This window comes from Pseudoblastomonas marina (assembly GCF_034374265.1).
Taxonomy (GTDB): domain Bacteria; phylum Pseudomonadota; class Alphaproteobacteria; order Sphingomonadales; family Sphingomonadaceae; genus Alteriqipengyuania_A; species Alteriqipengyuania_A marina.
In genome coordinates this window covers 2,728,058-2,781,914 of record NZ_CP139718.1, presented here as the reverse complement: position 1 = coordinate 2,781,914, position 53,857 = coordinate 2,728,058, and the positions used below count along the sequence as shown (strand labels likewise).

Sequence of the window (53,857 nt, the reverse complement as noted above, 5' to 3'; positions counted from 1 at the left end):
GTAATCGGTTTCATCTTGGGTCCTTCTGTCTTGGGAGGGTCGCCCCGCTTCGGGCCGGTTCGACCGGGCCTCTGCGGTTCGGGCTAACAACGAACGCGCGACACCAGCGTTCCGCGCTGATCGGCTCAGCCAATCACGCTGTCAGGCCAAGGCAATCAGCACGCTCGACAGTCCCAGGCCGAGCGAAAGCGGGACGCGCAGCCGCATCCACCAGTGCGGCGCACTCGGCGCGATCCGGCGGTCGACCCAGAGGCTCCCCACGATCGCGACCCCGAGCACCAGCAGCGAGGGATCGGGCCACGGCGCGCCGATCACCCATGGCACGAAGCTGGCGAAGGCGATCAGGCTCGGGACCACGCTCGCACCCCACAGCCAGCCCGGCACCCGCTCGCCCTCGTGCATGCGCGAGGCGGCGATGCCCCACCACAATCCGCCGAGGAAGCTGAAGATCAGCGCGGCATAGGCCCAGGCGAGCGCCTGTGCGGTCCAGCGCCAGCCGTCGGGGCCGAACCACAACGCGGCGAGGCAGGCGAGTTGCGGCAGGAGGCCCGCCAGCCCGAGCCAGCGCGGCCAGGCGGGGACCGGCCCGATCACGGGTTTGCCGGCCCCTCGAACGGACGCGCCTCGCTCCACGCGCAGCCGCGCCGCGTCTCGCCGCGCACCGACAGCGTGGCGACGAAGGGATAGGTCCGGTCGCTCATCCCGTCCGAGCATTCGCCTTCGGTCAGCGAGAGGTCGAACGGCTGCCCGTCGAGCTCGCCGCTCCACGACACTCCGCCGAGCCCGGCGAAGCGCGACACCGCGATCTGCGTGCCTTCGATGTCCTCGGGGGTCGAATAGGTCAGCGTGTCGCCGCGCACCTCGCCGCCCCAGAACGGCTCGGTGCCGGTGAAGTTCACGGTCTCGTCGGCCGCGATCCCGTCGAAGGTCGGCGCGGCGCGATCGCCGTCGGTGGCGCTGTCGGGCGCGCAGGCGGCGAGCGCGAGCCCTGCCATCCCCACGCAAAGGCGGGCCATGGACCGGGTGTTACACTGTTCAGGGAAGAAAAAACGGCGGCGTGCCGCACCCGTCGGAAGCGTGCGGTTCGGGCGGTCTGTCGCGGTTGGTTGGGTCATGCGGGCATAGTGCCCCAGATCGCCGCGGTAGGAAAGCCGCGAGGGCGCGGCTTCGGGAGCGGTCAGCCCTGTTCGGCCGCGCGGGCCTCGGCCTTCTCGCGCTCGGTCTTCTCGCGCTGGAGCGTGACGCGGCGCGCCTGGTCGGCGAGCGCGGTCCAGGTCTTGGCGGAACGCATCTCGCGCTCGCGGACATTGTCGAGCGTGGCATTGTCGGCGGCGGCCTCGGCGGCGGCCGCGCGTTCGGCATAGAATTCGTAGGTCTGCGCCATGAGCTCTCCGTGGTTCGGCAAGGAAAAATCCCCTCCCGCCGGAGCGAGAGGGGACTAGAAATTCGTCAGTCGGCGGCCGAGAGGTTCACGGCGCTTTCCTTGCCGTTGCGGCCCTGCTCGACGTCGTAGTTGAGGCGCTGCTCCTTATCGAGCGACGTCATGCCCGCCGCCTGCACGGCGGTGATGTGCACGAAGCTGTCGGCCGAGCCGTCGTCGGGCTGGATGAAGCCGTAGCCCTTGTCCTGGTTGAAGAATTTTACGGTGCCGGTCTTCGACATAATGGGTTCCTTTCGAGAACGCTTGTGTGCCCGGAGGGCGGGATGCCCAACGGGTCGTGCTTCAAATCGTCCGAAGAAAGGAAATCGTCGCCTGGTTTACGCCGGGGCCCGAAGAAACGGGCAAGCGGCGGTAATCAAATCTCGACATCCGTCGCAAATTTCGACGTCAGCAAGGGCCATTTAGCACGGTTCGCCCCAAACACCTAATCATTGCTTCGACCACCCTCCGCCAACTTGCGGTGTTCGTCGACCGAGCGCTTCATTTCGGCAGCCTGCAGGTGGAGCGCCTGCGACGACAGGCGGATCTCGCGGCTCTGCTGGAAGAAGCCGAGCACCAGCCACAGGAAGGCCAGCGGGCTCGACACCCCGCCTAGGAAATCGCCCAGCTCGTTGAGCCTCAGCTCGGCGGGATTCTGTCCCTGCACGGCAAGATAGATCACCAGCCCGACGAGGTAGAGCGCGGTCAGCACCAGCCCGACCAGCGGCAGGCGCCGTCGCTCGCGCCGGTCGTCGAGCACGCGTGAGGGCTGGTCGTCGGACATGATGCTATCTCCGCTGTCGGCAGGGTCGGTTGGCCGGCATCACTCGGTGCGCCGCGCGTCGGGCTCCTTGGCGACGCCCTTGAACGGTTCGTCGTCGGCCTTGGCGTCCATGAACTGCCCGGCCTCGGTCGAGCCTTCCTCGCGGTTGCGCTTGGTCCATTTGCCGGTCGCGGGATTCTTCACCTGGGTCCGGTCCTCGACCGAGCCGATGCGGTGATCGTCGCCTGTGTTGCGTGCCATGAATTCCTCCTTTGGGGAGGCAACGGGCGGGGATTCGCGCGCGTTCCGAAATAGTTGCGCCGCCCTACAGCACCTTGTCAGGGCGGGGCGCGTGGTTGTTGCGGTCGCTCTTCCCGAAATGCCGGTCGAGCCGCTGGGCCAGCGTCGCCGCCGCCTTGCGCGCGGCATCGTCGACCTTGGCGGCGTGCTCGGTGACCCCGATCGCGCGACCGCCCGCGGGCCGCGCCTCGATCGTGCAGGCCTTGTCGTCGGCGCCGCCCTTGGCCCCGTTCTCGTCGCGGACATGGATCTCGATCCGCGTCAGCCGCTCGGCAAAGCGCGCGAGTTTCTCGCGAACCGCCGCCTCGATCCGCTCGGCGACGTTTTCCGTGCCCATGACCGAACTGTCGGAATTGAACTGCACCTGCATATGGGGACCTCCTCTTGTGCTTTACCCCATCAACGGTCGAGACGGGGTTCGGCTCCCCTTTGCAGCGGATTCGCGCACGCCTAGACGAGGGACCATGAGCGCCCCCGAGACCACCACCCCAACCATCCTGGTCGATGCCGATGCCTGCCCGGTGAAGGAAGAGATCTACCGCGTCGCCGAGCGCTACGGCGCGCAGGTCCGCGTTGTCAGCAACAGCCCCTTCCGCGTGCCGGTGAGCGAGCGGGTGAGGCGCGTGGTGGTGAGCGACGGCTTCGATGCGGCGGACGACTGGATCGCGGAGCACGCGGACGCCCGCAGCGTGGTGATCACCGCCGACATCCTGCTGGCCGAACGCTGCCTCAAGGCGGGCGCGCGCGTGCTCAAACACGACGGAAACGAATTCGACGCCGCCAGCATCGGCAGCGCCATCGCCACCCGCGCGATCATGGAAGACCTCCGCGCGGGGATGGACGGCATGGGCGGCGGCCCGGCGCCGTTCAGCAAGGCGGATCGGTCGAATTTCCTGCAGGCGCTGGACCGGGTGCTGGTGGGGATGGGGCCATAGAATTGGTATTGTGTCTTCAAAACCCTCATGTGATTTAGGTATCGGGTTTGTAAAGCTGCCTGTTTTGGTCCGGAGAATAATATGGACGACTCAGCATTACGCCGCGACATCGCGATAGCTATTAACGAGTACGAGCGGCTGATCGGGGGATACGCCACTTATACGCACCGAATGATTGAGTCACATGGACCAGTCGAAGCATTGAGCAGACTGATGGCTGACAGTAAGATTCAAAAGGGTCTGAAAACCCTCGCTCAAGCACAAAAACTGGATGTCAGTTTCGAGGCAATCGTTTCCAAGCACCGAAGCTTGTTCAAACAATCCATAGTTGATGCTGCCGAATGGCGTTTGGATCGCGCCCAGAAAGGGGACTTCGGCTAGCTCAACACTCCTAGGTTTCACGCGCTATGTGTTGAAGAAAGAAACACTGCGCGAGGCAAGCATCGGCTTTCACGAGATCATCGCCGGCCCCCTCCCTTTTGCGTTTCCTCGGTAGGCCTGCCCCCTCCCCTCACTCGATCTCGCGGCGGTCGGTCAGTTCCATCCCCTCCGCCGGGTTGTCCCAGACGGTCACGTCCCCGCGCGTGCCGTCGGTGAGTTCGATCTCGAGGCAGAAAGCGTGGCCGCCGACGACCTCTGCACCGGCGCCTAGATCACGCGGGCGAGGCGCTCGCCGCCCGGTCCTCGCGCTGGGCTCTCGGCAACAGCACGGCGAAGGCCAGCGTGACCAGCAGCAGCGCGGGAACATCGCCCAGCAGGTGGCCGCGTTGCATCGGATCGCCCATTGCCTGGAACGCCATGATCACCGCGTGGACCGCGCTGGAGATCGCCGTGAACCAGATCAGCGAGGCATGGGCGAGCGGAGCGCGCGCGGCGGCGATCAGGAACACGCCCAGCGTCGCATAGACGCCGAGGATCATCACGTAATAATGCGAGGCCGTGGCGGGCCCCTCGTGCCAGGTCCAGCCCGCAGGCCACACGATCGACAAGGGCCAGATAAGGCAGAACACGGTTCCGAAGGCGACGAGCAGGATTTGCAGCAGGCGGGTAGCGGACATGGCATGCGTCCTCTCTCTTGGAGGCGCGGCCCGTGCAGGGGTGTCTGCCCTTTCACCGGCGCGGTCAATCCAAATCGCACGCCCTCATTCCCCAGCACCCACCTGCCTGCACTCGGTCAGCTCCATCCCGCCCGCCGTTTCGTCCCACACGGTGATCTCCCGGCTTGTGCCGTCGGTGGGTTCGACTGCGCGGTGGAAACTGTGACCGGTCGGGCAATGGCGGTCCTATTTGATCCAGCGCAATGACAGGGCGGCTCCGGGCGCGGATAACGGGGCACCGCAGCGGAAGGAGCCAGTCCATGATTGATATCGACCAGACGCATGAAGGGTTCGTGATCCTGCGTCCCGAGGGCGCGCTGTCGAAGGAGGATTTCGCCGGGCTCGCCGCGGCGATCGACACGCGGATCAACGAGACCGATGCAGTGCCCAACCTCGTCATCGTGCTCGACAAGCTGCCGCACTGGGACAGCCTCGGCGCCCTTTCGAGCCATTTCAATTTCGTCAGGGTTCACCAGAAGGTGGTGAGGAAGGTCGCGGTGGTGGGCGATTCCCCGCTGCTCTCGATCGCACCCGAGATCGCCAATTTCTTCGTCTCGGCCAAGGTCCGCCGCTTCCCCTCCGCCAAGCTCGAGGACGCCAAGGCCTGGGCCCGCGCCGAAGCCGACGATCCGGGCCGGTTCGAGCCGATCGAGGGCCTGCCGCGCGATGTCGTGGCGGTGCGCGCGGTGGGGATCATCACCGGCGAGGACTATCGCGAGACGCTCAAGCCGATGGTGGAGGAGAAGCTCAAGGAGCACGACAAGCTGAAATGCCTGGTGGTGCTCGACGACGACTATGCGACCTATACCGGCGACGCCGCGTGGGAGGATACCAAGTTCGACTTCGGCCACCTAACCGATTTCCGCCGCGTGGCGCTGGTGACCGACGTCGAATGGATGGCACGCGCGGCGCGCCTGTTCGCCCCGCTGATGCCGTACGAGTTCCGGCTGTTCCCGGTGGCCGAGCTCGACGAGGCGAAGAGCTGGATCAAGCGCTAGGGCGCGCCGCCTTCCTTCGCTTTACCCTCCGCATCTTCCGGGCCGAGCCCCAGCCGCTTGCGCCAGTCGATCCGCGCGAGCAGCACCAGCGCGACGAGCATCGCCACCTGCAGCGCGATGCCGAGCGGGCTGGTCAGCTCCTCGCGCAGCACCTCGCCCATGTCGGTCGAGCCGAGCTCGCGCGCAGTCAGGCCGTAGATCGAATAGGACACGATCCGCCCGGCGAAAAAGGCCACGGTGAACGGCAGGAGCGGCAGCCGCGCGAGCCCCGCGGCCTCGAACAATTGCGCCGACGGCACCGGCGAGAGCGCGAACAGCCCGAGCGCGAGGATCCCGCTGCGGCGGCGCCGCTCGAGCGCCTGACGCGCCGCGTCGAGGTTCGCGCGCAACCGCGCCGACAGGAAGCGCTTGCCCAGCGCGCGGGTCGCATGGCCGAGCAGGAAGCGCCCGGTCGCCGCCGCCAGCGCCCCCAGCCCGACCAGCGGCAGGAGTTCGATCTCGCCGCTGAAGGCAAACAGCGCAATGATCGACCAGGTCGGCGGCCCGAAGGCCGGCAGCAGGTTCACGCCGAGGACCACGACGAAGAAGAGCAGGTACGCGTCCAACGCCAGCAGCCCCGACGCGCCGTTACTTGCTCGGCATGTAGAGGTCGCCGCCCTCGCGGTATTTCTCGGCCATTTCCTCCATGCCCTCTTCCGCCTTCTCGCTCGGCGCGGTGGCGGCGAGATAGCTGTCGGAGTTCTGCTTGGCGGCGAATTCACGCACTTCCTGCGTGATCTTCATCGAGCAGAACTTGGGCCCGCACATCGAGCAGAAGTGGGCGGTCTTGGCGCCTTCTGCGGGGAGGGTCTGGTCGTGATACTGCTCGGCGGTGTCGGGATCGAGCGACAGGTTGAACTGGTCGCGCCAGCGGAATTCGAAGCGCGCCTTGCTCAGCGCGTCGTCGCGGACCTTGGCCGCCGGATGCCCCTTGGCGAGGTCGGCGGCGTGGGCGGCGAGCTTGTAGGTCACCACGCCCACCTTCACGTCGTCGCGGTCGGGCAGGCCGAGGTGTTCCTTGGGCGTGACGTAGCAGAGCATCGCGGTGCCGTACCAGCCGATCTGCGCCGCGCCGATGCCGCTGGTGATGTGGTCGTATCCCGGCGCGATATCGGTGACGAGGGGGCCAAGCGTGTAGAACGGCGCTTCGCCACACGCCTCCAGCTGCTTGTCCATGTTCTCCTTGATCTTGTGCATCGGCACGTGGCCGGGGCCTTCGATCATCACCTGGACGTCCTGCTGCCAGGCGCGCTTGGTGAGCTCGCCCAGCGTGTAGAGCTCGGCGAACTGGGCTTCGTCATTGGCGTCGGCGATGGAGCCGGGGCGCAACCCGTCGCCGAGCGAATAGGCGATGTCGTAGGCCTTCATGATCTCGGTGATCTCGTCGAAGCGCTCGTAGAGGAAGCTCTCCTTGTGATGCGCGAGGCACCATTTCGCCATGATCGAGCCGCCGCGGCTGACGATGCCGGTGACGCGCTTGGCGGTCATCGGGACGTAGGGCAGTCGCACGCCGGCATGGATGGTGAAATAGTCGACGCCCTGTTCGGCCTGCTCGATCAGCGTGTCGCGGAAGATCTCCCACGTGAGGTCCTCGGCGATCCCGCCGACCTTTTCCAGCGCCTGATAGATCGGCACGGTGCCAATCGGGACGGGCGAGTTGCGGATGATCCATTCGCGGGTGTCGTGGATGTTGCGACCGGTGGAGAGGTCCATGACGGTGTCCGCGCCCCAGCGGATCGACCAGACCATCTTGTCGACTTCGTTCGCGACGTCGGAGGCCACGGCGGAGTTGCCGATATTGGCGTTGATCTTGACGAGGAAGTTGCGCCCGATCGCCATCGGCTCGGTCTCGGGATGGTTGATGTTGTTGGGAATGATCGCGCGGCCCCGTGCCACCTCGTCGCGGACGAATTCGGGCGTCACGTAATCGGGCAGCGTTGCGCCCCAGGGCTGGCCGTCATTGCGCGCCTCGAACCGCGCGGCTTCATCACGCAGCATTTCGCGGCCGAGGTTTTCGCGCTCGGCGACATATTCCATCTCGGGCGTGATGATGCCCTGCCGCGCATAGTGCATCTGGCTGACGTTCTTGCCCGCTTTCGCGCGCAGTGGGCGCTTCACGACGTTGGGATAGCCGGGCACGCCGCCGCTGCGATCGGGGCCCAGCTGGCCGTTATCCTCGGGACGGACTTCGCGCGCGTCGTATTCCTCGACATCGCCGCGCGCCATGATCCAGTCTCGGCGCAGCTGGGGGAGGCCCTTGTTGATGTCGATCGCGGCGTCGGGATCGGTGTAGGGGCCGGAAGTGTCGTAGACGCGCACCGGCGGCTCGCCGCCTTCGAGGTCGATCTCGCGCATGGCGACGCGTACGCCGCTGCCGCTTTTCGCCGCCACATGCACCTTGCGGCTGCCGCGGATCGGCCCGGTGGTGACGCCGATTTCGATATGCGAGTTGATGTCGGCCATGCGCTGCTACTCCTTGAGGCGGAGCGGAAGCGGTTTCCTGGCAACCAGACCAGCCACTCCCTCCGCCGATGCTAATCGGTTCAGGTTCGACGGGTCGGGTGGAGACTATCCCACCCCTCTCAGCCGGCCTGGCTCCCCGGGGATGGCCCGGGTGTAGGGGTTAAGCGAGCCCGCGTCCAGCGTCACAGGATGCCGTAACGGTATCCCTTTGCCACCGCCTCGGCGAGAGTCTGGGCGCGCATTTTGCGGCGCAAATTGGAAAGATGCATGTCGACCGTGTGAACCGTGATATCGAAGTGCCAGGCGATTTGCTGGCGCTGCGCACCGCCGGCTAGCGCCCCCAGGACATCGCGTTCGCGCTCCGTCAGGTCGTAACCGAAGCCCTCCACCGTCGCATGCAGGCGTGGCGCAATCCCGTCGAGCAGGGCGAAGGCCGCGATCTGCAATTCCGAAATCCGTGCGCGCACATGCTCGCCGCCCGCGCGGTCGCGATTGGCGAAGGCGAAGCCGAAGAACCGCAGGTCGTCCGATCCCGGCGAGGTCGGCGCATTGCCGAGGATCGCCGTGCCGTAGCCGATCCCATGGCGCGCGCATTCGACCTGGACCTGGCGCGAGGCGGGGTTGAAAGCTTCGACTTCGTCGAGCGTATCGAGCCCGATATCGAAGGCGGCAAAAGGGCGACGATCATCGAGCGCGTTCGCCTTCAGCAGCACGTAATCCTCCGCGGCCATCTCCTCGGTGAATTCCTCGATGAAGGTCGCAGAGAGGCGCGTGCCACTGAACTCGACCGTCTGATCCGGCGCGAGCCGGGTGCCGCCGCCCAGTTCGAAGCCGCCGTAATTGCAGTGCTCGACCCCGACCGCGTGGAGATAGTCGTAGAACAGCGACCCCGCCCGATCAGCGGCATCGGGCATCGGACTCGCGCAGGCGGGCTCGGCATGCAGCCTGGTCAGGAAATCGAACAGTTCCGGGCTCATCCTCGTCCCCTCGCCCCGTCAAGCTAGAACTTGTTGGAGGTGGCGCGAATTGTCAAATTTGCCAGACAATTGCGTCCGAAGCGCGGCCCGGAGCACGGCCAGGGACGGCGAGAAGCTCCGCCGAAGTCGCCTCGAGGGAGACCGCAGCATGACCACCACCAAACTGCTCACCACTACCGCGGCCGGCGTACTGGCCACCGCCGCACTGGTGACGCCCGCTCCGGCAAAAGCGGAAGAATGCTTACTCGACAGCTACAACGACAACCGCGCCGGTGGGGTCGGAGGAGACTACGGAGAGCGTGCGGATACGGACGGTTCTGCTCGCAGCGGCGGTCTTGCGACACCGCGAGCAGGCCAGGAGAGCGGTGAAGTCACCGTTGGGGACCCAGGCTATGACGAGAGTAATGACGGTAATACGGCTTGCGGGACCGTCGCGGTTGCTCTGGTGGATGACGTAGGCGACATCACTCCGCTGACCCATAGGACGGAACACGTGGGGCCCGGCACGCCCATCACCGATGGCGCGACGGCGATTGGCGCGCGATCGATTGCTTATGGACGCAAAACCGTAGCAATCGGTTTTATGGCAATCGCGGCCGGCGATGGCCGTACGGCGGGAACCTATGCCGACGTAAGCAACGCGACAGCGATCGGCGCACGATCGCGAGCAAAGGATACCAACGCGACCGCAGTCGGCGCATTCGCGCTTGCCGAAGGACAGAGCTCCACGGCTCTCGGGGTTTCGACCGAAGCCGCTTTCGACGCGACATCGATCGGATTTTTTGCCAAAGCTCGAGGAAGATATTCAGTCAGTGTTGGAGCCCGCGCGTTTGTGCTTGGAGAGGGTGCAGTGGCCATTGGTCACGATGCGGATGCGAACACCATCGATAGTCTTGCGATTGGATCGTATTCTTACTCGGACGCGGCTGGGACAATTGCCATCGGTCGATCCGCCCGAGCTGACTTACTTTCTAACTATGCCATCGCGATCGGGCAAAATGCCTTGGCAAACGTGGAATCGACGAAGGCGATAGCCATAGGGGCGCGCGCCATCGCCAGTGGCGACGGGGCCATCGCCTTGGGAGGTAATACGGCTGACGATGGTTCGACGAGCTCTTTGGGCGCACGCGCAAATGGAGCCTCCTCAGTCGCCATCGGTGCCTCCTCGGACGTAACGGCCGCCAACTCGGTGGCGTTGGGGGATACAGCAACTGTCAGCGCCGCCAATGCCGTCGCGATCGGATCTTCGTCTGAGGCGGACACCTCGCTTACCGTCTCATTCGGCCGCGCGGAAAGTTCCGTAGGGGCAGGCGACGGCATTGCGCGGCGCCTCGTCAATGTGGCCGCCGGAACCGGCGAGACCGACGCTGTGAACTTGGGGCAGATGAACGCTGCGATTGCAGCGGCTTCGGGTGGTTCGGACTACGTAGCGGTGAACTCGACGGGCACCGCGGCGAATGCCGGCGGCAACGATGCAATTGCGATCGGGAATAACGCTCAAGCTACCGCAGAAGCAGCGATCGCGATCGGAAAGGGCAGTTCGAGCACGGTAAGCGGGAGCATAGCGATCGGACTCGGCGCAGAAGCAGTCGCCGACAATGCCGTAGCGCTCGGCCGTGGCAGCAACGTGCAGGGCTTCAATGGAACGGCAGTGGGTATGGGTGCCAGGGTGAACTCGCCTTCCGCCACTTCTCTTGGCTATTCCGCCAGCGCAAACACGGAGGATTCGATTGCCGTAGGCGCCGAAGCGCTCACCTTCGCGGCAGGCGCCACAGCACTGGGCAAAGCCGCCCAGGCATCAGGTGTCGATTCGGTAGCGATCGGGCGAAACTCGGTCGCGAGCAACGACCTCGAAGTGTCCTTCGGCAAGGCCGAAAGCAGCTCTGGCGCCGGCGACGGTTTTACGCGGCGGCTCACCAATATTACCGACGGCGTGGGCGACAGCGATGCCGCTACGGTCGGACAGATGAACACCGCGATCGCGAGTGCGACTTCGGGGCTTGCGACCAGCACGGCAGTGGATACCGCGCAATCGCGCGCGGACGATGCTCATGCGCTGGCCGCTACCGCGGACGGAAAAGCGGATACCAACGCTGCGGCCATCGCGACCAATGCCAGCCGCATCGACACGATCGACGCGCGCAGCAATTCGGTCGCTATCGGTGGGGGATCGAGCGCTGCGAGCGCCGGTGGGACGCAGGGCACGGCGCTCGGCTCGGCCGCGGCGGCATCGGGCGAGGAATCGACCTCGCTCGGCGCGGCGACCGAGGCGGCAGGCCTGCGCTCCACCGCAGTGGGTCGCGGGGCCTTCGCCGACGGGGTGCAGACTTCCGCCATCGGCACCGGATCGAGGGCCACCGGGGTCGGCTCTTCGGCGATCGGCGGGTTCTCCGCCGCCTCGGGCAATTTCTCGACCGCGCTCGGCTATGCGAGTTCGACCGTCGCAGCGCAGGCCGTCGCGGTCGGATACCAGGCGCAAGCCCGGGACGAGAATGCGACCGCGATCGGCACACAGGCGCGCGCCGAATACGCCAAGTCGACCGCCATCGGCTACGCTGCGGTCACCACCGCCGCCAACCAGGTCGTGCTCGGCGGGGCGGGATCGTCGGTGGTGATCGGCGATCTCGACGCCTCGACCGCGGCGCAGGAAGGCCCGGTCGACGTCGTGACGGTCGACGCCAACGGCGTGCTCGGCAAGCAGCAGGTGGCGACCGCAGCTTCGGTCGCCGCCGTGCGCGCCGACATGGGCTATATCGCCGCGGTCACCGATGCGCAGTTCCAGGCGCTGTCTTCCGACGTCGCCGCGCTCGGCGGGCGGGTCGATGCGCTCGGCTTCCGGCTCGACCAACTCGACCGCTCGGCGATGGGCGGGATCGCCGCCGCCGCCGCGCTCGGGAGCGCGATCGCCCTGCCCGACAAGGCCTTCACCATCGCGGGCAACGTCGCCACCCATGGCGGCGAGCAGGGATATGCCGCAAGCTTCACCGGCCGCGTCAGCGACAGCTTCGCGATCGGCGCGGGGATCGCCAGCAACACCGGCGACGACGAGGTCACCGCGCAGGTCGGCTTCGCCTTCGGGTTCTGAACGGGCGCGGAGCGGGCACCGAAGACGCCCGCTCCGCTTCGCCGTTTGACTTGCGCACCGCTCCCCGCCACGCCTTGCGCATGGCGACGCGGCAACAGACCCCGGTCAAGGTCCACCAGTTCGGGCGCGAGCGCGAACCGGTGGTGGTGATCGACGACTTCAGCGGGATCGCTGACCAACTCCTCGCGGCCGGGCGCGCGGCCGAATATCGCGAAGGCGGGGCGAGCTACCCCGGCATCCGCGCCTGGTGCGAACCGGCCTATCTCGACCGTCGCCGCGACCTCATGTTCCAGCTGATGCAGCGTATCTTCGGCTTTCGCCAGCGGCTCGCGCTCGACGTGTCGACCTTCTCGCTGGTCACACTCGCCGAAGACGAGCTCGCCCCGCTCCAGCGGATCCCGCATTACGACCATGCGAGCGACGAGGTGATCGCGGTGATGCATTACCTGCTCGGCCCCGAAAGCGGCGGCACCGCTTTCTACCGCCACCGGCGGACCGGCTTCGAAACGATTACCGAGGAGCGCGAGCCCGCCTACAATGCCGCGCTCGAGGAAGACGGGCGCGAATACGGCGAGCCGCCCGCACGCTACCATTACGGCGACAGCGATCGCTTCGAGATCATCGGCGAGGTCGAGGCCCGACCCGACCGGCTCGTACTCTATCGCGGCAGGCTGCTCCATTCGGGCGTTATCCCCGCCCCGCAAGCGCTGAGCGACGATCCGAAGAAGGGCCGCCTGACGATCAACATGTTCCTGCGCGGGGCCTAGCCACCCGCCGATTCAGGGGATCTGCTTGGCGTTTAGCCGCGGATTGAGCCTGGAAACGTGGTTCAGCCATTCCTTGGGCTTGCGCCGCAGCTCCCACGGATAGCTGACCTTGATGCCCACCATCTGCGCGATGCGGCCGACGAAGTGGATGCAGTTGCGATTGTCGAGATCGTAGCCCTTGCCCGGCGCGTCGCGCCACACCTTCATCTCCTGCACCACCGCGCGATACATCGCGTCGCTGATCTGCACCGTGAAATGGCGGTTGGTCGAGGTGATGTATTTCTGTTCTTCCTCGAAGATCCCGTGCTCGACCGGACCCATCAGCACCGAAGGCCCGATGCTCTTGGCCGAAAAGCCGTAATTCTCGTTGATCTTCTGGCCGGTTGTTTCAAGCGAGCCTTCGAGCACGATGAAGGTGTGCGGGTAGCGGCCGCCGAAATACGAGCCGTTGAAGCTGTGGAACGACAGCATGACCTGCGCCTGCGCGGCCTGCGGCAGGGCGAAGAAAAACGCGGCGAAAAGCGCGAGGATCGCGCGGCGGAAGGAAGGCGATCTGATCTGCATGGGCGGCGCGATACCAATTTTCCGCCCTTTGGTCAGCCCTCTATTCGCCCAACAAATGTAGCGCGATCTCGCGCCGGTGCGGTGCCGCGCGATGTTCGGCGAGAAACACGCCCTGCCAGGTGCCGAGCGCCGGCGCCCCGCGCGCGACCGGGATCGACAGCGTCGTGCCGGTAAGGACCTGTTTCAAATGCGCGGGCATGTCGTCGGGCCCTTCGCAATCGTGTTCGTAGTCAGGGCCCTCCGGCGCGACGCGTTCGAGCCACGCCGCGAGGTCGCGCTTGACCGCGCCGGCGGCGTTTTCGGTGATCAGCAACGAGGCCGAGGTGTGGCGGCAGAAGGCGGTGAGCAGCCCGGTGTCGATCCCGCTCTCCGCGACGAATTCGCACAGCCGGTCGGTGAATTCGACAAACCCCTTGCCGCCGGTCTCGATTGTGATGGTCTCGCTCGCCTGTCGCATAATGCTCCCGCCCTGGTCGCTGGATATTGACGCTGGCCCGCACACGCGGCAAAGCCCGCGCCCTGCCCGATGGCAGCCTCGCGGGTGTAGCTCAATGGTAGAGCAGCAGCTTCCCAAGCTGACGACGAGGGTTCGATTCCCTTCACCCGCTCCATCTCCACCCGCTCGACATTCCATTCCATCGCCGGGCGTTTGCCTGTAGCGCGTCAACATGGCCGCGCTGATGTTCGCTTTCGTCGCTGCGTTTCTCGTCACCATGGGGGCGCGGGACCAGGTGCTGGTGTCCGATCTCTCGGCGAAGGGGCACGGCGCGGCGCTGCCAGTCGGGGTGGTGACCGGGTGGGCGGCTTCGGCGTTGGCGGGATACGGCGCGGGCTACGTGCTCCCGGCGCTGGTGCCCGATGCGCGCGATATCATCGGCGCGGTGGCGGCGATCTTCTCGGGCCTCGAACTGCTGCTGCTTCGCCCCGGGCGCGCGCCGAAGGAGCCGACCCATTCGGTCGGCGCGGCGAGCCTCGTGCTGATCGCGCACCAGATCACCGATGCCGCGCGCTTCCTCGCCTTCGGAATCGGCGCAGCCTATGCCGCGGCGATACCCGCCGCGATGGGCTGCGCGGCGGGCGGGACGATGGCGCTTGGCCTCGGCGCGCTCGGCGTGGTCGATCCGCGCGCGCGCTGGATCGCCATCGGGCGGCGGATTTTCGCCGTGGTCCTGCTGGTCGTCGGGCTCTGGCTCGGGTGGCAAGCCCTGCCCGATTAGCCGGCGAATGCCCATCGTCTATGGCGATCAACCACAGCGCAAATATTGATGGACCCGATTTTCCGCCGGCCCGTTATCCTTGTGAAACCGATATAATCGAAACAAGGGACCCCATCATGGCCAAGAGTGGCGACAACTCGAAAAAAGCCGTCAACGAGCAGCTGAACAAGCTGCTCGCCGATCACTACGCATTGTTCATCAAGACCAAGAATTTCCACTGGCACGTCCAAGGGCCGCGGTTTCGCGACCTGCACCTGCTGTTCGACGAGCAGGCGCAGGAAATCATCGGGGTGACCGATGCGATCGCCGAGCGTGTGCGCAAGAACGGCGGTACCACGCTCACCTCGATCGGAACGATCGCCAAGCAAACCCAGATCGCCGACCAGGATCGCACAGGATTCGACCCGCAGGAGATGGTCCGCGAGCTTCGCGACGACAACCGCACGCTGGTCGACCAGATTCGCGCGGTGAAGGCCGAGGCGGAAAAGGCCGGCGACAACGCCACCGACGGGCTCAGCGACGACTGGACCGACATGGCCGAGGAGCGCGCCTGGTTCCTCGATTCGATCGCCGCCTAGGCCGCGCTCAGAACAGGTCCAGCTGGTCCGCGGCGCTCGCGCGCCTGGTCTTCGTTACCCCTTCGAGACCAGACAGCGTGAGCCCCATCAGGCGGATCGGCAGCGGAAGCGGCAGTGCGTCCTCGAGCAGGATGCGCGCCGCTTCCGCGAACATCACCTTGTCATCGACCGGGCGCGGCAGCGAGCGCGCGCGGGTCTGGATGCGGAAATCATTGTACTTGAGCTTGAGCGTGACAGTCTTGCCGCGGGCCTCGTTGCGCTCGATCCGCTCCCACACGATGTCGATGATCCGGTCGAGCGTGTCGCGCAGTTCACCGGGAGCGTGGATATCCTCGGAAAAGGTCCGCTCGCCGCCGACCGATTTGCGGATCCTGCTCGATCGCACCGGGCGCAGGTCGATCCCGCGCGCGGCCCGAAAGAGATAATCGCCGAAGGACCCGAAATGCGCGGCCAGCCATTCGCGATCCTTCGCCGCGAGGTCGGCGCCGGTGGCGATCCCGAGCTTCGCCATCTTCTCGGCACCCTTCGGCCCGACCCCGTGAAACCGCCGGACCGGCAGCGACTGGACGAAGGCGGCGCCCTCGCCCGGGCGGATCACGCACAACCCGTCGGGCTTGTTCTGGTCGCTTGCGAGCTTGGCCAGGAACTTGTTGTAGCTCACCCCCGCGCTCGCGGTCAGCTGGGTTGCCTCGCGGATTTCGGCGCGGATGATCTCCGCGATGCGCGTCGCGCTGCCGATCCCGTTGATGTCGGCTGTGACGTCGAGATAGGCCTCGTCGAGGCTCAGCGGCTCGACCAGCGGCGTGTGGCGCTGGAAGATTGCGCGGATCTGGCCCGAGACCTCGCGATAGACGTCGAAGCGCGACTTGCAGAAGATCAGGTCGGGGCACAGCCGCCTGGCGGTGACCGAGGGCATCGCCGATTTCACCCCGAATTTGCGCGCCTCGTAGCTCGCCGCCGCGACCACCCCGCGGCCCGACGATCCGCCGACCGCCACCGGCTTGCCCCGCAGTTCCGGGTCGTCGCGCTGCTCGACGCTGGCGAAAAAGGCATCCATGTCGACATGGATGATCTTGCGCAGGCCGCCTTGTGCGGCCTCCCCATCCTCGTCGGATTCGATATCGGGGGAATCGATCTGCACCATCGCACGCGAGAATAGGGTCGGCACTTGCAAAGCGGAACCGTTGGTTGCACTTGCCCTTTTGTGCACATGCGAACGAATTCCGAACCGAGCGGAGAAACCAGGCCCGCTCCCCGGGGCGCGAAGCGCAAGCCGGTCGGCGAACGTGAGCTGATCTGGATGATGGCGCTGCTGATGGCGCTCAATGCGTTCGGCATCGACGCCATTCTCCCCGCGCTGGACACGCTCGCCACCGATCTCGGAGCGGCCGGCAACGATCGCCAGTACATCGTCGGCGCATACCTGCTCGCCGCGGGGATCGGCACGCTCGTGCCGGGCGCCTTCGCCGACCGCTATGGCCGCCGCCCCGTCCTGTTCGTCGCCTTGGCCGCCTATATCGCGCTGTCGATCGCCTGCGCGCTCGCCACCAGTTTCGAGATGCTGGTGACGCTGCGCGCGATCCAGGGTTTTGCCGCGGCCGGGATCATCGCGCTCCCCCCGGCGATCATCCGCGACAAGGTGGGCGGCGACAAGATGGCGCGAATGATGAGCCTGATCTTCGTCATCTTCCTGCTCGTGCCCGCTGTCGCGCCGAGCATCGGACAGGGTATCCTGATGATCGTCGGCGACTGGCGGATGATCTTCGTCGCGATGGCGATCGCCGGCGTTGGCATGAGTCTGTGGGTTTATACCCGCCTCGCCGAGACGCTCCACGAGGAAGATCGGCAGCCGATCATCATCCCCAAGATCGTCCGCCACATGACCCACGCGGTCACGCTGCGCGAGACTATCGGTTACACCCTCGGGAGTGCACTCGTCTTCGGCGGGCTGTTCGGCTTCATCAACTCCTCGCAGCAACTGATCGGAGAGGCCTTCGGCGCAGGCGACAAGTTCCCGCTGATCTTCGCGATCTGCGCGGGCTGCATGGCGCTCGCGAACTGGTCGAATTCGCGGATCGTCGAACGCTTCGGCGCGCGGCGGGTGAGCCACCTCGCGCTGTTCCTGTTCATCGCCGTCGCCGCGGCGCAGGCATGGTTCGCGAGCCAGCCGGGCGAGACGCTGTGGACCTTCGTCCCGCTGATGGCCGCGAACATGAGCCTGCTCGGCTTTATCGGGGCCAATTTCGGATCGATCGCGCTGCAACCCTTCCGCCACATCGCGGGCGCGGCATCGTCGGCTCAGGGCTTCCTGCGGATGACGAGCGGCGCCGCGCTCGGCGCGGTGATCGGCCAGGCCTATGACGGGACGGCGCTGCCGCTCGCGCTGGCATTGCTCGCCACCGCGGTCATCAGCCTCGCTTTCGTGCTCTTTTCCGAACGCGGAGAACTGTTCGGTCCGCCCCAACCGGAGACGCCGTGACGGAGGCCGACGACATCGCCCCCTATGATCTGGCGATCATCGGCGGTGGCGTGAACGGCGCCGGGATCGCGCGCGATGCGGCGGGAAGAGGTGCGAAGGTCCTGCTGCTCGAAGCGCGTGACCTTGCCAGCGGAACGAGCTCGGCCTCGACCAAGCTCGTCCACGGGGGCCTGCGCTACCTCGAATATTACGAATTCGGCCTCGTGCGCGAGGCGCTGGGCGAGCGCGAAGTGCTGTGGCGGATCGCCCCGCATATCGTGCGGCCGATGCGCTTCGTGCTGCCGCATGACGAGAGACAACGTCCGCGCTGGATGCTGCGCGCCGGCCTGTGGCTATACGATCATATCGGCGGCAGGAGGACGCTCCCGGGCGCAGATGGCATCCGCCTCGACCGACATGTCGCGGGCGAGGCGCTCGAGGCCGATTACACCCACGGCTTCGAATATTCGGACGGCTGGGTCGACGATGCGCGGCTGGTGGTGTTGAACGCGGTCGATGCGCAAGAGCGCGGCGCGGTTATCCGTACCCATTGCCGAATGACAGCGGCCCGGCGCGAAAACGGCTTGTGGCATATCGAAGCGGGCGGCGAAGAGTTCTCGGCCCGCGCGCTCGTGAACGCCGGCGGCCCCGGTGCGAACGACGTCGATCGGCTCGCCGGCCTCGTCCCCGCGCGCGGCCTCCGCCGGGTTCGCGGATCGCATATCGTCGTGCCCAGACTGTTCGAGCACGAATACGCCTACCTGCTCCAGCAGCCCGATACGCGAATCGTCTTTGCGATTCCCTATGAAGGTGATTTCACGCTGATCGGCACGACAGACGCCGATCACTCTGGGTCGCTCGAAGACGTTCACATCGACGCGCGCGAAACCGAATACCTGCTCGCCGCCGTCAATCGCAGCTTCCGCCGCGATGTAACGCGAAACGACATCGCCTGGACCTATTCGGGCGTGCGCGCGCTGGTCGACGACGGATCGGGACGCCCCGAGGCGGCGACACGCGGCTATGAACTGCCGCTGTCGGACGAGGCCGACGGCGCGCCGGTGCTGTCGGTCTATGGCGGCAAGATCACCTCGTACCGCCACCTTGCCGAGGAAGCCGTCGATGCGCTGTCCAAACGTCTGCCCGCGCTCCGAGGCGGCCCCTGGACCTCGAAGACAGCACTGCCCGGCGGCGACTTCGCCGCGACCGAGCAGCCGGCATTTATCGCCGAGTTGAACGCACGGTACCCGTTCCTTTCGCCCGCCGACGCCACCCGCATCGCGCGTGCCTACGGCACGCGTGCTGAATGGTGGCTCGAAGGCGCGAAGAACTGGGACGATCTCGGCATCGACTTCGGTGCCGGACTGACCGAGGCCGAGATCGCCTACCTTCAGGAAGCCGAGTGGGCGCGCAGCGCCGAGGACGTGTTGTGGCGCCGCAGCAAGCTCGGCCTGCATATGAGCGGAGCCGAGCGCGACGGCGTTGCGGCGTTCATGCGCGAAGGGGGTTAGTCGCCCTCGGGCTCCACCACCGCGAGCACTGCCTCGACCTGCACCTGCGCGCCTTCGCTGGCGGAAAGCTCGGTCACGATCCCGTCGAACGGCGCGGTGAGCGCGTGCTCCATCTTCATCGCTTCGAGAACCATCAGCCGCTGGCCCGCCTCGACCTTCTGGCCCTCGGCCACGTCGAGCGCGATCACCTTGCCCGGCATCGGCGCGAGGACCGCGCCGTCGGCGGCGGAGGCTGCGCCGCCGGCATAGCCGGGCAGGCTGAAGAGGAAGGGGTGGGCTTCCTTGTAAACCAGCGAGCCGCCGTCGATCGTGGCGGCGAACCCGGTGGCGCTGAAGCATTCCTCGAGCTCGAGCGTGCGCGCCTCGCCGCCATGCTGGACCGTGATGCGCGGACTGCCATCGCGGTTGAGGCGGAAACCGCTGGCGCTACCCCACGGTCCCGAACCGGGCTGCTCGCTGGCGAGATAATAGGGCGCGAATTCGTTGAGCGCGGCGACCTGCCATTCATTCTCGCCCAATTCGGGCGCATCGGTCAGCGCGTCGCCGCGATCGGCGATCAGGCCGGTGGTCATCTCGCCGGCACGGAATGTCGGGTCGTTGAGGCAGGCGAGCAGGAAGGCCGCATTGGTCCGCACCGGCCAGACGCGAACCGCATGGAGCGCGGTCGCGAGTTGCAGCATCGCATCGTCGCGGTCTTCGCCCCAGGTCACGATCTTGGCGATCATCGGGTCGTAATGCGGGCTGACCTGGTCGCCCTGCTCGACGCCGGTCTCGATCCGCGCCAGGCCCTCGTCGAGTTCGAGCAGATCTAGCTTGCCGGTGGAGGGCAGGAAACCCGTGGTCGGATCCTCAGCATAGAGCCGCGCTTCGACCGAATGTCCGTTGATCGACAGTTGGTCCTGCTCGAGCGGGATCGGTTCACCGCCCGCGACGCGCAGCTGCCACTCGACCAGGTCGACGCCGGTGATCTCTTCGGTCACCGGGTGTTCGACCTGCAAACGGGTGTTCATTTCCATGAAGAAGATGCGATCGGCGCGCAGGCCTTCGCTCGCATCGGCGATGAATTCGATCGTGCCCGCGCCCTCGTAATCGACCGCCTTGGCGGCGCGCACTGCGGCAGCACAGATTTCCTCGCGCGTGGCCTCGTCCATGCCCGGCGCGGGAGCTTCCTCGATCACCTTCTGGTGGCGGCGCTGGAGCGAGCAGTCGCGCTCGAACAGGTGGACGACGTTGCCGTGGCTATCGCCGAAGACCTGTACCTCGATATGGCGGGGCGAGGTGATCCACTTTTCGAGCAGCACCTCGTCGTTGGAGAAGCTGGCCTTGGCCTCGCGCCGACAGCTTTCGAGAGCAGCCGCGAAATCCTTCGCAGCATCGACCTTGCGCATGCCCTTGCCGCCGCCGCCCGCGACCGCCTTGATCAGCACCGGATAACCGATCGCGTCGGCTTCTTTCTGCAGGCGCTCGACCGACTGGTCCTCGCCCTCGTAGCCCGGGGTCACCGGCACGCCCGCCTCGCGCATCAGCTTCTTGGCAGCGTCCTTCAAGCCCATCGCCTCGATCGAGGACGGCTTGGGACCGACCCAGGCCAGCCCGGCATCGATCACGGCCTGCGCGAAGCCGGCGTTCTCGGACAGGAAACCGTAGCCCGGATGGATCGCATCGGCGCCGGTCTGCTTCGCCGCGGCGATGATCTTGTCGCCGACGAGATAACTTTCGGCGGCGGGCGAGGGGCCGATGTGTACCGCCTCGTCCGCGCTGCGGACATGCAGCGCGTTGGCGTCGGCATCGGAATAGACTGCGACGGTGGCAATCCCCATCACGCGCGCGGTGCGGATGATGCGGCAGGCGATCTCGCCGCGATTGGCGATCAGGAGCTTTTCGATCATGCGGAGGCGCTAGCGTCCCCCGCGTTCCGCATCAAGCGAGCGCGTCACCACCCCTTGAGCGGGCGGATCAGTTCACGGCTGTAGATCGGCATCTGGTCGGGCTCGTGCGGGTTGTTGCGCAGAGCTTCCCACCAGGCCGCGATGATATGCCAGAGCTTTTCCGGACCGGAAACCACCACGCGCTTGTTCCACGCCAGCTGGCCGCGGTCGAGCACCTTGCGCCCGATCGCGGTATAGATTCGCGCCGCCGCCAGCACCGCCCAGCGATCGCGGAAACCGAGCCTAGCCGCGCCGAGCCGCGCGGCATCGGCGTGCCGGTCCATCATCCGGACCAGCTTGGCCACGACCGCGGCAAGCTTGAAGCGGTTGTGCGGCTTGGCGTGTTCGCCCGGCTTGATATCGGCCTCGGCAAGCCATTCCTGCGGCAGGTAGCAACGCCCCGCCGCATCGTCCTCGACCACGTCGCGCGCGATATTGGCGAGCTGGAAGGCGAGCCCGAGGTCGCAGGCGCGATCAAAGACCCAGGCATCGTCGGGCGCCTGCATCACCCGCGCCATCATCACGCCGACCGCGCCGGCGACATGGTAGCAATAACGCATCATCTCGGCCTCGGTGCGTGGCTGCCAGCCCTGCGCGTCGAGCGCGAAACCGGCGATCACGTCGTCGGCCATGTCCTGCGTCAGTCCGACCTCGGCCGCGACCATGCCGAAGCTGTCGAAAGCGAGGTCGAGCGTCGGCTGTCCCTCGAGCGCGCGGCGGGTCAGCGCGCGGATCGCCTGGACCTTGTCCTCGGCCTCTTTTGTGTCGTGGACCTCGGACAGCTCGCCACCGAACTCCTGTCCGTCGGCGAGGTCGTCGCAGCGGCGGCACCAGTGATAGAGCAACCAGCTGCGTTCGCGCGTGTCGCGCCCAAACAGGCGCGAGGCGGCGGCGAAGCTCTTCGAGCCTTCGCGGATCGCCCAGTAGCTTTCCTGCACCAGGTAATCGCGATTGCGCCCGCCGCCCTTGGCCGACGGGGTCTTTCGCAGGATGCGCGAGGGAGCGAGTAAGCGGGGTCGTTTCAGAGGTCGTCTGCCTTCATCGCGAAAATCGGGGTGTGCGGCTCATAATCCGCCATCGCCGTCAGGAGTTCCGGGATCGTCTCACGCGCGACGATGATGCCCTGGTGCGCGGGCCGGATGAAGCCGACCTCGATCATCTTGGCGTTGAATTCGAGCAGTCCGTCATAGAAGCCGAACGCGTTGAGCAGACCGACCGGGCTCCGGTGGTAACCCAGCTGCGCCCAGCTGACCGCCTCCCACAGTTCGTCCATCGTGCCGACCCCGCCGGGGATCGTGACGAAGCCGTCCGAGAGGTCGGTGAAGGCCTTCTTGCGCTCGTGCATCCCGGGCACGACTTCGAGCCGGGTGCAACCGGTATGCGCGACTTCGGAGCCCACCAGCGCCTCGGGGATCACGCCGATCACCTCGCCGCCGGCCTCGAGCGCGGCATCGGCGACCGCGCCCATCAGCCCCAATCGACCGCCGCCGTAGACGACCCCGATCCCGCGGGTCGCGAGCGTGCGCCCGACCTCGCGCGCGAGCTCGATATAGCGCGGGTCCTCGGGCGTGGCCGAGCCGCAATAGACGGCGAGACGCTTCATGCGTGCAAATCCTCCAGCATCAGTCCCGCGGTCGCCTTGGCGCTGCCGACGACGCCGGGGATGCCGGCACCGGGATGGGTGCCCGCGCCGACGAGATAGAAATTGTCGATCACGTCGTCGCGATTGTGGCCGCGGAACCAGGCGCTCTGGGTCAGGATCGGTTCGAGGCTGAAGGCGCTGCCGTGATGGGCATTGAGATCGCGCGCGAAATCCTTCGGCGCGTAGGAAAACTTGGTCACGATCCGGTCTTTCAGACCCGGGATCAGCCGCCGTTCGAGCTCGGCGAGGATCCGCGCCTCGAGCTCGGGGCCCATCTCATCCCAGTCGATCGGCAGCTTGCCCTGATGCGCGACCGGAACCAGCGCGTAGAAAGTGCTCATCCCCTCGGGCGCCATCGAGGGATCGCTCACGCTCGGATGGTGGAGGTAGATCGAGAAATCGCGCGGCAGCACGCCGTGCTTGTAGATGTCGTCGAGCAGCCCCTCGTAGCGCGGGCCGAACAGGATCATGTGGTGCGGGATCCCGGGCCACGCGCCTTCGATGCCGAAATGGACCACGAACAGGCTCGGGCTGAAGCGCTTCTTCGCGAGCGATTTGGCGTATTTCTGTCCGCGCGCGTTCTTGCCCAGCAGGTCGCGATAGGAATGCATGATATCGGCATTCGAGGCGACCGCGTCGAAATGGCCGCTCCATCCGCTTGCGGTCTCGACGCCCGTGGCGTGCGCGCCCATCGTCGTGACTTCGGCCACCGGATCGCCCAGCCGCAGCGTCCCGCCGAGGCGTTCGAAATGCGTCACCATGCCCGCGACCAGGCGGTTGGTGCCGCCCTTCGCCCACCACACGCCGCCATCCTTTTCGAGCTTGTGGATCAGCGCGTAGATCGCGCTGGTTTCCATCGGGTTGCCGCCGACCAGCAGCGTGTGGAACGAGAGCGCCTCACGCAGCTTTTCCGACTGCACGAACTTGCTGACCATGGCGTAGACGCTGTTCCAGGCCTGGTTCTTGGCCAGCGCGGGCGCGGCCTTGAGCATTGACTTGAAATCGAGAAACGGCACGTGGCCGAGCTTGACGTAGCCTTCCTCGAACACGCGGGCCGAGTAATCGAGGAATTCCTCGTAGCCCGGATTGTCGCCCGGGGCGACGCGCTCGATCTCGGCGCGCAAGTGCGCCTCGTCGTTCGAATAGTCGAAATTGGTCCCGTCGGGCCAGTTGAGGCGGTAGAACGGAGTCACTTCCATCAGTTCGACGTCTTCGCCCATGTCGTGCCCGGTCAGCGCCCACAATTCGCGCAGGCAATCGGGATCGGTGATCACGGTCGGGCCGGCGTCGAAGGTGAAGTTGCCCGCGTCGGTCTCTCGCTCCCAGAAATAGGCGCGGCCGCCGGGCTTGTCGCGTCCCTCGACCACGGTCGTCGCGATCCCGGCCGATTGCAGGCGGATCGCTAGCGCGAGCCCTCCGAAACCCGCCCCGACGACACAGGCCGACTTGCCGGTGGGCTCGGGGATTCGGGGCTTGTCGAGGACGGGGGCTTGAGCGTTCATCTTGTCTTCCCTTGCATCGGGCGACCTGCCGAAAGCAAGGCCGGGATTGCGCGCGATACAGGTACGGGGGGCTTACCGATCAATATGCGCGCCTTGTCGCGCAGGGTCGACTTGCCGGCATAGAACCGTTCGATCAGCGGCGGGGGAAGCTTGTAAAACCGCTCGAACACCCGCACGCGCTGCTCGGGCCGCGCGGCCTGGAACAGCATCCGACCGAGCAGGCGATAGAACTTCGTGTCGCGCCAGTGCTCGCGCGCCTCGCGATCGATCAACGCCGCGAGCTGGTCGCCGGGGAGGTCGGCATTGTCGGCGATACGCCCGGCGAGACCGGCGGCATAGGGCAGGGTGTAGCTGGTCAGCGGATGGGCGAATCCGCCGCGCGCACCGGCAAGCACGACCCCGCCATGTGCGGACTGCTCCGCCCGAAAGGCACCGAAATCGCCCCCGGTGACGACCGGCAATACGCCCGTCTCGTGGCCGACGATGCCGTAATCCCAGCCCTGCGCCGCGCAATAGGCGTCGAGCCGCGAGGACAGCGCGTCGCGGTCGAGCTTCGGACTGTCCTGGTAATAGGTGTCCTCGACGAAGATGTCGTTCGCGCTCAGCGGGAGGACGTAGACGAAGCGAAAGCCGCCGATCTGGTCGACCGTCGCATCCATGATGAAGGGGAGCTCGATCCCGTGCGGATGGGTGGTGCGCAGGTGCCGCCCCATGAAGACCTGCCAGCCCCCGGCCAAGTGCCGCGAGGGCGTGGCGGCGCGGCAATCCACCACCGCGCGCGCGGGAATGCGGGTCTGGTCGGCAAGCTGCACGTGATCGTGCGCGAGCGAGACCACTTCGGTCCCCGCCTGGACCACCCCTGCGGGCAGTTCGCGGCGCAGCGCGCGGTCGAAATCGTGCGACGCCATCGAGCGATACGGGGTCTCGAGCGCGCGGTCGTAACCGGGAAACCCGACCATGTATCCGTCCCACGCCGCCTTGCGAAACGGCGCGAGCAACACCTTCGCCGGATCGTCGAGATCGGTTTCGAACCAGCTCCAGCGATGATTGCCGCCGAGCGTCGCGCCCTGTTCGAACAGCCGGACCCGCAGTTCGGGCCGCTTGTTGGCAAGCGCCAGCGCGATCAGCCCGCCCGCGAGCCCACCGCCCACAATGGCGACGTCGACGATACTTGCGGGGGCGCGACTGCTCATGGGGACAGATGCCTATGCACGGGGTCCAAGGAGCGCAAAGAAAAAGGCGCGCACCGTGTCGGAACGCGCCTTTTTCGATCCAATCCCTTGATCGATCAGCTTTCGCCGTCGTCGCTGCCGAGATCGAGCTCGGGCCGCGGGTCCGGCATCTCGGCGTCGCGATCGCCGGTCTTCAGGTAGGTGTCGAACCATTCCATCATGCGGACATTGTAGTCGTAGCGCGAGGCGGCGCGGGCATTGCCGTGGCCTTCGCCCGGATAGAGCACGAGGCGCACCGGCGTCTCGGGCTTGCGCACCTTGATCGAGCGATAGAGCTCGTAGCTCTGGCTCGGCGCGACGCGCGTGTCGCTGTCGCCATGCATGATCAGCAGCGGGGTCTCGGCCTTGTCAACGTGGTAGATCGGCGAGACTTCGAGCATCTTCTGCCAGTCGTCCCACGGCCAGGCGCGGCTATGCACATTATACATCTCGTAGGGGATGTCGGTGGTGCCGAATTTCGAGATCTGGTTCGAAATTCCGACGAACATCACGCCCGCGGCGAACTCGTCCGAGTAATAGGTCGACCCCCAGGCGGTGGCATAGCCGCCATAGGAGCCGCCGGTGATCCCGGTGCGGTCGGCATCGGCGATCCCGTCGGCCGCAAGCGCGCGCTTCGCGTCGACGAGGTCGCGGAACTCGGGATCGGTGTAGCGACCCTGATGCGCCTTGGAAAAGGCAACGCCGTAGCCGGTCGAGCCGCGATAATTGGGCTGGAACACGGCATAGCCCTGCCCCGCGGCGACCTGGCCCGGACCCGAATAGGCCGTCGTCCAGCCGTTCGAATCATGTGCTTCGGGCCCGCCATGGACGTCGAGGATCAGCGGGGCACCGCCGGCAGGCACGCCGCCCACGGGCAGGACCAGCACGCCTTCGATCTCGGTGCCGTCGGTCGCAGTATAGCGATAGGGGCGCTGTTCGCCGAAATCGATCTCGGCGAGCCAGGGGTTGTGGCTCGTCCAGCGTTCCCACATCGCGCCCTTCCAGACGTAGAGCTCGCTCGGATGCTGCGCGGTCGAGGCACGCACCGCGATGCGATTGCCGCCGGCCTCGATGCTGCTGATCGAAAGGTTCTCGCCATCGATCTGCTGCGCAACCGAACCGTCGGGCGAATAGATCCGCAGATCGCTCATCACCCCGGTGTGGATCACCGCCGCGAGGCGGCCATCGGCGAGGAATTCGGCATCGACCGCCGCTTCGGCCGCGCCTTCGTTGAGCGCGGTCATCGCGCCCGACACCGGGTCGACGTAATAGAGCGTGGTCGCGGCCGGATCGTTCATGTCGATCCCGGCAATCATCGACATCTTCATCGAATCGGGCGCGATCTCGACGTCGCCGATCTTGCCCGGGGTCTCGACCACGCGGGTCACGTCGCCGCTGGCGAGATCGACGATATGCACGCGCTTCGAGGTGTAGCTGTCGTCGACCTGCGGGGTCGGCGCGCTCTCGACGGCGGCCCACTGCCCGTTCGGCGCGACCTGGAAGGCCGAGACATAACCCGGGATCGTCACGCTGCGAGGGTTGGCGTCGATCTCGTCGCCGAGCCGGGCCGAGAACAGGCGGTTGAGCTGGGCTTCCTCTTCATAGACGACCGCATCGAAGCCCTTCTTGCTCTCGCCGCTGCGGTCCTTGTCCTCTGCAGCTGCGACCAGCAGGTGGACCATCGAGCCGTCGGGCGAGAAATCGTAGCTGCGGACATGCGCGCCATCGACCGCAGCGAGCTTGCGATAGGCGCCGCCGTCGATCGGCAGGCCCCACACGGCGCGCTTTTCACCGTCGTTGGCCCAGATGAAGGCGATCATCCGGCCATCGGGCGAGAACTTGACCGTCGACGGGCTGATGTCTTCGGGCAGGTAGGCGCGGGCCTGGTCCTTCTCCCATGCGACCATCAGTTCCTGCCGGGTGGTGCCGTCTTCCTCGCCGCTGGTGACGTCGGGCAGGCTGGCGACGGTGTAGGCGATCCGCGTCCCGTCGGGCGAGACCGCGATTTGGCCGACGCTTTCGAGCTTGGCCACGTCCTCGGCCGTCATCACGCGCGCCTGCGCGGCGGTGAACGGCGTGATCAGCGCACCCGCGAGCAGGGCGGATTTGGTCAATTTGAGCATCTGTTTCCTCTCCGGTGAAATCTTCCGCCTGCGCCTTAGCCATTGCAGCGCGCGCGGGGCAAGGGCATCACCCCGCCCGAGAGAGGGAGATTTTTCGATGACGTTCACCGCTTTTGCCGCCCGCACGCTGGCGCCGATCGCCGCGCTGGCGGGCCTGATGACCACCGGTCCCGCGCTCGCGCAGGACGAATTGCAGACCATCCTCGTCGACCGGGTGATCGTCGATCCGGCGCAGCCTGCGCTCGAGGGCCCGCGCACGATCACCGTGCGCGACGGGCGGATCGCCAGTATCGAGGAAGGCTGGGCCGAGGCTGCCGAAGGCGCCCCGACGATCGATCTTTCGGGCAAGACGGTGATGCCCGGCCTGATCGACCTCCACGTCCACCTGACCGGCGATCCGGGCGGCGACTACTGGAAGGAAGCGGTCGAGGCCGACGAATGGGGCGTCGTGGTCGGCGCGAAGAACGCGCGGCTCACCGCGCTCGCCGGGTTCACCACCGTGCGCGAGGCCGGGAGCGGACCGCAGACCGCCTTCGCGCTGCGTCGCGGCACCGCCGAAGGCATGATCGCGGGCCCGCGCATCATCGCCGCCGGGCCGCCGCTCGCGATCATCGGCGGGCATGGCGACGTCAACGGCTTCCGGCCCGAGGTCAACGAATTGCTCGACAGCGGGTTCACCTGCACCGGCGCGGTCGAATGCGCGGCCAAGGTCCGGCTCGCAAGCCAGAACGGGGCCGACACCATCAAGATCACCGCGACCGGCGGCGTGCTCAGCCAGCAGGGGCGCGGGCTCGAGGCGCATTTCAGCGATGCCGAGATGAAGGCGATCGCCGACACCGCGCATTCGCTCGGCCTCAAAGTCATGGCGCACGCACACGGGGCGCGCGGTATCGAGGCGGCGGCGCGCGCAGGTATCGATACGATCGAGCACGGCACCTATCTCGACGAGGCGGCGGCCGAGGCGATGAAGGCCAACGGCACCGTGCTCGTTCCCACGCTGATGGCGTTCAAGGGGGTGACCGAGCGGCTCGGCCAGGGCGTCTACACGCCGGTCGTCGAAGACAAGATCCGCGCCGTGGCCGAGACCGCGCGCGTGTTCATGGGCAAGGCCTATCGCTGGGGCGTGCCGATCGCCTTCGGCACCGATGCCGGCGTGTTCGCACACGGCCGCAATGCCGGCGAATTCGCGCTGATGGTCGAACAGGGCATGAGCCCGCGCGATGCGCTCGCCAGTGCGACCACCGTCGCGGCCAGGGTGCTCGAGATGGAGAACGAGATCGGTCGCCTCGCCCCCGGCATGTCGGCCGACATCATCGCGGTGACCGGCGATCCGCTCGCCGACGTCACCGTGCTCGAAAAGGTCGAATGGGTGATGGTGCGCGGTCGAGTGGTCGAGTGATCCGTCCCCTCGCCGCCGCGCTGGCGCTCGCAATTCCTTCGGCAGCGTCGGCGCAGGACGCGGCGCAATGCAGCCTCGAACTCGTCGTGCTCGGCGCGGGACAGGACGCGGGTGCGCCGCAGATCGGCAATGCCGCTGACGATGGTCCGGAATTGTGGCCGAGCTCGCTCGCGGTGGTCGACCGCGCGCGCGGCGAGCGGTTCCTGTTCGACGCCACCCCGGCGATCACCGACCAGCTCGCGCTGCTCGACGAGATGGCTCCGCCCGACCATGGGCTGGGGATCGACGGCTTGTTCCTGACCCATGCGCATATCGGCCATTACCTGGGCCTCGCCTGGCTCGGGCGCGAAGCGGCGGGCGCTGACGGCGTGCCGGTTTACGCGATGCCGCGCATGGCCGAATTCCTGCGGAGCAACGGCCCGTGGAGCCAGCTGGTCGACCTCGGCAACATCGAGTTGCGCGATCTCGCCGGCGGCGACGTCCAGGCTATCACCGACCATTTCGGCGTTTGGGCGATAGAAGTCCCGCACCGCGACGAATATTCCGAGACGGTTGGCTTCGTCGTGATGAGCCCGGGCAAGACCGCGCTCTACGTCCCCGATATCGACAGCTGGGAGGATTTCGCCGCCGCAAGTCCGCTGAACCTGCCCGCGCTGATCGCCGCGGTCGACCACGCCTTCATCGACGCGACCTTCTGGGACGACGACGAGCTACCGGGCCGCGACATGAGCGAGATCCCGCATCCGCGCGTCACGGCAACGATGGCGATGCTCGCCGACCTGCCCGATTCCGAACGGGCAAAGGTCAAATTCATCCATTACAACCACACCAACCCGATCCGCGATCCGGACAGCGCAGAAAGCCGCGAGGTCGCCGCACGCGGTTTCGCCGTCGCGCGTCGGGGGGATCGCCACTGCCTCGACTGAACGACCATTCGTCGAAACCGGACGGTCGATCATCCATCGCGCCCTTGCCGATCGCGCTCGCCAGTCATAGGCGGGCAACACACCAACAAGGGGATCATCAATGTCGTTCGTTCGTCTCGCGCTGACCGGCGCTTCCGCTCTTTCGCTGGCCGCCTGCGCAGTCGCCGCGGAAGAGCCCGCCTCCACCGCCGCCCAGCCGCTGCCGCAGGTCGCGACGACCGAGACCGGGCAGGCGGCTGAAGAGAGCGAGCACGACAAGCTGTTCGCGCTGTTCGCCGAGGCCGACGAACGCAGCCTCAAGCTCAACCCGATCAGCGCGCTGTTCCGCGGTGATATGCGCTATGCCGACCGACTGGGCGACTATCTCGAGGACGAATACTATACCGCCAGCGAAGCCGATGCGCGATTGAACCTGCGCCAGCTCGCCACGATCGACCGCGCCGCGCTAAACGACACGGACCAGCTCGCCTACGACGTGTTCGAATACAACCAGCAGCAGGCCCTGAAGGGCCTCGCCCCCGAAGTGATCGCCGCCACGCTGGTGCGCCCGGTCAACCATTTCGCCGGCTTCCATACCTTCTACCCGACCTTCGCCAGCGGGCAGAGCGCGGCGCCCTTCGCCACGGTCGAGGACTACGAGAACAACCTCAAGCGGCACGACAACTACGTCGAATTGACCGATCGCGCGATCGACCGCTTTCGCGAGGGCATGGAGAGCGGAGTCTTCGAAACCAAGCTGACGATCCGCAACGTGATCGACCAGCTCGACACCCAGCTCGCGATCCCGGTCGAGGAATCGCCCTTCATGGGTCCGGCAGGCATGTATCCCGAAGGTTTCACCGAGGAGGAAAAGGCGCGCCTGACGGCCGATTATGTCGCCAAGACGCGTGAAATCTACGCCGCGCATGAACGCCTGCGCGACTTCCTGCGCGACGAATACCTCGCCGTGGCGCGCGACAGCGTGGGTCTTTCGCAGATGAAGGGCGGCGCCGCGCTCTATCGCCAGCTGATCGAGGACACGACCACGCTGCCGCTGACCGCCGACTACCTCCACAATCTGGGCCTCAGCGAAGTCGCACGGATCAAGGGCGGGCTGGAAGAGATCAAGGCCGAAGTCGGCTTCGAAGGCACGCTCAACGAGTTCTTCGACTTCGTCCGCACCGATCCGCAGTTCAAGCCGGAAAGCCGCGAGGCGCTGACGCAGACCTACTACGAGATCGGCGAGACGGTCGACGCGCTGATCCCCCAATATTTCTCGCTGACGCCGAAGACCGAACTCGAGATCAAGCCTTACGAGCCGTTCCGCGAGCAGTTCTCGGCCGGTGGCTCGTACCAGTCGGGCTCGCCCGACGGATCGCGCCCGGGCACGTTCTATTTCAACGCCTACGACCTGCCGAGCCGCCTCACCACGGGCAACGTGACGCTGTACCTGCACGAAGGCGCGCCGGGGCATCACTTCCAGATCAGCCTCGCGCAGGAAAACGAGGACCTTCCGGCCTTCATGCGCTTCGGCGGCAACACCGCCTATGTCGAAGGCTGGGCGCTGTATTCCGAGACGATCGGTTACGAGATGGGGCTCTTCGACGATCCGTGGAACCGTTATGGAACGCTGCAGGACGAACAGCTGCGCGCGATGCGCCTCGTCGTCGACACCGGCCTCCACGCCAAGGGCTGGACCCGCGAGCAGGCGATCGACTTCATGCTCGAAAACAGCGGCATGACCCGCACCGAAGTGGTCGCCGAGGTCGAGCGTTACATCGCGATTCCCTCGCAGGCGCTGGCTTACAAGGTCGGAGCGCTCAAGATCCAGGAATTGCGCGCCAAGGCGGAAAAGGCCCTGGGCGATCGCTTCGACATCCGCGATTTCCATGCGCAGGTGCTCGATACCGGGGCGCTGCCGCTGCCCGTGCTCGAGCGCAAGATCGACGCCTGGATCGCCGCCGGCGGCGGGCGCTAGTCCGCCACGGCTGCTTCCCAAAGCCCGGCGAGCGCGATAGGCTCGCCGGGCAAGGGAGAAGGCCGACATGACCAAGATTTCGATCCGCGCCGCGCTGGCGCTCGCCGCCGCCACGACGCTGGCGGGGTGCGCCAGCACCGGCATACCCGCGAGCGAGGCCCCGGCCCCCACCGACAGGCAGCTCGCCGCGGCGATGCTCGACACGCTGCTCGAGCGCAGCGAGGCCGATTACCTCGATCGCAATCCGGTCAGTGCGTTCGTCCGCAGCGATTTCAGCGACGCCGACCGGCTCGGCGATTTCTCGCCCGCCTATTACGACAGGGAACGCGCGGCGGCGCAGGCCGACCTCGCCGAATTGCGGCGGATCGACCGTTCGGCGCTGAGCGAGACCGACCAGGTCGTCTACGACACGTTCGAATACACCATGCAGCGCCGCCTGGCAGAAACCGAAGGCGAGGCGCTGCGCACCGCGCTCGCGCTGCCGCTCGACCATTTTCGCGGTTTCCACGTCTCCTACCCGCGCCTGTCGGCCCCGGGCGCGCTCATGCCCTACGACACCGTCGCCGACTATGAGAACAACCTCGCCCGGCACGAGGCCTTCGCCGAAGGGATCGACCAGGCGATCGCGCGGCTGCGGACCGGCGCTGCGCAGGGCATCACCCTGCCGCGCCTGTCGGTCGAGATCATGATCGACCAGCTCGACACGCAACTGGGCGCGTCCGACGAGGCCAACCCCTATTACGCCCCGCTCGGCGCGTTCCCCGACACCTTCGACCCGGCCGAGCGCGCGCGGCTGACCAAGGCCTATCGCGCCTCGATCACCGGCACGCTGTTTCCCGCCATGCGCAAGCTCCGCACCTTCCTTGCCGAGGAATATCTGCCGCAGGCGCGCGACACGATCGCGGCGACCGCCAATCCGGGCGGCGACGCATACTATTCCTATCGCATCCAGGAAATGACGACCCTGCCGCTCACGGCCGACGAGATCCACGAAACGGGCCTCGCCGAAGTCCGCCGGATCAGCGCGCAGATCGCCGAGGCGCGCGCCGAGATCGGCGATCGCACACGCCCGACCTATGCCAACAAGGCGGAATTGCAGGAGGCCTGGTACGAGGTCGCCGCCAAGGTCGACCCGAAGCTCGACGCGCTGTTCGCCAAGCAGCCCGAGACGCCGCTGCAGATCATCCCGTATGAAGAATATCGCGAGAAATACAGCCTCGCCGCCTCGTATTTTCCCGGCAAGGTCGACGGTTCGCGCCCCGGCACCTTCTATTTCAGCGGTTACAATGTCGCCGAACGCGAACTGCGCCCTTCGATCGCGCTCTACATGCACGAAGGCAATCCGGGCCATCACTTCCAGATCATGATCGCCTACGAGAACGAGGATCTGCCCGATTTCATGCGCTACGGCGGGTTCACCGCCTATAGCGAGGGCTGGGGTCTCTATGCCGAGAGTCTCGGCTACGAGCTCGGCCTCTACGACGACCCGATCGACCGGGTCGCCGCGCTGGCCGGCGGCGAGATGCTGCGCGCGGTTCGGCTGGTGGTCGACACCGGCATGCACGCCAAGGGCTGGAGCCGCGAACGCGCGATCGACTTCATGGTGGAGAACGGCGCTCCGCGCGATTTCGCCGAGACCGAGACCGCCCGCTACATCGTGATGCCGGGACAGGCGCTCGCGTACAAGGTGGGCGAATTGAAGATCAAGCAACTGCGCGCCCGCGCCGCCGCCGCACTGGGCGACGATTTCGACGTCCGCAGCTTCCACGACCAGGTGCTCAACACCGGCGCAATCCCGCTGCCGGTGCTCGAGGCCAAGATCGAGCGCTGGATTGCCGCCGGCGGACGCTGACCCGTTCGGGGACGACCCGTTCATCTGCGGTTGAAGCGGAGTGTGGCATCCCGCTAGGGAGAGTTTCCTATTTTTTCGGGGGTTACATCCATGTCCATCCGCCTCGCACTCGTGGCGTCGCTGTTTGCCGCGATCTCCACGCCGGTCGCAGCGCAACAGCAGCCGCAGCAACAACCGGCCGCCGACCAGCCGCTCGACCGCGGCACCTTCATCCAGCGGATGGATGCCGAGTTCGGCGCGCTCGACGCCGACGGCAATGGCCAGGTGACCGCGCAGGAGGCGATGAACGCCCAGCGCCAGCAGACCTACAACCAGGCGATGCGGCAGAACCAGGCCGCCTTCCAGCAGCTCGACCGCGACGGTAACGGCGTGCTCACCGCCGAGGAATTCGCCGGTCTCGTGAACCCGCAGGCGATCCCGGCCGATCCCGCCCCGCTGATGCAGGCGTTCGACGCCAATGGCGACGGGATCATCACGCTGGTCGAGTACCGCGTGCGCACGCAGGCCAATTTCGACGCGGTCGATTCCGATCGCGACGGGGTGGTGACCAACAGCGAAATGCAGGCCGCCGGCATCGTCGTGAACTGATCGCGTCGCGGTGAATCGCCGGGTAACGGTTTTTCAGCCCCTTGCCGCTATAGCCCCCGGCGGAGCATAAGCCGCCTTTTCGGGTGGCAATGGCAAGGGGGCCTCGATTGTCCAAAACGGTAACCGTCATCGGGCTCGGCTATGTCGGGCTACCGCTCGCCGTCGCGCTGGCGAAGCATTTCGACACGGTCGGGTTCGACGTCGATGTGCGGCGTATAGCCGAACTGCGCGACGGACACGATCGCACCGACGAGATCGATGGCGAGCGTCTCTCGGCGAGCACCCTCGCGCTGACCGACGATTCGAACGCGATTCCGCCGAGCGATTTCTACATCGTCACCGTCCCCACCCCGATCGATGCCGAGCGCAAGCCCGACCTCTCGCTGGTAGAGGCGGCCAGCCGCACCGTCGGCGCCTTGCTTCCGGCCGCGATCGCCGCGGGCAAGACACCGATCGTAGTCTATGAAAGCACCGTCTATCCCGGCGTGACCGAGGAAGTCTGCGGACCGATCCTCGGACAGGTCTCGGGCAAGCCCTGCGGCGAGGAGTTCTTCCTCGGCTACAGCCCCGAGCGGATCAATCCGGGCGATCGAGAACACACGATCGAGAAGATCACCAAGGTCGTCGCGGGCCAGACTCCCGAGGTGCTCGACGCGGTCGCCGATCTCTACGGCGCGGTCACCAGCGGCGGGACCTTCCGCGCTGCATCGATCAAGGCCGCAGAGGCCGCCAAGGTGATCGAGAACGCCCAGCGCGACATCAATATCGCCTTCATGAACGAGATCGCGCAGATCTTCGGCAAGATGGACCTGTCGATCTGGGACGTGCTCGCCGCCGCGCGCACCAAGTGGAACTTCCTTCCCTTCACCCCCGGCCTCGTCGGCGGGCACTGCATCGGCGTCGATCCCTACTACCTCGCCCACCGCGCCGAGGAGCTGGGCCACGATCCGCGCGTGATCCTGTCGGGCCGCGGGATCAACGATTCGATGGCGCGCTTCGTCGCCGAGCGGCTTCACGGTGCGCGCGGGCACAAACCGGGTCGCGCGCTGGTGCTCGGCCTGACCTTCAAGGAAGACGTCCCCGACTTGCGCAATTCGAAGGTCGCCGACCTCGTCGCGGGGCTGGCCGAACTGGGCCATGACGTCACCGTGCACGATCCGCTCGCCGACAGCCCCGAAGCCGAACACGAATACGGGCTCACGCTCGATCCGCAGGCGCTCGAGCGGACCTACGACCTTGTTGTCCTCGCCGTGCCGCATCGCGACTATCGCGACATGGGCAGCGAGGCGCTGCGCCAGCTGCTGGCGGAGGGCGGCACGCTGGCCGATCTCAAGGGCACTCTCGACGGGCAGGCCGACTGGACCCTATAGGCGCTCACCATGCGCAAGGTCTTCATCACCGGCTCGGCCGGCTTCATCGGCTTCCATCTCGCCCAGCACCTGCTCGACGAGGGCTTCGCGGTCGTCGGCTATGACGGAATGACCGATTATTACGACGTCCGCATCAAGCAGCGCCGCCACCAGATGCTGTCGCAGAACGAGCATTTTGCCGCGCATGAAGGCATGCTCGAGGATTTCGACAAGCTCCACGCGCTGATGCTCGCCGAACAGCCCGACGCGATCGTCCACCTCGCCGCGCAGGCGGGGGTCCGCTACTCGCTCGAAAACCCGCGCGCCTATCTCGATTCCAATCTCGTCGGCACGTTCAACGTGATGGAATGCGCGCGCGAGCTCGAGGTCGATCACCTGCTGATGGCCTCGACCAGCTCGGTCTACGGCGCGAACGAGGAGATGCCCTTCTCCGAGCTGCAGAAGACCGACACCCCGCTGACCTTCTACGCCGCGACCAAGAAGGCGACCGAGGCGATGGGCCATTCCTATGCCCATCTCTGGAACCTGCCGACCACCATGTTCCGCTTCTTCACCGTCTACGGACCGTGGGGCCGGCCCGACATGGCGCTGTTCAAGTTCACCAAGGGGATCCTGAACGGCGAGCCGATCGACATCTACAATCACGGCAAGATGTATCGCGACTTCACCTACGTCACCGATCTGGTGCGCGGCATCCGCCTGCTGATCGACACCCCGCCGGTGCGCCCGGAGAGCAAGGACGACATACCCGAATGGGATTCGCTCTCCCCCGCCGCGCCCTATCGCGTGGTCAATATCGGCAATAACGACCGCGTGCGGCTCGAGGATTTCGTCGACGCGATCGAGGCCGAATGCGGGGTCGAGGCGAAGCGCAACTACATGGACATCCAGAAGGGCGACGTCCCCGCGACCTGGGCCGATGCGACGCTGCTCGAGGAGCTAACCGGCTACCGCCCGCAGACCGACGTGCGCGAAGGGATCAAACGCTTCGTCGCGTGGTATCGCGAATATTACGAGGTCTGAGACGCAGACTGCATAAGGGGGCATAAGGCGGCGCGCGGACTTGCCGCGCCGCGCGTCATCGGGAATCCATCCTCCATGGCGATTCTTTCCGACAAGTGGATCCGCGAGCAGGCGCAGGCCAACGGCATGATCGAGCCGTTCGTCGAGGCGCAGCGCCGCGACGGTTGCATTTCCTACGGGCTCAGCTCCTACGGCTACGACGCGCGCGTCGCGCCCGAGTTCAAGATCTTCACCAATGTCGACAGCGCGGTGGTCGATCCGAAGGATTTCGCCGCCAACAGCTTCGTCGATCGCGAGACCGACGTCTGCGTGATACCGCCCAACAGCTTCGCGCTCGCCCGCACGGTCGAATATTTCCGCGTGCCCAAGGACGTGCTGGTGATCTGCCTCGGCAAGAGCACCTATGCCCGCTGCGGGATCATCGTGAACGTCACCCCGCTGGAGCCGGGCTGGGAGGGCCATGTGACGCTCGAGTTTTCCAACACCACGCCGCTTCCGGCCAAGATCTACGCCAATGAAGGGGCGTGCCAGTTCCTGTTCCTCAAGGGCAACGAGCCGTGCGAGACGAGCTACGCCGACCGCGCGGGCAAATATATGGGACAGCGCGGCGTCACCCTGCCCAAATTGTAAGCCGTCCGCGTGTGACCTAATCCGGACCTCGTGCGTATGAGGAGAGGACATGCCACGCGAAAAACTCACCTTCCCCACCGCCGCCGGACACGAACTCGTCGGCACGCTCGAACTGCCTGCCGGACGCGTCAAAGGCGCGGCGGTGTTCGCGCATTGCTTCACCTGCAGCCAGAACTCGAAAGGCGCGACCTACCTGACCCGCGCGCTCGCCCGGCGCGGGATTGCGACCTTGCGGTTCGATTTCACCGGGCTGGGCGGCAGCGAGGGAGATTTCGGCGATAGCGGTTTCGCCGGCGACGTCGTCGATGTCGAAGCCGCTGCGCGCGAGATGGCAAAGCGCTATGAAACCAAGGTGCTGCTGGTCGGCCACAGCCTCGGCGGCGCGGCGGTGCTGGCCGCGGCCGCGCGGCTCGATTGCGTCTACGGCGTGGCGACGATCAACGCCCCCTCCGACGTGCCGCACGCGCTCGAGCGGATCGAGGGCGATCTCGAGGCGATCGCGCGCGACGGCAAGGGCGAGGTCGCGATCGGCGGCCGCCCCTTCACCATCAGCGCGCATTTCGTAGACGATACGCGCGAAGCCGATCTCGCCGTCAAGCTCGACGCATTGCGCGTGCCGCTGATGGTGCTGCACTCGCCGACCGATCGGATCGTCGGAATAGAACATGCCAAGGCTATCTTCGAACGCGCGCACCATCCCAAGAGCTTCGTCGGGCTCGAAGGAGCGGATCATTTGATGACCGACGAGGCGGATGCCGATTTCGCCAGCGAGATGATCGCGGGCTGGGCCGCGCGCTTCATGCCAAGGAACCCGGTGGCGCATCCCGAAAACGGCGTGATCGTGCGCACCGGCAACGGCAAATGGGGCACCGAAGTGGTCACCGGCCACCATGTCCTGACCGCCGACGAGCCGCGATCCTACGGCGGAGAGGACCTCGGCCCGACACCCTACGACCTGCTGCTCGCCGGGCTTGGCACCTGCACCGCGATGACGATGAAGTTCTACGCCGAGCGCGAGGGCCTGCCCTTCCACGGGGTCGAGGTCCGGCTGACCCACGATCGCGACCACGCGAAGGATTGCGATCATTGCGAGGACGAACCGCGCGTGCAGGCGATCCATCGCACGCTGCGTTTCGACGGCGACCTTCCGCAGGAGGTGGTCGACAAGCTGGCCGAAGTGGCCGACAAGTGCCCCGTCCACCGTACGCTCGAAGGCGATCTGCACATCCATACGGAGCTGTCCGAATGACCGAAACCGCACGCGAATTCGATATCATCGTCTATGGCGCCACCGGCTATACCGGTCGCCTCGTCGCCGAGCATTTCGTGCGCGAATATGGTGGCAAGTCCGATGGCCCGAAATGGGCAATGGCGGGACGCAACCCGGCCAAGCTCGAGGATGTCCGCACGCTGATCGGCGCGCCCGACGACACGCCGCTGGTGGTTGCCGATGCCGAGGATCCGGCGAGCCTCGATGCGATGGCCGCGCGCACCAGGGTCCTGATCACCACGGTCGGCCCCTACCAGCTCTATGGCGAGCCGGTGCTCGCCGCCTGCGTCAAGGCCGGGACCCACTATGCCGACCTGTGCGGCGAGCCGGTGTGGATGCACAGGATGATCGAGAAATACGACGCACAGGCGAAGGAAAGCGGCGCGCGCGCCTCCTTCTCCTCGGGCTTCGATTCGATACCGTTCGACCTCGGCGTGCTGATGCTGCAGGCCGAGGCGGTGAGGCGCTTCGGCAAGCCCGCCCCGCGCGTGAAGGGCCGCGTGCGCAAGATGGAAGGGACGTTTTCGGGCGGCACCGCGGCAAGCTTCAAGGCGACCATGGCCTCGGCGGCGAAGAAGCCGCGCGAATTCGCGCAATTGCAGGACCCGTTTTTGTTATGCGGCGATTTTTCCGGACCCGACCAGCCCGGCGGATTGCTGCCGGTCTATGACGATGAGCTCGAAAGCTGGGCAGCGCCCTTCATCATGGCGGGGATCAACACCAAGAACGTCCATCGCACGAACTTCCTCTCGGGGCACCAGTACGGCGAGGAATTCCGCTACGACGAAATGGTGCTGACGAGCCCCGGTGACATGGGCAAGGCGGCGGCCAAGGCGATCGGCGCCGCGCTCAAGGCACCGTTCGGCGATGGCGGGCCCAAGCCCGGCGAAGGCCCCTCCCCCGAAGAGCGCGAGAACGGGTTCTACGACCTGCTCTTCATCGGCCTCTATCCCGATGGAAAGTCGCTCAAATATGCGGTGAAGGGCAAGTACGATCCGGGCTACGGCTCGACCAGCCGGATGCTCGGCGAGACCGGCGTGGCACTGCTCGAAAGCGATCATCCGGGCGGCATCGGCACCCCGGGTGCGATCCTCGGCGAGAAGCTCGTCGCGCGGCTGCGCGAGCGCGCCGAACTCAGTTTCGCGCCGGAGGACTGAGCACGAATTTCTCCCTTACGCGCTCCATGTTCGCCGGGCCCGGGAAACAATGCTAGGCCCTTTCGTTGAGGGTCGGTATACCGGGGGCAACGGGGAGAATATCATGGCCACCATCGCAGCCATTATCGGGCGTATCCTGATCGCGATCCTGTTCGTCGCCGCCGGCGCGAACAAGTTCATCGATCCGAGCGGGGCCGAACAGATGCTCGCCTCGCAGGGCTTCTCGCCCTCGCTGGTCTGGGTGGTCGCTACGTTCGAGGTCGTCGCCGGCCTCGCGATCGCGCTGGGCTTCGGCACCCGGATCGCGTCGCTCGCGCTGTTCGGCTTCACGATTCTCACGATCCTGTTCTTCCACAACGACTTCAACGATCCGGCGCAGGTCCAGATCGCGATGAAGAACGCCGCGGTCGCCGGCGGGCTGCTGATGGTGTTCGCCTATGGCCATGTCGTCGAAAGCTGGAAGGTCGTGCGCGCCCGCCGCGAGGGCGAAGTCGAGGCCAACGAGGCGCGCGCCGAAACGCGCGAGGCCGAGCTCGAGAAGGCGCGCGCGGAAGGCCGCGCCGAAGGGCTGGCCGAAGCAGCGCGCGCGCATGACGGCGTCGATGTGGACGGGGACGGCAAGGCCGATACGTGAAGACCTACCGGACGCCAGACCATCGCTTCGAGGGCCTGCCCGACTGGCCCTTCGCCCCCCACTACACCGAATTGACCTCGGGCCTCCGGATCCACCATGTGGACGAGGGTCCGCGAACCGCGCGCCCGGTGCTGATGATGCACGGTGAGCCGAGTTGGTCGTATCTCTACCGCAAGATGATCGGCCCGGTGGTCGAGGCCGGCTATCGCGTGCTCGCACCCGACCTGCCGGGCTTTGGTCGGTCGGACAAGCCGCTCTCGCGCTCCGACTTCACCTATGCCGCAATGGTCGCCTGGATGCGCGAATGGGTCGAGGCGGTCGACCTGAAAGGTGCGATCCTCGTCTGCCAGGACTGGGGATCGCTGATCGGCCTGCGCGTCCTAGCCGAAGTACCCGACCGCTTTTCCGCTGTCGTGCTTTCGAATGGCGGCCTGCCCGCCGGGCAGACCCCGCCCAGGGCCTTCGTCAAATGGCGCAAATTCGCCAGGTGGAGCCCGGTTTTCCCGATCGGCGGGATCGTCCAGCGCGCCAGCCGACGGGCCCTCAGCGATGCCGAAGTCGCGGCCTATGATGCGCCGTTCCCGGTGCGCAAGGCGAAGGCCGGCGCCCGCATCCTGCCCTCGCTCGTCCCGATGGGCGAGAACGTCGCGGTGCCCGACCAGCAGCGCGCATGGGGCGTGCTCGAACATTGGGACAAGCCGTTCCGGTGCTGCTTTTCGGACAAGGACCCGATCACCCGCGGCGGGCACAACCGGTTCATCGACCGCGTTCCCGGCGCGCGCGACCAGTCGCACGGCCTGCTGCGGGGCGGGCACTTCATCCAGGAGGACGATCCCGACGGATTCGTCGCACATATCCTCGACGTCGCCGAACAGGTCGACGCGAAAGGCTGAATTTTCCGTAAGGTTCGATGGAGCGGGCGAGGCGATTCGAACGCCCGACCCCAACCTTGGCAAGGTTGTGCTCTACCCCTGAGCTACGCCCGCAATTCCATCGGATCGACGGGTCGTGCCCGTCGTGGGAGGCGCGCAGTTAGCAGCGGTCCCGCACCCTATCAAGCCCAAAAATGACGCTTTTGTCGCGCCGCCGGTCGCAGGTGGCCGAACCCGCCCTTCACAAACGGGCGAGAATGGCCAAATAGGGCGCACACCAATCCAACAGGGGAAATTCCTTGGCCAGCATGGGTCTCAATCTCGACGAACAGAAAGCCGTCGAACGTTTCAAGAAAGACGTCGTCGAACCCTCGATGACGAACCTCGTCATCCTCGATTTCTACGCCGACTGGTGCGGGCCGTGCAAGGCGATCGCCCCGATGCTGGAGAAGGTCGCGGCCGAATATGCCGACAAGGGCGTGGTGCTGAAGAAAGTCGATGTCGACCAGGAAAAATTCATCGCCAGCCAGTTCCAGGTCCAGTCGATCCCGACGATCTACGCCATGTTCCAGGGCCAGCCTGTGGCGGACCTGACCAAGGCGCGCAGCGAATCGCAGCTGAAGCAGACGCTCGACCAGATACTGTCGCAATTGCCGATCGGCGACGGCGCACAGGGCGGCGAACAGCAGCAGGATATCGGCCCGCTGGTCGAGATGGGCGAGGAAGTGCTGGCGGGCGGCGATGCCGAACGCGCGGCGGGTATCTTCGCGCAGATCGTCGAGATGAAGCCCGACAGCGCGGCGGCGCAGGGCGGGTTGATCCGCGCGCTGGCGCTCGCCGGGCACAAGGACAAGGCGCAGGCGGCGCTCGACGCGGTCCCGCTCGAGATCGCCGAAGACCCGGCGATCGCTCAGGCCAAGAGCGCGATCGAGCTGGCCGGCGAGGAAGTCGACAGCGGCGAACTCGACGCGGCGCGCAGCGCGGCCGAAGCGGGCGGGGCGCAGGAAAAGTTCGATTACGCCGAAAAGGCGTTCGCCGCCGGGGATCGCGATGCCGCGGCCGACACGCTGCTTTCGATCGTGCGCGACGAGCCCGAATGGAACGAGGGCGCGGCCAAGGCCAAGCTGCTGCAGATCTTCGAAGCGGTCGGGCTCGAGGATCCGTGGGTGGCGGACAAGCGCCGCCAGCTCTCGCTGATCCTGTTCGGATAGGCCCCAGTCGAACAGGCATGGCCACCCAGCGCATCTCGATCTTCCCGCTCCCGGGCGCGATCCTGTTTCCCGGTCTGCAATTGCCGCTCCACATCTTCGAGCCTCGCTACCGCGCGCTGGTGACCGATGCGCTTGCCCGCAACCGCCAGATCGGGATGATCCAGCCCGAACGGCCAGAGGAAGGCTCGCCGCTGTTCAAGGTCGGCTGCATCGGGCGGATCGGCGAGGTCGAGACGACTCAGGACGGCCGCTTCGACATCGTGCTCGAAGGCGTGTCGCGCTTCGCGGTGGTCGAGGAACTCGACGTCACAACCCAATACCGGCAGGTCACGGGCGAGCTGATCGAAGACCCTTCGCACCAGACGCTGAGCGCCATAGCGCGCGCCGATTTCGAGCGCGAGGCGCGGCGCTTTGCCGATGCGCAGGGCTATTCGGTCGACTGGGGCTCGGTCTCGCAACTCGACGACGAGACGCTGATCGACGGGGTCAGCCAGATCGCGCCGTTCGACCATGCGAGCAAGCAGGCGCTGCTCGAGGCCGACGACCTCGCGTCACGCTGCGAGCTGCTCGTCCAGCTGATGCAGTTCTACGGCAAGCGCGACGGCGACGAAGGCCGCGTCACTCTGCAGTAATCACACCGCAAACGCGCCGCGCAGGCCGTCGATGACGTATTGCGCGGCCAATGCCGCGAGCAGCACGCCGAGCAGGCGGGTGATCACCGCCTCGACCCGGTCGCCGAGCAAGCGGATCAGCGGGCGCGCGGCGATCAGCGCGATCATCGTGATGAGCAGCACCGCAGCCAGCGCGCCGAGCACCACGCCGGATTCCTCGATCGTCTCGGCCTCGTTCATCAGCAGCATGATCGCCGCGATCGCGCCGGGACCGGCGAGCATCGGCATCGCCATCGGGAAGACCGAGACGTCCTCGACTTCGGGCGTGGCGGCAACCTTCTCGGCGCGTTCCTCGCGCCGCTGGGTGCGCTTCTCGAACACCATCTCGAAGGCAATGAAGAACAGCATCAGCCCGCCCGCTATGCGGAAACTGTCGAGCTCGATGTGAAGCGCACCGAGGAGGTCCTCGCCGAACATCGCGAAGATGAGCAGGATCACCGCCGCGATCAGGCAGGCGCGAATCGCCATCGCGCGCGCCTGACCCGGGGTCGCGCCCTTGGTCAGCCCGGCATAGATCGGCGCGCAGCCGGGCGGGTCGATGACCACGAACAGCGTGATGAAGGCGGAGACGAAGAGTTCGATCATTGGTCGGACACGTGCTTTCCGTCAGAATTAATCCGGAATTGGAGGGCCTGCTCCCAGGACCCATTGCGCGCGACCAACAGGTTGAGCGTACGACGACCGTCGGCAAATTGCGCCCAACCCCAGGCGAGCGTGTTGTCGCGTGAGCTCCGCCCACCAGTTTCGGAGACCTCCGCGCTGATATTGCTGATGTCGACTGCTTCGTAGCTTCTGGAACAATCCGCCACCCGGCCCTCGATCGCCTCGATCGCGCGGATGACGATCGCGTTCTCGCCGGTCGGCGTGCTGTCGCGGCGCGCATTCTCGGCGGCGGTCAACTGGTCGTCGGGGGCACCCATGTCGTAGACCCAGCGATAGCGACCGTCGCGCTGGCGCTCCCACACGGTGACGTAATAACCCCACTGGCCTTCGGGCTCGGCGAACTTGCCCTGCGTTACCGCCACCGAACCGTCGCAGCTCGACCACACGGCGGTCGGGGTCCATTGCACCGGCGCAGGCGGATCGTCCTGTGCGGCAAGCCACGGATCGGCATCGATCGGGCCGTTGCGGCCGTGGATCACCGCGCCATCGGCGGCAAAGCGGCGGAACGCAGTCCACTGCCCGTCGTCGCGCGCGGCACGCGAGAAGGCGATATCGGTGGCCGCGACTTCGGACGGATTGGCGTAGCCGCCCAGCCGCGAGCCGTCGATCCGCTCGCCCGAGCCCTGGCCGTATCCGGGCATGTTCTTGTAGTCCGGCCCCATCGTGCATGCCGCGAGCGTCAGGGTCGCGAGTGCGGCGACGGCGCTTCCGCCCCTCACAGGCCCGCTTCCTCGAACGCGAGTCCCTCGCGCCGATGCGCGGCGACCAGCGTGTTGCGCAGCAGGACTGCGATCGTCATCGGGCCGACGCCGCCCGGCACCGGGGTGATCGCGGAAGCATTCTCTTCGGCACCGGCATAATCGACATCGCCGACCAGCCTGGCCTTCTCGCCCTCGCCGCGTTCGATCCGGTTGATCCCGACGTCGATCACCACCGCGCCCGGCTTGATCCAGTCGCCCTTGACCATCTCGGCCCGGCCCACCGCGGCGACGACGATATCGGCGCGGCGAACGACTTCGGGCAGGTCCTTGGTACGGCTGTGGGCAATGGTGACGGTGGCGTTTTCGTTGAGCAGCAGCTGCGCCATCGGCTTGCCGACGATATTGCTGCGCCCGATCACCACCGCGTCCTTGCCCGACAAATCGCCGAGGCGATCCTTGAGGAGCATGATGCAACCATAGGGCGTGCAGGGCACGAAGCCCTCGCCGCCCGTCGCGAGCCTTCCTGCATTGACGACGTGGAAGCCGTCGACGTCCTTGTCGGGCGCGATCGCGGCGATCACCGACTGTTCGTCGAGATGGTCGGGCAGTGGCAATTGCACGAGGATACCGTCGACCTTGTCGTCGAGATTGAGCTGTTCGACGAGATCGAGCAGCGCGTCTTGCGAAGTCTGGGCGGGCAGGCGGTGCTCGAAGCTTTCCATTCCCGCCTCGACGGTCGCCTTGTGCTTGTTGCGAACATAGACCTGGCTCGCCGGGTCCTCGCCGACCAGCACCACCGCGAGGCCGGGCTTGCGGCCCGCCTTCGCGGCGAATTCGGCCGCGCGTTCGCCGATCCGTTCGCGCAGGCGCGCGGCAAAGGCTTTCCCGTCGATGCGCTTCTCGGTCAAGTTGCGCTCCTGAGCACGGCGGCGAGAACGATCAGCAGGACCTGCAACCCGATGATCACCACCAGCGGGGAGAAATCGATCCCGCCCGTTTCGGGCAGGCGCCGCCGGATCGGGCCGAGCACCGGTTCGAGGAAATTGTTGATCGAGGTGTAGAAGCTGGCGAGGAACTGGTTCGACGAATTGATCACATTGAACGCGAACAGCAGGCCGATCACGAACTGGATGATGATCAGCCAGATGAAGATCGTCGCGAGCATGTCGACGATCTGGTAAATGGCAACGAGGGCTTCCATGCGTCAATTTCCGATTTGCTTGAAGGTGTGGGGCCTGTCTTAGTCGTGCGATACGCCCGACGCCACCCCGTCTAGCCTTGCGACCGCACCAGCGTGCCCGCGCCGCTGGCGGTGAAGAATTCGAGCAGCATCGCGTGGCGCACGCGCCCGTCGAGGATCACCGCGGCCTCGCACCCGGCGTCGAGCGCGGCGGTGCAGGTCTCGAGCTTGGGAATCATCCCGCCAGTGATCGTCCCTTCGGCGGTGAGCCGCTCGATATCGGCGGGCGATAGTTCGGGCACGAGTTCGCCGTGGGCATCCTTCACCCCGGTCACGTCGGTCAGCAGCAGCAGTCGCGCGGCGCCCAGCGCACCCGCGATCGCGCCCGCCATCGTGTCGGCGTTGATGTTGTAGGTCTTGCCGTCGGCACCCGACGCGACCGGCGCGATCACCGGGATCATCCCCGCATCGCGCGCGGTCCGGATCACCGCGGTATCGACCGTCTCCGGCTCGCCCACGAAGCCCAGGTCGACGACCCTTTCGATATTGCTGTCGGGGTCGCGCTTCGTACGCTCGAGCTTCTTCGCCTGGACCAGCCGCCCGTCCTTGCCCGACAGGCCGATCGCCTTGCCCCCGGCATCCTGGATTCGCGCGACGATCGATTTGTTGATCGCGCCCGACAGGACCATTTCGGCGATCTCCGCAGTGGTCTCGTCGGTGACGCGCAGCCCGTCGACGAACTCGCTCTCGTGCCCGAGCCGCTCGAGCATCGCGCCGATCTGCGGCCCGCCTCCATGGACGACCACCGGATCGATCCCGACCTGCTTCAACAGCACAACGTCGCGCGCGAAGGCGGAAGCTGCATCCTCGTCGCCCATCGCGTGGCCGCCATATTTCACCACGAAGGTGCGCCCGGCATAGCGCTGCAGATAGGGCAGCGCTTCCATCAGCGTCGCGGCCTTGGCCTGGGCCCCATCGGCTCCCGGGTCGGTCGCCTGGCCGGTCATGCGGGGTTCTTGTCGAGCATGCGGCCCCAGCCGACCGCGAACTGGATCAGGAACGGCACCAGCACGAGGCTGAGCACGACCTTGGCGAGCATCTGGCCGAGGATCAGGTCGGTGATCGGGAATTCGCCGTAGAAGGCCACGCTGATGAAGATCAGCGTGTCGATCGCCTGGCTGAGCGCCGAGGCGATCGCGCCGCGCACCATGATAGACCCTGCACCGGCACCGTCGCCCTTGCCCACCCTCAGGCGGTTGAAGAGGTAGACATTGAGCAGCAGCGAAACGCCGTAGGCGATCGGTCCAGCAATCATGATCCGCGGGGTCTGCGAATTGATCTTCTCGAACGCGGCGAGATTGTCTGCCGGCATGTCGGGCGAGGCAGGCAGCGCCAGCACCAGCCCGATCAGCAAGATCGAGATCGCGAGCGGGACGAAGCCCCACAGCACCAGCCGGTTGGCGGTCTTTTCGCCGTGCAATTGGGAAATCGCGCTCGAGATCACCACCAGCAGGAGGAAGGCGAGGATGCCCGATTCGACTGCCAGCGGGCCGATCGCGAATTGCTTGTAGGCGAGGAAGCCCGCCAGCACCGTCATCCCGCCATAGATCAGCGAGAACACGAAGAGCGAACGGTGGGTGGCAGGCGCGGCAATCGTCGAGGTCTGTTCCATGGCGGGGCGATAGCGCAGGGCGCGCGCTCGGGAAAGTGTGACAAATGCCCTCGTCCACGCTCGCCATTGCATCGATGCACCGCTAGAGCGGTCCGCCACACGAACGCCGCTTCTGAGGGGGAGCCCCGAACCCATGTCCATCGTCTACAGCCTGCTGGGGATCGTGATGATCTTCGCGCTCGCCTTCCTGCTGTCGAAGGACCGCAAATCGATCCGCCTGCGCGTGGTCGGCGCGGCCTTCCTACTGCAGGCCGGGTTCGCGGCGCTGGTGCTCTACGTGCCGCTCGGCAACCGTCTCCTCCAGGGCGCGGCGAAGGGGGTCGAGAACCTGCTCGGCTATGCCGGCGCCGGCGTGCAGTTCATCTTTGGCCCGCTCGCCTCGCCCGAGATCGGCGGCAACAGCTTCGCGATCGCGGCGCTGCCGGTGATCATCTTCTTCGCCTCGCTGATCGCGATCCTCTACTACCTCGGCATCATGCAGCTGGTGATCAAGTGGATCGGCGGCGGGCTCGAGAAGATCACCGGCATCTCCAAGGTGGAGAGCCTGTGCGCCGCCTCGAACATCTTCGTCGGCCAGTCCGAAAGCCCGCTGGTGATCCGCCCTTATCTGGCCAGCCTCACGCCGAGCCAGTTGTTCTGCGTGATGAGCGTGGGCATGGCCGGCGTCGCGGGCACGATCCTCGCCGCCTATGCCAGCATGGGCATCCGCATCGACTATCTCGTCGCCGCCGCCTTCATGAGCGCGCCGGGCGGGATCCTGATGGCCAAGATGATCATGCCCGATCCGGTCGCGCTTCCCGCGGTGCAGGACGGGGCCGAGCCGGTCGAGGCGGATGAGGCCCCGCCCAGCCTCGCCGCCGCCGCATTGAACCGCGAGGAGATCGACGAGCCGGTCGCGGTCGACCACGACGACGAGAAGCCCGCCAACCTGATCATGGCCGCCGCGCAGGGCGCGCAGACCGGCGTCAAGCTCGCGGTCGCAGTCGGCGCGATGGTGCTCTCGTTCGTCGCGCTGATCGCGCTCGCCAACGGGTTGCTCGGCGGGATCGGCGGGTGGTTCGGTTACGGCGACCTGACCTTCCAACAGATCGTCGGCTACATCTTCGCGCCGTTCTTCTACCTGCTCGCGACGCCCGACTGGGCCGAGGCGGTGCAGGCGGGCGGCTATTTCGGCACCAAGGTCGTGCTCAACGAATTCGTCGCCTTCATCGATCTCGGCGCAGCGGCGGCTTCCGATGCCAGCGGGCTCTCCGAGCGCACGATCGCGGTGGTCACCTTCGCGCTGTGCGGCTTCGCCAACTTCTCGTCGATCGCGATCCAGATGGCGGTGACCGGCGGCCTCGCGCCCAACCAGCGCCCGATGATCGCCAAGCTTGGCGTGCGCGCGCTCATCGCCGGTTCGCTGTCGAACCTGATGAGCGCGGCGCTCGCCGGACTATTCCTCTCGCTCTAACGCTTCGGCGACCGGCTCGGCGAATTCCCCGTCGCCGTCGAACGGCTCTTCGGCTTCGATCTCGACGGTTTCCTCGGGCGGCGTGGCCTCCTGGAGGTTCTCCAGGTCGGTTTCGGATGCCTCGAGCTCGTCGGGCGTGATCTCCTGCGCGGTCTCGATCTGCTCTTCGCTCAGCTCGGTGTCGGTATCGCCCGCGGTGAGCCACCAGATCAGCGCCAGCACCGCCAGCGCGGCGAGGACCAGCAGCCAGGGGAAGCGGTTTTTCGTTTCAATGTCTTCGACGTCGGTCATGGGTCTTCTCCCTGTTGTTTCCGTGTGACCAACCGATCGCCGCTGTGCCCGTTCCGATTTCCCCTCTGGCCTTGCCCGCGTCAGTCGAGCGCGGGCGGGTAGGACGGCGCGGGGCCGTGATCGAGGCTCAGGCTTTCGAGCAGGCGGAAGCTGCCCTCCTCCGGCATCCACTTCCACACGTGGATATAGCGCCCGCCGCCGGTCTGGACCCAGCCGCCCGCACCGTCATTGGCCGCCCTGCGCCATTCGTGGAAGGTGTGGTGCCCTTCTTCGAGCACGCCCCAGTCGCCGAGCTGCTGGATGCGGCGCGAACCGGGCACGAACAGGCGGCGGTTGCGATAGCCTTCGCTGGCGCCGCCGGGCTTGCGCGCGTCGCAATTGCGGGTCGCGCCGGCGACCATCTCCGCGCCGCTGGCGGAGGGCATGCCGACGAGGTCGTGCAGCATGCGGAAGTCCGGGTGGACGAGGTCGGCGACCAGTTCCGGGTCGCAGCCTTCGAAGAAGCCCCAGAACAGCCGCGCATCGTTGGCCTCGACCGCTGCCTTCAAGGCCTCGCCGGACGGCATGGCGGCGGGTGCTTCGGCGGGCGCATCCTGCGCGGCGAGCGGGGTGGCGGCGAGCAGCGCGAGCGCGGCGGCGAGGGTACGATGGATCATGCAATGGCTCTCCCTTGGTGTATTGGCATTGCATAACACCAAAGCGCCATTTCGCAACCGCAGGCCGCGGAAAACCGAGCCATGGACCGGGTGTTACACTGTCCAGGAGAGAAAAAGCGCGGCGCGCGCGCAGCGACATCCCCGCGCCGATCGAGCGCGCCGAAAACATGCCGGATGCCGTGTGCCATCCCGCGGGAATAGCGCGACACTTGCGAGTAGGAAAACGCCCGCCATGCGCCTATCGTCGCGCGCATGACACGCACCGCCCCCCGCTTCGCCGCGCTCGCCGCCCCTCTCGCCCTCGTTGGCTGCACCACGCTGCCGGGCACCGATCCGCTGCCGCTATCGCAGGAACGGTTCTGGGACGCGCTCTCGAGCCATTGCGGGAATGCATACGAAGGCGAACTCGCCAGCACCGACGAGCGCGATGCCGACTGGGCCGACAAGCGCATGATCGCGCACTGGGCCGAATGTTCGGACACGCGCATCGCGATCGCCTTCCATATCGAGGAGGACGGCATCGCCGACGGCTTCGACCGCAGCCGCACCTGGATCGTCACCCGCACCGCCGACGGCCTGCGATTGAAGCACGATCACCGCCACGAGGACGGCAGCGAGGACGCGGTCACCCAGTATGGCGGCGACACGCTGTCGGCCGGCACCGCGCGGGTGCAGGACTTCCCGGTCGACGCATACTCGATCGCGCTGTTCGAACGCGAAGGCCTCAGCGCCTCGCTCACCAATGTCTGGCGGATCGAGGTCGATCCGGCCGGCACGCGCGGCGCGCGCTTCGCCTACCAGCTCACCCGCCGCAACGATCCCACCCGCCTGTTCCGCGCCGAGTTCGACGCCAGCGAACCGGTCGCGCCCCCGCCGGCCGCCTGGGGCTGGTGAGCCCCGCGCGCCTCCGTTCTCAGTCGAGTTCGCTCATGCAGCCGAGGAATTTGTTGGCGCGCTTGTAATAGAGGTCGAGCTCCTCGCCATAGAAGTGCAGCGCGCGGCGGAAATCGCGCACCTCGTCGTCATAGGCTTCCAGCTGCCGCCGCGTGCAGCTGCCCCCGATCGCGCAGCTCGGCTTGCGCGGTTTCTCCAGCTTGAACATCGGCGCGTGCGGTTGCTTGCACTTGCCCGGAGCGCCCTTGGCGACGGGCGCGGGACCCGGCGCGGCGAGCAAAAGGCCCGCCAGCGCGATCGGCAGGATTCGTATCCAACGCATGTCATTCCCCCATGACGATGCGACCCTGAACCCCTTGGACATAGCGCAAGATCGGGCGCCGCGACAGCAGGAAGAGAACGCCTGCCGCTCCGCAGCGGCGGGGATTGCAACCGCTTGCTAACCACTCGCGGGGTAGGTTTGCGCAATGGGCACGATCCATCGCTTCGACCCCGGCAGGCGCAGGCGAGCGCCCACGCGCCACGCCGCCGCGACGGGCTGGCGCGAAGCCGCGCGCGGGCTCGGCCCGATCCTGGTCGCGCTGCCGCTGGCGGCGTTCACCGCGGTCTGGTTCCTCGGCGGGTTTCCGCCCGCCGACGCCGCGAGCCCCGAGGCCAGCGGGGCGGACACCGTCCGCAAGCATTTCGCCCGCTGCGCCGGCCCGGTGCGCATCACCTGCGTGGTCGATGGCGACACGATCTGGCTCAACGGCGACAAGATCCGCATCGCCGATATCGACACCCCCGAAATCAGCCAGCCCCGCTGCGCGCGCGAGGAGCGGCTCGGCCAGCAGGCGACCGAGCGGCTGATCGTGCTGCTCAACGCGGCCCCGTTCGAACTGCGCCCCAACCCCGACGGCCGCGACGCGGACCGCTACGGCCGCAAGCTGCGCGTGCTGGCGCGTGGCGGCGAGAGCATCGGCGGGATGCTCGTGGCCGAAGGGCTGGCGCACCGATGGGGCGGGGGCAAGCGGAGTTGGTGCGGCTGAAGTCCCGAGATGCGTAAACGAGGGCGGCGCGACCTCAATTCACGATGGTGAAGCCGGGCACGGGCCGTGCTTCGGAACCGCTGTGATACATGTCCATGATGATCGTGACCGGTTCGGCGCCGGGGCAGGTCACGTCGTAGAAATCGACGATATGTCCATCGCCCCGTGCCGATCCGCTGCCGCGCCGTTCATAGGCGGGGGCGGAGCCGTCGGCGCAGCGCAGCCGGTCGAGATAGGCCCGCTCCCCTTTCGGCCCCTGGACGCGGACCGGGTTGGTTTCGCTGCCCAACGTTTCCGCCGAACCGTAACTGCCCGTCGTCGCACACCCGGCCAGCATCGTCGCCAGCGCCGTCATCGCCATGATTCTCATCGTTCTCTCCCCTCGCGGGCAGATTAGCGACCGCGACACCCGGCACAAGGCCGATGCCGCCAAGTCGTCACCCCCCGCGATACGGCTCGCACGCCACCCCGTCGCCGTCGCGGTCTAGCGGGGCGCGATAGCCCGGTTCTCCCCGATAGATCGGTGCGGCCCCGGCGGCGCGGGCGGCGGCGCAATTGCGGTAATAGGCGGAGCCGCGCGAAGCGCCGACGAGATTCATACCGCGAGGTTAGTTGGAAATGGTTATTGAACCTCAAATCCCACGAAGGGTTAGCTCACTCGACTTTGGCGAGACGCCCGAGAAGCGACAACCTTCAGGTTCGCCCAATAGGATCGTTAAGTCCGAACTCGCCCTGCCTGTTATCAGGCTGCGCTGGTTTAGGCGCTCTTCTTACTGCTGGTTGAGTGAGATGAAGCCGCCATGCTTGCCGCAGGGAAGCGATCCTCCTCCGGAACTCACGATCATTCATGGCGTCAGCTGCTGAAAGTTCAACCAATGTACACTGACGCTCGCCATCAGAATTTGCCTCTGTGTCGATGAGCCAGAATCGTGCTTCGTCAAAATAGTCTTCGTAGACTTCGGCAAGGACACGATTCATGAATGAGATATCTAAGGCCCACGGAACCGGATTCTTTCGCGCCTGCAGAAAAATCAAGTTCGGAACACCGTCCACAACCGCTACGGCTTCTGGTCGAATTCCTACCGCGAAGTCCTTGTCAATGGTGTAGGATACACGCTTGATTTTATAGAATGTCCGTCCGCGAAACTCTTTTCGTGACGCAACAAGAGCGGCGACGTCCAAGTTGCATTTACGAGCTATGTCGAACTTGATCGCTTTAATACCAGCCGTAGCCACCCGGTACGAAAGCTCACCAGACAAAAGTGACGCTGCAATTGCCTTGACCTTGGAATAACTGAATGGCCCGGCCTCTCCAAAGTAGGTCCGCACGCGAGATGCTGTCTCGGCTGTCCGCGGTGCGGTCATTCGAGCTGCGTCCATAACGTTCACCAACTTCGGCAAATTCCGTCTCCTAGTGTAGCGTGAATATCGAGCCTAATCGCTTGAAATGGTCAGAAATCAGCGCATCGGGAATTTTCATTCCTGGGTAAATCACTTCGTCTGCCTGTTTCCAAACGTACTCCCACGGACCGTCCTCAGTATGACTTTCTTCGACAAGCTGACCAGCTGAGTACCGTTCGTACTTTTCGAAGATAGCTCGTATTACAGCTTTGTGATCTTCTTTGATCTGATAAGGCTGCAAGACCATATTACCTGTGAGCGGATCTATTCTCTTAGCCCTTGTCCTCTTAATCGCTTTACTTCCAAAGCCCTTGAACTGGTCATAAATAACCCGTTGAACGGGGCCATATTGCCAAGCTTCAAACTTGTTCTTTATCAGCGGCTCATCATAGATTGAATGAAACCACCCATGTGTAAAATAAAGCAACTTTTGCAGTGAAAGGTTAGAAATCTCGCTTTGACGCTCTTCGGCGAGATCAAGAATAAAATTGGCCACATCCCGAACATCGTACATGGGAGCTACCCGGGTGCACGATTGAAAGCGGATCGAATCGGTTTGTTCCACATCTGTTCCATACCGGCACTCTAGGTCCAGCGCAAGCCTTACTCCGCCGCGACCCCCGTACTCTCGCTCGCACCATCCTCGAACAGCCCCGGGCCGTCGTCGGCGGTTTCTTCCTCGTTGGCGGCCTTGGCGCCCTGGCGCTTGTCGAAGCTCGACCAGACGTCCTGCCAGTTCCCCTTGGTCGCGCCCTTCGAATATTCGGTAGCGCGGGTTTC

The 53,857-nt window shown here is 66.1% G+C and carries 61 protein-coding genes, 2 tRNA genes and 1 riboswitch (2 of these 64 cut by a window edge); of the genes, 27 read left to right on the top strand and 36 right to left on the bottom strand.

The window, feature by feature from the left end:
• The 8 genes from T8S45_RS13880 to T8S45_RS13845 form a co-directional block, all read right to left on the bottom strand.
• Positions 1 to 14, bottom strand: partial view of a fasciclin domain-containing protein gene (locus T8S45_RS13880; RefSeq protein WP_188641021.1) — the 5' portion only. 568 nt of this gene lie to the left of the window's left edge; only the first 14 of its 582 coding nucleotides appear in the window; it begins with the start codon at positions 12 to 14; its stop codon lies off the left edge, out of view.
• Between the two features lie 127 nt (positions 15 to 141).
• Entirely contained in the window at positions 142 to 594 is a 453-nt protein-coding gene (locus T8S45_RS13875) for a DUF3429 domain-containing protein (protein WP_322294150.1), read from the bottom strand.
• Entirely contained in the window at positions 591 to 1,016 is a 426-nt protein-coding gene (locus tag T8S45_RS13870) for a COG3650 family protein (protein ID WP_322294149.1), read from the bottom strand. Before T8S45_RS13870 ends, T8S45_RS13875 begins: the two co-directional genes overlap by 4 nt.
• A 161-nt stretch (positions 1,017 to 1,177) precedes the next feature.
• Positions 1,178 to 1,384 (bottom strand): hypothetical protein, encoded by a 207-nt coding sequence (locus tag T8S45_RS13865; protein WP_188641020.1) that lies wholly within the window; start codon positions 1,382 to 1,384, stop codon positions 1,178 to 1,180.
• 65 nt (positions 1,385 to 1,449) lie between these two features.
• Complete coding sequence (locus T8S45_RS13860) at positions 1,450 to 1,662, bottom strand: cold-shock protein (protein WP_188641019.1); 213 nt, start codon at positions 1,660 to 1,662, stop codon at positions 1,450 to 1,452.
• Positions 1,663 to 1,865: 203 nt separating this feature from the next.
• Positions 1,866 to 2,204: a hypothetical protein gene (locus T8S45_RS13855; protein ID WP_188641018.1), complete on the bottom strand. Its 339-nt coding sequence runs from the start codon at positions 2,202 to 2,204 to the stop codon at positions 1,866 to 1,868.
• 39 nt (positions 2,205 to 2,243) lie between these two features.
• Positions 2,244 to 2,444, bottom strand: coding sequence for a hypothetical protein (locus T8S45_RS13850; protein ID WP_322294148.1), 201 nt, complete (start codon positions 2,442 to 2,444; stop codon positions 2,244 to 2,246).
• 64 nt (positions 2,445 to 2,508) lie between these two features.
• Entirely contained in the window at positions 2,509 to 2,853 is a 345-nt protein-coding gene (locus T8S45_RS13845; protein WP_188641016.1) for an HPF/RaiA family ribosome-associated protein, read from the bottom strand.
• Positions 2,854 to 2,947: 94 nt separating this feature from the next.
• Between T8S45_RS13845 and T8S45_RS13840 the strand changes: the two genes are divergently transcribed.
• Positions 2,948 to 3,418, top strand: a complete 471-nt coding sequence (locus T8S45_RS13840; protein ID WP_322294147.1) for a YaiI/YqxD family protein — start codon at positions 2,948 to 2,950, stop codon at positions 3,416 to 3,418.
• An 81-nt stretch (positions 3,419 to 3,499) separates the two neighbouring features.
• Positions 3,500 to 3,799, top strand: a complete 300-nt coding sequence (locus T8S45_RS13835) for a hypothetical protein (RefSeq protein ID WP_322294146.1) — start codon at positions 3,500 to 3,502, stop codon at positions 3,797 to 3,799.
• A gap of 272 nt (positions 3,800 to 4,071) precedes the next feature.
• Here the strand turns inward: T8S45_RS13835 and T8S45_RS13830 are convergent, their stop codons facing one another.
• Positions 4,072 to 4,476, bottom strand: a complete 405-nt coding sequence (locus tag T8S45_RS13830) for a DUF6632 domain-containing protein (RefSeq protein WP_322294145.1) — start codon at positions 4,474 to 4,476, stop codon at positions 4,072 to 4,074.
• Positions 4,477 to 4,775: 299 nt separating this feature from the next.
• Here T8S45_RS13830 and T8S45_RS13825 point away from each other — a divergent pair, with 299 nt between their 5' ends.
• The gene (locus tag T8S45_RS13825) at positions 4,776 to 5,513 is read left to right on the top strand and encodes a SpoIIAA family protein (protein ID WP_188641012.1); all 738 of its coding nucleotides are present in this window, start codon (positions 4,776 to 4,778) and stop codon (positions 5,511 to 5,513) included.
• Here T8S45_RS13825 and T8S45_RS13820 read toward each other — a convergent pair.
• The 3 genes from T8S45_RS13820 to T8S45_RS13810 all read right to left on the bottom strand — a co-directional run bounded on the left by T8S45_RS13820 (position 5,510) and on the right by T8S45_RS13810 (position 8,992).
• Positions 5,510 to 6,118 (bottom strand): VTT domain-containing protein, encoded by a 609-nt coding sequence (locus T8S45_RS13820; RefSeq protein ID WP_322294144.1) that lies wholly within the window; start codon positions 6,116 to 6,118, stop codon positions 5,510 to 5,512. The genes T8S45_RS13825 and T8S45_RS13820 overlap by 4 nt on opposite strands.
• A 22-nt stretch (positions 6,119 to 6,140) precedes the next feature.
• Positions 6,141 to 8,015, bottom strand: a complete 1,875-nt coding sequence (thiC, locus tag T8S45_RS13815; RefSeq protein ID WP_322294143.1) for a phosphomethylpyrimidine synthase ThiC — start codon at positions 8,013 to 8,015, stop codon at positions 6,141 to 6,143.
• Between the two features lie 40 nt (positions 8,016 to 8,055).
• A riboswitch (TPP riboswitch) is annotated at positions 8,056 to 8,164 on the bottom strand.
• Between the two features lie 33 nt (positions 8,165 to 8,197).
• The gene (locus T8S45_RS13810) at positions 8,198 to 8,992 is read right to left on the bottom strand and encodes a helix-turn-helix transcriptional regulator (RefSeq protein WP_322294142.1); all 795 of its coding nucleotides are present in this window, start codon (positions 8,990 to 8,992) and stop codon (positions 8,198 to 8,200) included.
• A 148-nt stretch (positions 8,993 to 9,140) separates the two neighbouring features.
• Between T8S45_RS13810 and T8S45_RS13805 the strand changes: the two genes are divergently transcribed.
• Positions 9,141 to 12,077, top strand: a complete 2,937-nt coding sequence (locus T8S45_RS13805) for a hypothetical protein (protein ID WP_322294141.1) — start codon at positions 9,141 to 9,143, stop codon at positions 12,075 to 12,077.
• Positions 12,078 to 12,157: 80 nt separating this feature from the next.
• Complete coding sequence (locus tag T8S45_RS13800) at positions 12,158 to 12,844, top strand: DUF6445 family protein (protein WP_322294140.1); 687 nt, start codon at positions 12,158 to 12,160, stop codon at positions 12,842 to 12,844.
• Between the two features lie 12 nt (positions 12,845 to 12,856).
• Here the strand turns inward: T8S45_RS13800 and T8S45_RS13795 are convergent, their stop codons facing one another.
• Both T8S45_RS13795 and T8S45_RS13790 read right to left on the bottom strand, forming a co-directional pair.
• On the bottom strand, positions 12,857 to 13,408 hold the full coding sequence (locus T8S45_RS13795; RefSeq protein ID WP_322294139.1) for a hypothetical protein: 552 nt from the start codon (positions 13,406 to 13,408) through the stop codon (positions 12,857 to 12,859).
• A gap of 40 nt (positions 13,409 to 13,448) precedes the next feature.
• Entirely contained in the window at positions 13,449 to 13,865 is a 417-nt protein-coding gene (locus tag T8S45_RS13790; RefSeq protein ID WP_322294138.1) for a secondary thiamine-phosphate synthase enzyme YjbQ, read from the bottom strand.
• Positions 13,866 to 13,945: 80 nt separating this feature from the next.
• Between T8S45_RS13790 and T8S45_RS13785 the strand changes: the two genes are divergently transcribed.
• From T8S45_RS13785 to T8S45_RS13775, 3 genes are all read left to right on the top strand, one after another.
• Positions 13,946 to 14,019: transfer RNA gene (locus T8S45_RS13785), tRNA-Gly, on the top strand.
• 57 nt (positions 14,020 to 14,076) lie between these two features.
• Positions 14,077 to 14,625, top strand: coding sequence for a hypothetical protein (locus T8S45_RS13780; RefSeq protein ID WP_322294137.1), 549 nt, complete (start codon positions 14,077 to 14,079; stop codon positions 14,623 to 14,625).
• Between the two features lie 116 nt (positions 14,626 to 14,741).
• Positions 14,742 to 15,203 carry a Dps family protein gene (locus T8S45_RS13775; protein ID WP_322294136.1) on the top strand — a complete coding sequence of 154 codons (462 nt, stop codon included), beginning with the start codon at positions 14,742 to 14,744 and terminating at the stop codon, positions 15,201 to 15,203.
• Between the two features lie 7 nt (positions 15,204 to 15,210).
• Here T8S45_RS13775 and dinB read toward each other — a convergent pair whose 3' ends face one another.
• Complete coding sequence (gene dinB, locus T8S45_RS13770) at positions 15,211 to 16,347, bottom strand: DNA polymerase IV (RefSeq protein ID WP_322294135.1); 1,137 nt, start codon at positions 16,345 to 16,347, stop codon at positions 15,211 to 15,213.
• 66 nt (positions 16,348 to 16,413) lie between these two features.
• On the opposite strand from dinB, the gene T8S45_RS13765 reads away from it, so the two are divergent.
• Both T8S45_RS13765 and T8S45_RS13760 read left to right on the top strand, forming a co-directional pair.
• A complete protein-coding gene (locus T8S45_RS13765) occupies positions 16,414 to 17,682 on the top strand; it encodes a multidrug effflux MFS transporter (RefSeq protein WP_322294134.1) in 1,269 nt (422 codons plus the stop codon).
• The gene (locus tag T8S45_RS13760; RefSeq protein WP_322294133.1) at positions 17,679 to 19,172 is read left to right on the top strand and encodes a glycerol-3-phosphate dehydrogenase; all 1,494 of its coding nucleotides are present in this window, start codon (positions 17,679 to 17,681) and stop codon (positions 19,170 to 19,172) included. Before T8S45_RS13765 ends, T8S45_RS13760 begins: the two co-directional genes overlap by 4 nt.
• Here the strand turns inward: T8S45_RS13760 and T8S45_RS13755 are convergent.
• The 6 genes from T8S45_RS13755 to T8S45_RS13730 form a co-directional block, all read right to left on the bottom strand.
• Positions 19,169 to 21,061 (bottom strand): acetyl/propionyl/methylcrotonyl-CoA carboxylase subunit alpha, encoded by a 1,893-nt coding sequence (locus T8S45_RS13755; protein ID WP_322294132.1) that lies wholly within the window; start codon positions 21,059 to 21,061, stop codon positions 19,169 to 19,171. The two genes, T8S45_RS13760 and T8S45_RS13755, sit on opposite strands and share 4 nt — an antisense overlap.
• A gap of 44 nt (positions 21,062 to 21,105) precedes the next feature.
• Positions 21,106 to 22,038, bottom strand: a complete 933-nt coding sequence (locus T8S45_RS13750; protein ID WP_229658033.1) for a phytoene/squalene synthase family protein — start codon at positions 22,036 to 22,038, stop codon at positions 21,106 to 21,108.
• A gap of 83 nt (positions 22,039 to 22,121) precedes the next feature.
• Complete coding sequence (locus tag T8S45_RS13745; RefSeq protein ID WP_322294131.1) at positions 22,122 to 22,703, bottom strand: LOG family protein; 582 nt, start codon at positions 22,701 to 22,703, stop codon at positions 22,122 to 22,124.
• Positions 22,700 to 24,244 (bottom strand): phytoene desaturase, encoded by a 1,545-nt coding sequence (locus T8S45_RS13740; protein ID WP_322294130.1) that lies wholly within the window; start codon positions 24,242 to 24,244, stop codon positions 22,700 to 22,702. The genes T8S45_RS13745 and T8S45_RS13740 overlap by 4 nt, the downstream gene beginning before the upstream one ends.
• The gene (crtY, locus tag T8S45_RS13735; RefSeq protein ID WP_322294129.1) at positions 24,241 to 25,437 is read right to left on the bottom strand and encodes a lycopene beta-cyclase CrtY; all 1,197 of its coding nucleotides are present in this window, start codon (positions 25,435 to 25,437) and stop codon (positions 24,241 to 24,243) included. Before crtY ends, T8S45_RS13740 begins: the two co-directional genes overlap by 4 nt.
• Before the next feature lie 95 nt (positions 25,438 to 25,532).
• Positions 25,533 to 27,578, bottom strand: a complete 2,046-nt coding sequence (locus T8S45_RS13730) for a prolyl oligopeptidase family serine peptidase (protein WP_322294128.1) — start codon at positions 27,576 to 27,578, stop codon at positions 25,533 to 25,535.
• A gap of 97 nt (positions 27,579 to 27,675) precedes the next feature.
• Here T8S45_RS13730 and T8S45_RS13725 point away from each other — a divergent pair, with 97 nt between their 5' ends.
• The 12 genes from T8S45_RS13725 to T8S45_RS13670 all read left to right on the top strand — a co-directional run bounded on the left by T8S45_RS13725 (position 27,676) and on the right by T8S45_RS13670 (position 41,277).
• Positions 27,676 to 28,977, top strand: coding sequence for an amidohydrolase family protein (locus tag T8S45_RS13725; RefSeq protein WP_322294127.1), 1,302 nt, complete (start codon positions 27,676 to 27,678; stop codon positions 28,975 to 28,977).
• The gene (locus T8S45_RS13720; RefSeq protein WP_322294126.1) at positions 28,974 to 29,903 is read left to right on the top strand and encodes an MBL fold metallo-hydrolase; all 930 of its coding nucleotides are present in this window, start codon (positions 28,974 to 28,976) and stop codon (positions 29,901 to 29,903) included. Before T8S45_RS13725 ends, T8S45_RS13720 begins: the two co-directional genes overlap by 4 nt.
• 100 nt (positions 29,904 to 30,003) lie before the next feature.
• Positions 30,004 to 31,860 (top strand): DUF885 domain-containing protein, encoded by a 1,857-nt coding sequence (locus T8S45_RS13715; protein WP_322294125.1) that lies wholly within the window; start codon positions 30,004 to 30,006, stop codon positions 31,858 to 31,860.
• A 67-nt stretch (positions 31,861 to 31,927) separates the two neighbouring features.
• Positions 31,928 to 33,712: a DUF885 domain-containing protein gene (locus tag T8S45_RS13710; RefSeq protein ID WP_322294124.1), complete on the top strand. Its 1,785-nt coding sequence runs from the start codon at positions 31,928 to 31,930 to the stop codon at positions 33,710 to 33,712.
• Between the two features lie 90 nt (positions 33,713 to 33,802).
• Complete coding sequence (locus tag T8S45_RS13705) at positions 33,803 to 34,300, top strand: EF-hand domain-containing protein (RefSeq protein ID WP_188640991.1); 498 nt, start codon at positions 33,803 to 33,805, stop codon at positions 34,298 to 34,300.
• 89 nt (positions 34,301 to 34,389) lie between these two features.
• Positions 34,390 to 35,670, top strand: a complete 1,281-nt coding sequence (locus T8S45_RS13700; RefSeq protein WP_407654913.1) for a nucleotide sugar dehydrogenase — start codon at positions 34,390 to 34,392, stop codon at positions 35,668 to 35,670.
• Between the two features lie 9 nt (positions 35,671 to 35,679).
• A complete protein-coding gene (locus T8S45_RS13695) occupies positions 35,680 to 36,693 on the top strand; it encodes a GDP-mannose 4,6-dehydratase (RefSeq protein WP_322294122.1) in 1,014 nt (337 codons plus the stop codon).
• A 75-nt stretch (positions 36,694 to 36,768) separates the two neighbouring features.
• Complete coding sequence (gene dcd, locus T8S45_RS13690) at positions 36,769 to 37,323, top strand: dCTP deaminase (protein ID WP_188640988.1); 555 nt, start codon at positions 36,769 to 36,771, stop codon at positions 37,321 to 37,323.
• Positions 37,324 to 37,372: 49 nt separating this feature from the next.
• On the top strand, positions 37,373 to 38,572 hold the full coding sequence (locus T8S45_RS13685; protein ID WP_322294121.1) for a bifunctional alpha/beta hydrolase/OsmC family protein: 1,200 nt from the start codon (positions 37,373 to 37,375) through the stop codon (positions 38,570 to 38,572).
• On the top strand, positions 38,569 to 39,750 hold the full coding sequence (locus T8S45_RS13680) for a saccharopine dehydrogenase family protein (protein ID WP_322294120.1): 1,182 nt from the start codon (positions 38,569 to 38,571) through the stop codon (positions 39,748 to 39,750). The genes T8S45_RS13685 and T8S45_RS13680 overlap by 4 nt, the downstream gene beginning before the upstream one ends.
• Positions 39,751 to 39,853: 103 nt before the next feature.
• On the top strand, positions 39,854 to 40,384 hold the full coding sequence (locus T8S45_RS13675; RefSeq protein ID WP_188640985.1) for a DoxX family protein: 531 nt from the start codon (positions 39,854 to 39,856) through the stop codon (positions 40,382 to 40,384).
• Entirely contained in the window at positions 40,381 to 41,277 is an 897-nt protein-coding gene (locus tag T8S45_RS13670) for a haloalkane dehalogenase (protein WP_322294119.1), read from the top strand. The genes T8S45_RS13675 and T8S45_RS13670 overlap by 4 nt, the downstream gene beginning before the upstream one ends.
• Before the next feature lie 18 nt (positions 41,278 to 41,295).
• Here the strand turns inward: T8S45_RS13670 and T8S45_RS13665 are convergent.
• Positions 41,296 to 41,370, bottom strand: a tRNA-Gly gene (locus T8S45_RS13665).
• Positions 41,371 to 41,564: 194 nt separating this feature from the next.
• On the opposite strand from T8S45_RS13665, the gene T8S45_RS13660 reads away from it, so the two are divergent.
• Both T8S45_RS13660 and T8S45_RS13655 read left to right on the top strand, forming a co-directional pair.
• Positions 41,565 to 42,467 carry a tetratricopeptide repeat protein gene (locus tag T8S45_RS13660; protein WP_322295242.1) on the top strand — a complete coding sequence of 301 codons (903 nt, stop codon included), beginning with the start codon at positions 41,565 to 41,567 and terminating at the stop codon, positions 42,465 to 42,467.
• A gap of 17 nt (positions 42,468 to 42,484) precedes the next feature.
• The gene (locus tag T8S45_RS13655) at positions 42,485 to 43,099 is read left to right on the top strand and encodes an LON peptidase substrate-binding domain-containing protein (protein ID WP_322294118.1); all 615 of its coding nucleotides are present in this window, start codon (positions 42,485 to 42,487) and stop codon (positions 43,097 to 43,099) included.
• Here the strand turns inward: T8S45_RS13655 and T8S45_RS13650 are convergent, their stop codons facing one another.
• The 6 genes from T8S45_RS13650 to T8S45_RS13625 form a co-directional block, all read right to left on the bottom strand.
• Complete coding sequence (locus T8S45_RS13650) at positions 43,100 to 43,723, bottom strand: MarC family protein (RefSeq protein ID WP_188640982.1); 624 nt, start codon at positions 43,721 to 43,723, stop codon at positions 43,100 to 43,102. It lies immediately after the preceding gene.
• Positions 43,720 to 44,520, bottom strand: coding sequence for a hypothetical protein (locus T8S45_RS13645; protein ID WP_322294117.1), 801 nt, complete (start codon positions 44,518 to 44,520; stop codon positions 43,720 to 43,722). The genes T8S45_RS13650 and T8S45_RS13645 overlap by 4 nt, the downstream gene beginning before the upstream one ends.
• Positions 44,517 to 45,410 carry a bifunctional methylenetetrahydrofolate dehydrogenase/methenyltetrahydrofolate cyclohydrolase FolD gene (gene folD / locus T8S45_RS13640; protein WP_322294116.1) on the bottom strand — a complete coding sequence of 298 codons (894 nt, stop codon included), beginning with the start codon at positions 45,408 to 45,410 and terminating at the stop codon, positions 44,517 to 44,519. Before folD ends, T8S45_RS13645 begins: the two co-directional genes overlap by 4 nt.
• Entirely contained in the window at positions 45,407 to 45,703 is a 297-nt protein-coding gene (locus T8S45_RS13635) for a YggT family protein (protein WP_188640979.1), read from the bottom strand. The genes folD and T8S45_RS13635 overlap by 4 nt, the downstream gene beginning before the upstream one ends.
• Positions 45,704 to 45,774: 71 nt before the next feature.
• On the bottom strand, positions 45,775 to 46,689 hold the full coding sequence (gene argB, locus T8S45_RS13630) for an acetylglutamate kinase (protein WP_322294115.1): 915 nt from the start codon (positions 46,687 to 46,689) through the stop codon (positions 45,775 to 45,777).
• Positions 46,686 to 47,354, bottom strand: coding sequence for a queuosine precursor transporter (locus tag T8S45_RS13625; protein WP_322294114.1), 669 nt, complete (start codon positions 47,352 to 47,354; stop codon positions 46,686 to 46,688). Before T8S45_RS13625 ends, argB begins: the two co-directional genes overlap by 4 nt.
• A gap of 133 nt (positions 47,355 to 47,487) precedes the next feature.
• Here T8S45_RS13625 and T8S45_RS13620 point away from each other — a divergent pair, with 133 nt between their 5' ends.
• Positions 47,488 to 48,807 (top strand): NupC/NupG family nucleoside CNT transporter, encoded by a 1,320-nt coding sequence (locus tag T8S45_RS13620; protein WP_322294113.1) that lies wholly within the window; start codon positions 47,488 to 47,490, stop codon positions 48,805 to 48,807.
• On the opposite strand, the gene T8S45_RS13615 is transcribed toward T8S45_RS13620, so the two are convergent.
• Positions 48,790 to 49,098, bottom strand: coding sequence for a hypothetical protein (locus T8S45_RS13615; protein ID WP_322294112.1), 309 nt, complete (start codon positions 49,096 to 49,098; stop codon positions 48,790 to 48,792). The two genes, T8S45_RS13620 and T8S45_RS13615, sit on opposite strands and share 18 nt — an antisense overlap.
• 80 nt (positions 49,099 to 49,178) lie before the next feature.
• The gene (locus T8S45_RS13610; RefSeq protein WP_322294111.1) at positions 49,179 to 49,754 is read right to left on the bottom strand and encodes a DUF4440 domain-containing protein; all 576 of its coding nucleotides are present in this window, start codon (positions 49,752 to 49,754) and stop codon (positions 49,179 to 49,181) included.
• A 252-nt stretch (positions 49,755 to 50,006) separates the two neighbouring features.
• On the opposite strand from T8S45_RS13610, the gene T8S45_RS13605 reads away from it, so the two are divergent.
• On the top strand, positions 50,007 to 50,648 hold the full coding sequence (locus T8S45_RS13605; RefSeq protein ID WP_322294110.1) for a hypothetical protein: 642 nt from the start codon (positions 50,007 to 50,009) through the stop codon (positions 50,646 to 50,648).
• A gap of 19 nt (positions 50,649 to 50,667) precedes the next feature.
• On the opposite strand, the gene T8S45_RS13600 is transcribed toward T8S45_RS13605, so the two are convergent.
• A complete protein-coding gene (locus tag T8S45_RS13600; protein ID WP_322294109.1) occupies positions 50,668 to 50,970 on the bottom strand; it encodes a hypothetical protein in 303 nt (100 codons plus the stop codon).
• Between the two features lie 145 nt (positions 50,971 to 51,115).
• On the opposite strand from T8S45_RS13600, the gene T8S45_RS13595 reads away from it, so the two are divergent.
• Complete coding sequence (locus tag T8S45_RS13595; RefSeq protein WP_322294108.1) at positions 51,116 to 51,676, top strand: thermonuclease family protein; 561 nt, start codon at positions 51,116 to 51,118, stop codon at positions 51,674 to 51,676.
• 34 nt (positions 51,677 to 51,710) lie between these two features.
• Here the strand turns inward: T8S45_RS13595 and T8S45_RS13590 are convergent, their stop codons facing one another.
• The 5 genes from T8S45_RS13590 to T8S45_RS13570 form a co-directional block, all read right to left on the bottom strand.
• Positions 51,711 to 52,046: a hypothetical protein gene (locus T8S45_RS13590; RefSeq protein ID WP_322294107.1), complete on the bottom strand. Its 336-nt coding sequence runs from the start codon at positions 52,044 to 52,046 to the stop codon at positions 51,711 to 51,713.
• Positions 52,047 to 52,113: 67 nt separating this feature from the next.
• Positions 52,114 to 52,275: an excalibur calcium-binding domain-containing protein gene (locus T8S45_RS13585; RefSeq protein WP_322294106.1), complete on the bottom strand. Its 162-nt coding sequence runs from the start codon at positions 52,273 to 52,275 to the stop codon at positions 52,114 to 52,116.
• Between the two features lie 94 nt (positions 52,276 to 52,369).
• Positions 52,370 to 53,041, bottom strand: a complete 672-nt coding sequence (locus T8S45_RS13580) for a hypothetical protein (RefSeq protein ID WP_322294105.1) — start codon at positions 53,039 to 53,041, stop codon at positions 52,370 to 52,372.
• A gap of 46 nt (positions 53,042 to 53,087) precedes the next feature.
• Complete coding sequence (locus T8S45_RS13575) at positions 53,088 to 53,642, bottom strand: Panacea domain-containing protein (protein ID WP_322294104.1); 555 nt, start codon at positions 53,640 to 53,642, stop codon at positions 53,088 to 53,090.
• A 38-nt stretch (positions 53,643 to 53,680) separates the two neighbouring features.
• A protein-coding gene (locus T8S45_RS13570) for a ribonucleotide-diphosphate reductase subunit beta (RefSeq protein ID WP_322294103.1) crosses the window boundary here: on the bottom strand, positions 53,681 to 53,857 show its end. Its footprint extends 891 nt past the window's final position; only the last 177 of its 1,068 coding nucleotides appear in the window; its start codon lies beyond the right edge, outside the window; it ends in the stop codon at positions 53,681 to 53,683.

Excerpts from the sequence above, each read along its gene's own strand:
- T8S45_RS13870 (WP_322294149.1), bottom strand. The coding sequence starts at position 1,016 with ATGGCCCGCCTTTGCGTGGGGATGGCAGGGCTCGCGCTCGCCGCCTGC.
- T8S45_RS13865 (WP_188641020.1), bottom strand. The coding sequence starts at position 1,384 with ATGGCGCAGACCTACGAATTCTATGCCGAACGCGCGGCCGCCGCCGAG.
- T8S45_RS13860 (WP_188641019.1), bottom strand. The coding sequence starts at position 1,662 with ATGTCGAAGACCGGCACCGTAAAATTCTTCAACCAGGACAAGGGCTAC.
- T8S45_RS13855 (WP_188641018.1), bottom strand. The coding sequence starts at position 2,204 with ATGTCCGACGACCAGCCCTCACGCGTGCTCGACGACCGGCGCGAGCGA.
- T8S45_RS13850 (WP_322294148.1), bottom strand. The coding sequence starts at position 2,444 with ATGGCACGCAACACAGGCGACGATCACCGCATCGGCTCGGTCGAGGAC.
- T8S45_RS13845 (WP_188641016.1), bottom strand. The coding sequence starts at position 2,853 with ATGCAGGTGCAGTTCAATTCCGACAGTTCGGTCATGGGCACGGAAAAC.
- T8S45_RS13840 (WP_322294147.1), top strand. The coding sequence starts at position 2,948 with ATGAGCGCCCCCGAGACCACCACCCCAACCATCCTGGTCGATGCCGAT.
- T8S45_RS13835 (WP_322294146.1), top strand. The coding sequence starts at position 3,500 with ATGGACGACTCAGCATTACGCCGCGACATCGCGATAGCTATTAACGAG.
- T8S45_RS13830 (WP_322294145.1), bottom strand. The coding sequence starts at position 4,476 with ATGTCCGCTACCCGCCTGCTGCAAATCCTGCTCGTCGCCTTCGGAACC.
- T8S45_RS13825 (WP_188641012.1), top strand. The coding sequence starts at position 4,776 with ATGATTGATATCGACCAGACGCATGAAGGGTTCGTGATCCTGCGTCCC.
- thiC (WP_322294143.1), bottom strand. The coding sequence starts at position 8,015 with ATGGCCGACATCAACTCGCATATCGAAATCGGCGTCACCACCGGGCCG.
- T8S45_RS13810 (WP_322294142.1), bottom strand. The coding sequence starts at position 8,992 with ATGAGCCCGGAACTGTTCGATTTCCTGACCAGGCTGCATGCCGAGCCC.
- T8S45_RS13805 (WP_322294141.1), top strand. The coding sequence starts at position 9,141 with ATGACCACCACCAAACTGCTCACCACTACCGCGGCCGGCGTACTGGCC.
- T8S45_RS13800 (WP_322294140.1), top strand. The coding sequence starts at position 12,158 with ATGGCGACGCGGCAACAGACCCCGGTCAAGGTCCACCAGTTCGGGCGC.
- T8S45_RS13795 (WP_322294139.1), bottom strand. The coding sequence starts at position 13,408 with ATGCAGATCAGATCGCCTTCCTTCCGCCGCGCGATCCTCGCGCTTTTC.
- T8S45_RS13790 (WP_322294138.1), bottom strand. The coding sequence starts at position 13,865 with ATGCGACAGGCGAGCGAGACCATCACAATCGAGACCGGCGGCAAGGGG.
- T8S45_RS13780 (WP_322294137.1), top strand. The coding sequence starts at position 14,077 with ATGGCCGCGCTGATGTTCGCTTTCGTCGCTGCGTTTCTCGTCACCATG.
- T8S45_RS13775 (WP_322294136.1), top strand. The coding sequence starts at position 14,742 with ATGGCCAAGAGTGGCGACAACTCGAAAAAAGCCGTCAACGAGCAGCTG.
- dinB (WP_322294135.1), bottom strand. The coding sequence starts at position 16,347 with ATGGTGCAGATCGATTCCCCCGATATCGAATCCGACGAGGATGGGGAG.
- T8S45_RS13765 (WP_322294134.1), top strand. The coding sequence starts at position 16,414 with ATGCGAACGAATTCCGAACCGAGCGGAGAAACCAGGCCCGCTCCCCGG.
- T8S45_RS13755 (WP_322294132.1), bottom strand. The coding sequence starts at position 21,061 with ATGATCGAAAAGCTCCTGATCGCCAATCGCGGCGAGATCGCCTGCCGC.
- T8S45_RS13745 (WP_322294131.1), bottom strand. The coding sequence starts at position 22,703 with ATGAAGCGTCTCGCCGTCTATTGCGGCTCGGCCACGCCCGAGGACCCG.
- T8S45_RS13740 (WP_322294130.1), bottom strand. The coding sequence starts at position 24,244 with ATGAACGCTCAAGCCCCCGTCCTCGACAAGCCCCGAATCCCCGAGCCC.
- crtY (WP_322294129.1), bottom strand. The coding sequence starts at position 25,437 with ATGAGCAGTCGCGCCCCCGCAAGTATCGTCGACGTCGCCATTGTGGGC.
- T8S45_RS13730 (WP_322294128.1), bottom strand. The coding sequence starts at position 27,578 with ATGCTCAAATTGACCAAATCCGCCCTGCTCGCGGGTGCGCTGATCACG.
- T8S45_RS13725 (WP_322294127.1), top strand. The coding sequence starts at position 27,676 with ATGACGTTCACCGCTTTTGCCGCCCGCACGCTGGCGCCGATCGCCGCG.
- T8S45_RS13715 (WP_322294125.1), top strand. The coding sequence starts at position 30,004 with ATGTCGTTCGTTCGTCTCGCGCTGACCGGCGCTTCCGCTCTTTCGCTG.
- T8S45_RS13710 (WP_322294124.1), top strand. The coding sequence starts at position 31,928 with ATGACCAAGATTTCGATCCGCGCCGCGCTGGCGCTCGCCGCCGCCACG.
- T8S45_RS13705 (WP_188640991.1), top strand. The coding sequence starts at position 33,803 with ATGTCCATCCGCCTCGCACTCGTGGCGTCGCTGTTTGCCGCGATCTCC.
- T8S45_RS13700 (WP_407654913.1), top strand. The coding sequence starts at position 34,390 with ATGGCAAGGGGGCCTCGATTGTCCAAAACGGTAACCGTCATCGGGCTC.
- T8S45_RS13695 (WP_322294122.1), top strand. The coding sequence starts at position 35,680 with ATGCGCAAGGTCTTCATCACCGGCTCGGCCGGCTTCATCGGCTTCCAT.
- dcd (WP_188640988.1), top strand. The coding sequence starts at position 36,769 with ATGGCGATTCTTTCCGACAAGTGGATCCGCGAGCAGGCGCAGGCCAAC.
- T8S45_RS13685 (WP_322294121.1), top strand. The coding sequence starts at position 37,373 with ATGCCACGCGAAAAACTCACCTTCCCCACCGCCGCCGGACACGAACTC.
- T8S45_RS13680 (WP_322294120.1), top strand. The coding sequence starts at position 38,569 with ATGACCGAAACCGCACGCGAATTCGATATCATCGTCTATGGCGCCACC.
- T8S45_RS13675 (WP_188640985.1), top strand. The coding sequence starts at position 39,854 with ATGGCCACCATCGCAGCCATTATCGGGCGTATCCTGATCGCGATCCTG.
- T8S45_RS13660 (WP_322295242.1), top strand. The coding sequence starts at position 41,565 with ATGGGTCTCAATCTCGACGAACAGAAAGCCGTCGAACGTTTCAAGAAA.
- T8S45_RS13655 (WP_322294118.1), top strand. The coding sequence starts at position 42,485 with ATGGCCACCCAGCGCATCTCGATCTTCCCGCTCCCGGGCGCGATCCTG.
- T8S45_RS13650 (WP_188640982.1), bottom strand. The coding sequence starts at position 43,723 with ATGATCGAACTCTTCGTCTCCGCCTTCATCACGCTGTTCGTGGTCATC.
- T8S45_RS13635 (WP_188640979.1), bottom strand. The coding sequence starts at position 45,703 with ATGGAAGCCCTCGTTGCCATTTACCAGATCGTCGACATGCTCGCGACG.
- argB (WP_322294115.1), bottom strand. The coding sequence starts at position 46,689 with ATGACCGGCCAGGCGACCGACCCGGGAGCCGATGGGGCCCAGGCCAAG.
- T8S45_RS13625 (WP_322294114.1), bottom strand. The coding sequence starts at position 47,354 with ATGGAACAGACCTCGACGATTGCCGCGCCTGCCACCCACCGTTCGCTC.
- T8S45_RS13620 (WP_322294113.1), top strand. The coding sequence starts at position 47,488 with ATGTCCATCGTCTACAGCCTGCTGGGGATCGTGATGATCTTCGCGCTC.
- T8S45_RS13615 (WP_322294112.1), bottom strand. The coding sequence starts at position 49,098 with ATGACCGACGTCGAAGACATTGAAACGAAAAACCGCTTCCCCTGGCTG.
- T8S45_RS13610 (WP_322294111.1), bottom strand. The coding sequence starts at position 49,754 with ATGATCCATCGTACCCTCGCCGCCGCGCTCGCGCTGCTCGCCGCCACC.
- T8S45_RS13605 (WP_322294110.1), top strand. The coding sequence starts at position 50,007 with ATGACACGCACCGCCCCCCGCTTCGCCGCGCTCGCCGCCCCTCTCGCC.
- T8S45_RS13600 (WP_322294109.1), bottom strand. The coding sequence starts at position 50,970 with ATGCGTTGGATACGAATCCTGCCGATCGCGCTGGCGGGCCTTTTGCTC.
- T8S45_RS13595 (WP_322294108.1), top strand. The coding sequence starts at position 51,116 with ATGGGCACGATCCATCGCTTCGACCCCGGCAGGCGCAGGCGAGCGCCC.
- T8S45_RS13590 (WP_322294107.1), bottom strand. The coding sequence starts at position 52,046 with ATGAGAATCATGGCGATGACGGCGCTGGCGACGATGCTGGCCGGGTGT.
- T8S45_RS13585 (WP_322294106.1), bottom strand. The coding sequence starts at position 52,275 with ATGAATCTCGTCGGCGCTTCGCGCGGCTCCGCCTATTACCGCAATTGC.
- T8S45_RS13580 (WP_322294105.1), bottom strand. The coding sequence starts at position 53,041 with ATGACCGCACCGCGGACAGCCGAGACAGCATCTCGCGTGCGGACCTAC.